The 43,590-nt window shown below is 61.8% G+C and carries 41 protein-coding genes; 27 read left to right on the top strand and 14 right to left on the bottom strand.

Annotated features, from left to right (window positions below):
* Nucleotides 1-163: 163 nt before the first annotated feature.
* Together AC3ZU9_RS26270 and aptA are read right to left on the bottom strand one after the other, a co-directional pair.
* Nucleotides 164-1,657 (bottom strand): CoA-acylating methylmalonate-semialdehyde dehydrogenase, encoded by a 1,494-nt coding sequence (locus AC3ZU9_RS26270; protein ID WP_012722054.1) that lies wholly within the window; start codon nucleotides 1,655-1,657, stop codon nucleotides 164-166.
* Nucleotides 1,658-1,696: 39 nt separating this feature from the next.
* The gene (gene aptA / locus AC3ZU9_RS26265) at nucleotides 1,697-3,046 is read right to left on the bottom strand and encodes an omega-aminotransferase AptA (RefSeq protein WP_490091547.1); all 1,350 of its coding nucleotides are present in this window, start codon (nucleotides 3,044-3,046) and stop codon (nucleotides 1,697-1,699) included.
* Between the two features lie 126 nt (nucleotides 3,047-3,172).
* Here aptA and AC3ZU9_RS26260 point away from each other — a divergent pair, with 126 nt between their 5' ends.
* The 6 genes from AC3ZU9_RS26260 (at nucleotide 3,173) to AC3ZU9_RS26235 (ending at nucleotide 9,205) form a co-directional block, all read left to right on the top strand.
* The gene (locus tag AC3ZU9_RS26260; protein ID WP_093542710.1) at nucleotides 3,173-4,093 is read left to right on the top strand and encodes a LysR family transcriptional regulator; all 921 of its coding nucleotides are present in this window, start codon (nucleotides 3,173-3,175) and stop codon (nucleotides 4,091-4,093) included.
* Nucleotides 4,094-4,181: 88 nt separating this feature from the next.
* A complete protein-coding gene (locus AC3ZU9_RS26255; RefSeq protein WP_102061176.1) occupies nucleotides 4,182-5,576 on the top strand; it encodes a uracil-xanthine permease family protein in 1,395 nt (464 codons plus the stop codon).
* 87 nt (nucleotides 5,577-5,663) lie between these two features.
* Nucleotides 5,664-6,323 (top strand): TetR/AcrR family transcriptional regulator, encoded by a 660-nt coding sequence (locus AC3ZU9_RS26250; protein WP_012722050.1) that lies wholly within the window; start codon nucleotides 5,664-5,666, stop codon nucleotides 6,321-6,323.
* 12 nt (nucleotides 6,324-6,335) lie between these two features.
* Nucleotides 6,336-6,917: an IMPACT family protein gene (locus AC3ZU9_RS26245; RefSeq protein ID WP_064052186.1), complete on the top strand. Its 582-nt coding sequence runs from the start codon at nucleotides 6,336-6,338 to the stop codon at nucleotides 6,915-6,917.
* 49 nt (nucleotides 6,918-6,966) lie between these two features.
* Entirely contained in the window at nucleotides 6,967-7,653 is a 687-nt protein-coding gene (locus tag AC3ZU9_RS26240) for an SDR family oxidoreductase (protein ID WP_012722048.1), read from the top strand.
* 193 nt (nucleotides 7,654-7,846) lie between these two features.
* Entirely contained in the window at nucleotides 7,847-9,205 is a 1,359-nt protein-coding gene (locus tag AC3ZU9_RS26235; protein ID WP_122811406.1) for an 8-oxoguanine deaminase, read from the top strand.
* Between the two features lie 137 nt (nucleotides 9,206-9,342).
* Here the strand turns inward: AC3ZU9_RS26235 and AC3ZU9_RS26230 are convergent, their stop codons facing one another.
* Complete coding sequence (locus AC3ZU9_RS26230) at nucleotides 9,343-10,434, bottom strand: calcium:cation antiporter (RefSeq protein WP_012722046.1); 1,092 nt, start codon at nucleotides 10,432-10,434, stop codon at nucleotides 9,343-9,345.
* 194 nt (nucleotides 10,435-10,628) lie between these two features.
* On the opposite strand from AC3ZU9_RS26230, the gene AC3ZU9_RS26225 reads away from it, so the two are divergent.
* Nucleotides 10,629-11,582 carry an adenosine deaminase gene (locus AC3ZU9_RS26225; protein WP_012722045.1) on the top strand — a complete coding sequence of 318 codons (954 nt, stop codon included), beginning with the start codon at nucleotides 10,629-10,631 and terminating at the stop codon, nucleotides 11,580-11,582.
* 102 nt (nucleotides 11,583-11,684) lie between these two features.
* Here the strand turns inward: AC3ZU9_RS26225 and AC3ZU9_RS26220 are convergent, their stop codons facing one another.
* Both AC3ZU9_RS26220 and AC3ZU9_RS26215 read right to left on the bottom strand, forming a co-directional pair.
* The gene (locus tag AC3ZU9_RS26220; RefSeq protein ID WP_122811408.1) at nucleotides 11,685-12,374 is read right to left on the bottom strand and encodes an ArsR/SmtB family transcription factor; all 690 of its coding nucleotides are present in this window, start codon (nucleotides 12,372-12,374) and stop codon (nucleotides 11,685-11,687) included.
* Nucleotides 12,375-12,510: 136 nt separating this feature from the next.
* Nucleotides 12,511-13,437 carry a LysR family transcriptional regulator gene (locus tag AC3ZU9_RS26215; RefSeq protein ID WP_012722043.1) on the bottom strand — a complete coding sequence of 309 codons (927 nt, stop codon included), beginning with the start codon at nucleotides 13,435-13,437 and terminating at the stop codon, nucleotides 12,511-12,513.
* Nucleotides 13,438-13,554: 117 nt separating this feature from the next.
* Between AC3ZU9_RS26215 and AC3ZU9_RS26210 the strand changes: the two genes are divergently transcribed.
* The 3 genes from AC3ZU9_RS26210 (at nucleotide 13,555) to AC3ZU9_RS26200 (ending at nucleotide 15,215) form a co-directional block, all read left to right on the top strand.
* Nucleotides 13,555-13,848, top strand: a complete 294-nt coding sequence (locus AC3ZU9_RS26210; RefSeq protein WP_012722042.1) for a putative quinol monooxygenase — start codon at nucleotides 13,555-13,557, stop codon at nucleotides 13,846-13,848.
* Nucleotides 13,849-13,872: 24 nt separating this feature from the next.
* Nucleotides 13,873-14,886 carry a zinc-binding alcohol dehydrogenase family protein gene (locus AC3ZU9_RS26205; RefSeq protein WP_064052182.1) on the top strand — a complete coding sequence of 338 codons (1,014 nt, stop codon included), beginning with the start codon at nucleotides 13,873-13,875 and terminating at the stop codon, nucleotides 14,884-14,886.
* A 146-nt stretch (nucleotides 14,887-15,032) separates the two neighbouring features.
* Nucleotides 15,033-15,215, top strand: a complete 183-nt coding sequence (locus tag AC3ZU9_RS26200; RefSeq protein ID WP_010213424.1) for a hypothetical protein — start codon at nucleotides 15,033-15,035, stop codon at nucleotides 15,213-15,215.
* 8 nt (nucleotides 15,216-15,223) lie between these two features.
* On the opposite strand, the gene AC3ZU9_RS26195 is transcribed toward AC3ZU9_RS26200, so the two are convergent.
* Together AC3ZU9_RS26195 and AC3ZU9_RS26190 are read right to left on the bottom strand one after the other, a co-directional pair.
* Nucleotides 15,224-16,417 (bottom strand): multidrug effflux MFS transporter, encoded by a 1,194-nt coding sequence (locus AC3ZU9_RS26195; protein WP_093542720.1) that lies wholly within the window; start codon nucleotides 16,415-16,417, stop codon nucleotides 15,224-15,226.
* Between the two features lie 85 nt (nucleotides 16,418-16,502).
* Nucleotides 16,503-16,700 (bottom strand): heavy-metal-associated domain-containing protein, encoded by a 198-nt coding sequence (locus tag AC3ZU9_RS26190; protein ID WP_012722039.1) that lies wholly within the window; start codon nucleotides 16,698-16,700, stop codon nucleotides 16,503-16,505.
* Nucleotides 16,701-16,847: 147 nt separating this feature from the next.
* On the opposite strand from AC3ZU9_RS26190, the gene AC3ZU9_RS26185 reads away from it, so the two are divergent.
* The 3 genes from AC3ZU9_RS26185 (at nucleotide 16,848) to cueR (ending at nucleotide 19,894) form a co-directional block, all read left to right on the top strand.
* A complete protein-coding gene (locus AC3ZU9_RS26185) occupies nucleotides 16,848-17,228 on the top strand; it encodes a hypothetical protein (protein WP_012722038.1) in 381 nt (126 codons plus the stop codon).
* Nucleotides 17,229-17,294: 66 nt separating this feature from the next.
* The gene (locus AC3ZU9_RS26180) at nucleotides 17,295-19,496 is read left to right on the top strand and encodes a heavy metal translocating P-type ATPase (RefSeq protein ID WP_122811409.1); all 2,202 of its coding nucleotides are present in this window, start codon (nucleotides 17,295-17,297) and stop codon (nucleotides 19,494-19,496) included.
* Nucleotides 19,493-19,894 (top strand): Cu(I)-responsive transcriptional regulator, encoded by a 402-nt coding sequence (gene cueR, locus AC3ZU9_RS26175; RefSeq protein WP_012722036.1) that lies wholly within the window; start codon nucleotides 19,493-19,495, stop codon nucleotides 19,892-19,894. Before AC3ZU9_RS26180 ends, cueR begins: the two co-directional genes overlap by 4 nt.
* An 83-nt stretch (nucleotides 19,895-19,977) precedes the next feature.
* Here the strand turns inward: cueR and AC3ZU9_RS26170 are convergent, their stop codons facing one another.
* Both AC3ZU9_RS26170 and AC3ZU9_RS26165 read right to left on the bottom strand, forming a co-directional pair.
* Nucleotides 19,978-20,877: a PA4780 family RIO1-like protein kinase gene (locus AC3ZU9_RS26170; protein WP_012722035.1), complete on the bottom strand. Its 900-nt coding sequence runs from the start codon at nucleotides 20,875-20,877 to the stop codon at nucleotides 19,978-19,980.
* 134 nt (nucleotides 20,878-21,011) lie between these two features.
* Nucleotides 21,012-22,289: an acetyl-CoA C-acetyltransferase gene (locus tag AC3ZU9_RS26165; protein ID WP_490091546.1), complete on the bottom strand. Its 1,278-nt coding sequence runs from the start codon at nucleotides 22,287-22,289 to the stop codon at nucleotides 21,012-21,014.
* Between the two features lie 114 nt (nucleotides 22,290-22,403).
* On the opposite strand from AC3ZU9_RS26165, the gene AC3ZU9_RS26160 reads away from it, so the two are divergent.
* The 4 genes from AC3ZU9_RS26160 (at nucleotide 22,404) to AC3ZU9_RS26145 (ending at nucleotide 28,255) form a co-directional block, all read left to right on the top strand.
* On the top strand, nucleotides 22,404-23,747 hold the full coding sequence (locus AC3ZU9_RS26160; RefSeq protein ID WP_093542726.1) for a 3-oxoacyl-ACP reductase: 1,344 nt from the start codon (nucleotides 22,404-22,406) through the stop codon (nucleotides 23,745-23,747).
* Between the two features lie 2 nt (nucleotides 23,748-23,749).
* Nucleotides 23,750-24,598 carry a MaoC family dehydratase gene (locus tag AC3ZU9_RS26155; RefSeq protein ID WP_490091545.1) on the top strand — a complete coding sequence of 283 codons (849 nt, stop codon included), beginning with the start codon at nucleotides 23,750-23,752 and terminating at the stop codon, nucleotides 24,596-24,598.
* A gap of 303 nt (nucleotides 24,599-24,901) precedes the next feature.
* Nucleotides 24,902-26,386 carry a collagen-like triple helix repeat-containing protein gene (locus tag AC3ZU9_RS26150; RefSeq protein WP_490091544.1) on the top strand — a complete coding sequence of 495 codons (1,485 nt, stop codon included), beginning with the start codon at nucleotides 24,902-24,904 and terminating at the stop codon, nucleotides 26,384-26,386.
* A gap of 186 nt (nucleotides 26,387-26,572) precedes the next feature.
* Nucleotides 26,573-28,255, top strand: coding sequence for a ShlB/FhaC/HecB family hemolysin secretion/activation protein (locus AC3ZU9_RS26145; RefSeq protein WP_043204732.1), 1,683 nt, complete (start codon nucleotides 26,573-26,575; stop codon nucleotides 28,253-28,255).
* A 163-nt stretch (nucleotides 28,256-28,418) separates the two neighbouring features.
* On the opposite strand, the gene AC3ZU9_RS26140 is transcribed toward AC3ZU9_RS26145, so the two are convergent.
* The gene (locus AC3ZU9_RS26140) at nucleotides 28,419-28,823 is read right to left on the bottom strand and encodes a response regulator (protein ID WP_102061168.1); all 405 of its coding nucleotides are present in this window, start codon (nucleotides 28,821-28,823) and stop codon (nucleotides 28,419-28,421) included.
* Between the two features lie 58 nt (nucleotides 28,824-28,881).
* Nucleotides 28,882-29,073 (bottom strand): Flp family type IVb pilin, encoded by a 192-nt coding sequence (locus tag AC3ZU9_RS26135; protein ID WP_012722028.1) that lies wholly within the window; start codon nucleotides 29,071-29,073, stop codon nucleotides 28,882-28,884.
* Between the two features lie 342 nt (nucleotides 29,074-29,415).
* On the opposite strand from AC3ZU9_RS26135, the gene cpaB reads away from it, so the two are divergent.
* From cpaB to AC3ZU9_RS26095, 8 genes are read left to right on the top strand one after another with little or no spacing between them, the layout of a single operon-like run.
* On the top strand, nucleotides 29,416-30,357 hold the full coding sequence (cpaB, locus tag AC3ZU9_RS26130; protein WP_046033986.1) for a Flp pilus assembly protein CpaB: 942 nt from the start codon (nucleotides 29,416-29,418) through the stop codon (nucleotides 30,355-30,357).
* 19 nt (nucleotides 30,358-30,376) lie between these two features.
* On the top strand, nucleotides 30,377-31,594 hold the full coding sequence (locus tag AC3ZU9_RS26125; protein ID WP_490091543.1) for a type II and III secretion system protein family protein: 1,218 nt from the start codon (nucleotides 30,377-30,379) through the stop codon (nucleotides 31,592-31,594).
* Entirely contained in the window at nucleotides 31,591-32,784 is a 1,194-nt protein-coding gene (locus AC3ZU9_RS26120; protein ID WP_046033984.1) for a CpaE/TadZ family protein, read from the top strand. The genes AC3ZU9_RS26125 and AC3ZU9_RS26120 overlap by 4 nt, the downstream gene beginning before the upstream one ends.
* Nucleotides 32,781-34,052, top strand: coding sequence for a TadA family conjugal transfer-associated ATPase (locus AC3ZU9_RS26115; RefSeq protein ID WP_012722024.1), 1,272 nt, complete (start codon nucleotides 32,781-32,783; stop codon nucleotides 34,050-34,052). Before AC3ZU9_RS26120 ends, AC3ZU9_RS26115 begins: the two co-directional genes overlap by 4 nt.
* A gap of 10 nt (nucleotides 34,053-34,062) precedes the next feature.
* On the top strand, nucleotides 34,063-34,944 hold the full coding sequence (locus AC3ZU9_RS26110) for a type II secretion system F family protein (protein ID WP_490091542.1): 882 nt from the start codon (nucleotides 34,063-34,065) through the stop codon (nucleotides 34,942-34,944).
* 1 nt (nucleotide 34,945) lies between these two features.
* Nucleotides 34,946-35,833, top strand: a complete 888-nt coding sequence (locus tag AC3ZU9_RS26105) for a type II secretion system F family protein (RefSeq protein WP_043204728.1) — start codon at nucleotides 34,946-34,948, stop codon at nucleotides 35,831-35,833.
* A gap of 10 nt (nucleotides 35,834-35,843) precedes the next feature.
* Nucleotides 35,844-36,578: a tetratricopeptide repeat protein gene (locus AC3ZU9_RS26100; protein WP_490091541.1), complete on the top strand. Its 735-nt coding sequence runs from the start codon at nucleotides 35,844-35,846 to the stop codon at nucleotides 36,576-36,578.
* A gap of 3 nt (nucleotides 36,579-36,581) precedes the next feature.
* Nucleotides 36,582-36,851, top strand: coding sequence for a DUF3613 domain-containing protein (locus tag AC3ZU9_RS26095; protein ID WP_490091540.1), 270 nt, complete (start codon nucleotides 36,582-36,584; stop codon nucleotides 36,849-36,851).
* 12 nt (nucleotides 36,852-36,863) lie between these two features.
* On the opposite strand, the gene AC3ZU9_RS26090 is transcribed toward AC3ZU9_RS26095, so the two are convergent.
* Both AC3ZU9_RS26090 and AC3ZU9_RS26085 read right to left on the bottom strand, forming a co-directional pair.
* Nucleotides 36,864-37,652 (bottom strand): response regulator transcription factor, encoded by a 789-nt coding sequence (locus AC3ZU9_RS26090; protein WP_122811415.1) that lies wholly within the window; start codon nucleotides 37,650-37,652, stop codon nucleotides 36,864-36,866.
* 126 nt (nucleotides 37,653-37,778) lie between these two features.
* Complete coding sequence (locus AC3ZU9_RS26085) at nucleotides 37,779-38,228, bottom strand: prepilin peptidase (protein ID WP_012722018.1); 450 nt, start codon at nucleotides 38,226-38,228, stop codon at nucleotides 37,779-37,781.
* 72 nt (nucleotides 38,229-38,300) lie between these two features.
* Between AC3ZU9_RS26085 and AC3ZU9_RS26080 the strand changes: the two genes are divergently transcribed.
* Together AC3ZU9_RS26080 and AC3ZU9_RS26075 are read left to right on the top strand one after the other, a co-directional pair.
* Nucleotides 38,301-38,744 carry a TadE/TadG family type IV pilus assembly protein gene (locus tag AC3ZU9_RS26080; protein ID WP_012722017.1) on the top strand — a complete coding sequence of 148 codons (444 nt, stop codon included), beginning with the start codon at nucleotides 38,301-38,303 and terminating at the stop codon, nucleotides 38,742-38,744.
* Nucleotides 38,741-41,479: a PAS domain-containing sensor histidine kinase gene (locus tag AC3ZU9_RS26075; RefSeq protein WP_490091539.1), complete on the top strand. Its 2,739-nt coding sequence runs from the start codon at nucleotides 38,741-38,743 to the stop codon at nucleotides 41,477-41,479. Before AC3ZU9_RS26080 ends, AC3ZU9_RS26075 begins: the two co-directional genes overlap by 4 nt.
* On the opposite strand, the gene AC3ZU9_RS26070 is transcribed toward AC3ZU9_RS26075, so the two are convergent.
* Nucleotides 41,464-43,410, bottom strand: coding sequence for a pilus assembly protein TadG-related protein (locus AC3ZU9_RS26070; protein WP_122811417.1), 1,947 nt, complete (start codon nucleotides 43,408-43,410; stop codon nucleotides 41,464-41,466). The two genes, AC3ZU9_RS26075 and AC3ZU9_RS26070, sit on opposite strands and share 16 nt — an antisense overlap.
* Nucleotides 43,411-43,590: the final 180 nt, after the last annotated feature.

Raw genomic sequence — 43,590 nt, 5'->3', positions numbered from 1 at the left:
TTGTTTACCAAGGAGTTTTCCGTTTCGACTGCGCCGGAAGTGGGGCGAATTATAGACTTCCAGAATCTGCCGTCAACACCTTTTTTCACATTTCTGTCATATCGGTCAAAAAGCGCTCAAAAACGCAAAAGCCGGCCCCAAGGGGCCGGCTTTCTAGCCCCCCTTACAGGCTAGGGAAGGCAAACTGCGACGCTTCATGGCTGGCCCGTTGCGGCCAACGCTGGGTAATCGCCTTGCGACGGGTATAGAAACGCACCCCATCCGGCCCATAGGCATGCAGGTCGCCAAACAGCGAACGCTTCCAGCCACCAAAGCTGTGATACGCCACCGGCACCGGCAGTGGAACGTTAACGCCCACCATGCCCACTTCAATCTCATCGCAGAATAGACGCGCCGCTTCACCATCACGGGTGAAGATACACGTACCGTTACCGTATTCATGGTCGTTGATCAGTTGCATCGCCGCTTCCAGGCTAGCCACCCGCACCACGCACAGCACCGGCCCAAAGATCTCTTCTTTGTAGATACGCATTTCAGGCGTCACATGATCAAACAGACTGCCCCCCAGGAAGAACCCCTCTTCATGGCCCGCAACACTCAGCCCACGGCCATCCACCACCAACTTGGCGCCGGAAGAAACACCGTCTTCTATATAGCCACTGACTTTGTCACGCGCCTGACCGGTCACCAGCGGCCCCATATCCAGGCCACAAGAGGTGCCCGCACCAATCTTCAACGCCTTGACCTGCGGCACCAGCTTGGCGATTAACGCATCCGCCACCTGGTCACCCACGCACACAGCCACCGAGATCGCCATGCAACGCTCGCCGCAGGACCCGTACGCCGCGCCCATCAAAGCACTGACGGCGTTATCCAGATCCGCATCCGGCATCAGTACCGCGTGGTTCTTCGCGCCACCCAGTGCCTGTACGCGCTTACCGCGTTTGGTCGCTTCGGAATAGATGTACTCGGCAATCGGCGTCGAGCCCACGAAGCTCAGCGCTTTCACTTCCGGCGCTTCGATCAGCGCATCCACAGCGCCCTTGTCACCGTGCACCACGCTCAGCACGCCTTTAGGCAGACCCGCCTCCTGCAGCAGCTGTGCGATCAAGAGCGTCGAACTCGGATCACGCTCCGAGGGTTTCAGGATGAAACAGTTACCGCAGACAATGGCCAGCGGGTACATCCACAACGGCACCATCGCCGGGAAGTTGAACGGCGTGATACCAGCCACTACCCCCAGCGGCTGGAAATCCGACCACGCATCAATGTTCGGCCCTACGTTACGGCTGTACTCGCCCTTCAGAATCTCCGGCGCCGAGCACGCGTACTCAACGTTTTCGATCCCACGCTTCAGCTCACCGGCGGCGTCTTCCAGCGTCTTACCATGCTCTTCGCTGATCAACTGCGAGATACGCGCTTCGTTCTGCTCCAGCAATTGCTTGAAACGGAACATCACCTGAGCACGTTTGGCGGGCGGGGTATTACGCCAAGCCGGGAACGCCGCCTTGGCCGAGTCGATCGCCTGTTGAATGGTTTCACGGCTGGCCAACGGCACCTGGTGGATCACCTGCCCGGTGGACGGGTTATACACGTCGGCACTGCGACCGCTGTCGTTGACCAACTCGCCGTTGATCAAATGCTGGATAAGGCTCATGCAGGGCTCCTGAAAAGTTGTTCTATATAGAAGGAGAAATCAGTCGATCTTGTTCAGCACTTCGCCGACCGCATCGAACAGGCGATCCAGGTCCTGCGGCTTGCTGTTGAAGGTTGGCCCGAACTGCAGGGTGTCGCCACCAAAACGCACGTAGAAACCGGCTTTCCACAAGGCCATGCCGGCCTCAAAGGGGCGCACGATCGCATCACCGTCACGCGGGGCAATCTGGATAGCGCCCGCAAGCCCGTAGTTGCGGATGTCGATGACGTTCTTGCTGCCCTTCAGGCCATGCAGCGCATTCTCAAAGTGCGGGGCGACTTCGGCGACGCTCTGCACCAGGTTTTCCTTCTGCAACAGCTCCAATGCAGCCAGGCCGGCGGCGCAGGCTACCGGGTGCGCCGAATAGGTGTAGCCGTGCGGGAATTCAACTGCGTACTCCGGCGTCGCCTGGTTCATGAACGTCTGATAGATCTCGCTGCTGGCGATCACCGCGCCCATCGGGATGGCGCCGTTGGTGACTTGCTTGGCGATGCACATCAGGTCCGGGGTCACGCCGAAGCTGTCGGCACCGAACATCGAGCCGGTACGGCCGAAACCGGTGATCACTTCATCGAACGCCAGCAGGATGTTGTGTTGATCGCAGATCTCACGCAGGCGCTTGAGGTAACCCTGAGGCGGCACCAGCACGCCAGCGGAACCCGCCATCGGCTCGACAAACACCGCAGCGATGTTCGAGGCATCGTGCAATTCAATCAGCTTGAGCAGCTCATCGGCCAACGCGATACCGCCCTGCTCCGGCATGCCGCGGGAGAAGGCATTGCTTGCCAGCAACGTGTGCGGCAGATGGTCAACGTCCATCAAGCCCTGGCCAAATAACTTACGGTTACCGTTGACGCCGCCCAGGCTGGTACCGGCGATGTTCACACCGTGATAACCACGGGCGCGGCCGATCATCTTGGTCTTGGTGGCCTGACCTTTGAGGCGCCAGTACGCACGCACCATTTTCACCGCGGTATCGGCGCACTCGGAGCCGGAATCGGTGAAGAACACATGATTCAGGTTGCCAGGGGTCAGGTCGGTGATCTTTTCCGCCAATTGGAAGGACAACGGATGACCGTACTGGAAGCCCGGCGAGTAGTCCAAAGTCCCCAGTTGCTTGGCGACCGCTTCCTGGATCTCCTTACGCGTGTGCCCGGCGCCGCAGGTCCACAGGCCCGACAACGAGTCATACACCTTGCGCCCCTTGTCATCAATCAACCAACTACCTTCAGCCGCCACGATCAGGCGCGGGTCTCGCTGAAAGTTACGGTTGGCCGTGTACGGCATCCAGTGAGCGTCCAGCTTCAATTGGCTGGCCAGGGACGATGGGGCGTTTTCGGGCATGTTCATCAGCAAAACCTCGCAAGGCAAAAGGCAGCGTCGGGATTGAAAGAGCGTTGTTGCAGCTAAATTGCCACGGCGATAAAGTCGGTGAAATCCAACTCTTCTAACCTTCAGTCAGGCCTTCACTAAACTATGAGCAGCCGTCGACCCGATCCCCTGGCGCAAGTCAGCGACTTTGATATCCGCCTGCTGCGCATCTTCCGCAGCGTGGTGGAGTGCGGGGGCTTTTCGGCGGCGGAAACCGTGCTGGGCATCGGGCGTTCGGCGATCAGCCAGCAAATGAGCGATCTTGAGCAACGGCTCGGATTAAGACTGTGCCAACGCGGCCGCGCCGGGTTTTCCCTGACCGAAGAGGGTCGCGAGGTCTACCAATCGGCCCTGCAACTATTAAGTGCCTTGGAAAGCTTTCGCACCGAGGTCAACGGCCTGCACCAGCATCTGCGCGGGGAACTGATCATCGGCCTCACCGACAACCTCGTCACTCTGCCCCATATGCGCATCACCCACGCGCTCGCGCAATTGAAGGAGCGCGGCCCGGACGTGCAGATCCAGATCCGTATGATCGCCCCCAACGAAGTTGAACAAGGCGTACTCGACGGCCGCCTGCATGTCGGCGTGGTGCCCCAGGCCAGCGCCCTGTCGGGGTTGGAATACCAGCCGCTGTACAGCGAGCGTTCACTGCTCTACTGCGCGGTGGGCCATCCGTTGTTCTATGCCGAAAACAAGCAGCTGGACGATGCACGCATCGATGCCCAGGACGCCATCGCCCCGACCTTCCGCCTGCCCGCCGAGATCCAGGCCCATTACCAAGTCCTCAACTGCACCGCCAGCGCCTCCGACCGCGAAGGCATGGCCTTCCTGATCCTCACCGGTCGCTACATCGGCTACTTGCCCGATCACTACGCCAGCCTGTGGGTACAACAAGGCCGACTGCGTGCGCTGAAACCGGCTACACGTTTTTACGATTTGAGCCTCGCATCGGTCACGCGCAAGGGCCGTCGCCCCCATTTGGTGCTGGAAAGCTTCCTCGAAAGCCTGGCAGCAACGCGCTAACCCAGGTCTTTTGTGAAAAGCTGAGCAACTGGACAGCTTTTTGCAAGCGCACAAGGACCTAGAACCGTCCGACTCGAGTTTGCCCCCCATGCCACCAGAAACCTCCAGCCCCAGCGACCTTATCTACGGCCTCAACGACCGGCCGAAACCTGCCCCGGCCTTCCTCGCTGCACTGCAACACGTGCTGGCCGCCTTTGTTGGCATCATCACCCCGCCGCTGATCATCGGTTCTACCTTGGGACTCACCGCGCATTTACCGTACCTGATCAGCATGGCGTTGATGGTTTCCGGTGTGGGCACCTTCATCCAGGCGCGTAGGCCATTTGGTATCGGCGCCGGGATGATCTGCCTGCAAGGCACCAGCTTCGCGTTCCTCGGCGCGGTGCTGTCGGCGGGCTTCCTGGTGAAGCAACGCGGCGGCAGTCCGGAAGACATCATGGCGATGATCTTTGGCGTGTGCTTTTTCGGCGCCGGGGTGCAGATCGTGCTGAGCCGATTCATCGGTCAACTGCGTCGGGTCATCACGCCGCTGGTGACCGGGATTGTCATCACCCTGATCGGCATCAGCTTGATCAAGGTCGGCATCACTGACCTTGGCGGCGGTTTCAACGCCCCCGACTTCGGCGCACCCACCAACCTGGCGCTGGGTCTGTTCGTGGTGTTGACGATCATACTGCTCAACCGCTCCAACACGCCGTGGGTACGCCTCTCGGCCATCATCATCGGCCTGGCCCTAGGCAGCCTGGCCGCCTGGTTCAGCGGCAAACTCGTGCCCCAAGCCCTGCCCGACCTGCCGCTGGTGAGCCTGCCGATTCCGTTTCGCTTCGGTTTCAACTTCGACTGGAGCGCTTTCCTGCCGATCGCGCTGATTTATCTGATCAGCAGCATAGAAACCGTCGGCGACCTCACCGCCAACTGCATGATCGCCCGCCAGCCCATCAGCGGCCCTTCCTATATAAGCCGGCTCAAGGGCGGCGTACTCGGCGATGGCGTGAGCTGCATGATCGCCGCCACCTTCAGCGCCTTCCCCAACACCACCTTCGCGCAAAACAACGGCGTGATCCAACTCACCGGCGTGGCCAGCCGTTACGTCGGCTTATATATCGGCGTGGTGTTGTTTGGCCTGGGCCTGTTTCCGTTGATCGGCGCAGTGCTGCAGCAAATCCCCAAACCGGTACTGGGCGGCGCAACCCTGGTGATGTTCGGCAGTGTGGCCGCCGCCGGCGTGCGCATCCTCGCCCAGGCACCGCTGGACCGGCGCAGCATGCTGATCATCGCCACGTCGTTTGGTGTCGGCCTGGGCATCGCCGCCCAACCGAACCTGCTGCACTTGATGCCCATGCTGGTGCAGAACCTGTTCGATTCGGCCATCACCAGCGGCGGGCTCACAGCCATCGTGTTGTGCCTGTTATTGCCGGAAGCCAAAGCCGCCCGTGCTGACGCAAACCACACAACGGAAAGCGACACACTGGAACCGCTTTGACGGTTTTATTGCATCAGGACTTGTCTGAGGCTTGAGGGTGGGTTATCTGTGCACACGTCGTCTCTATCGATCAGCACGGAAACCTCCATGAGCCTCGAAGTTCCTGCCCACAGCAACCAAGCCGGTAAACCCGCCAGCCGCATTCGGCAAAAGAACGAACAAGCGATTCTCCAGGCTGCTGAAGACGAGTTCGCGCGCCATGGCTACAAAGGCACCAGCATGAACACCATCGCGGCCAGTGCCGGACTGCCGAAGGCCAATCTGCACTACTACTTCACCAACAAGCTGGGCCTGTATATCGCAGTGCTCAGCAATATCCTCGAACTGTGGGACAGCACCTTCAACGCGCTGACCGCCGAGGATGATCCGGCCGTGGCCCTCACCCGCTACATCCGCACCAAGATGGAGTTCTCACGGCGCCAACCCCAGGCTTCACGGATCTTCGCCATGGAGATCATCAGCGGCGGTGAATGCCTCACCGAATATTTCAGCCAGGATTACCGCGCTTGGTTCAGCGGCCGCGCGGCCGTGTTCCAAGCCTGGATCGACGCCGGCAAGATGGACCCGATAGACCCCGTGCACCTGATTTTCCTGCTGTGGGGCAGCACCCAGCACTACGCCGACTTCGCCACCCAGATCTGCCGCGTCACCGGTCGCACCAAGCTGACCAAGCAGGACATGGAAGACGCCGGCACCAACCTGATCCACATCATTCTCAAGGGCTGTGGCATCAAGCCCGCCTATTAAACGAAGCGACTTATGCCTTTCACGCTCACCGGCCTTTGCGAGTTTCGCGAAGAAATACGCAAAAGCCGCTTTATCACCCTCGCCGCCCCGATCACCAGCCCGCAAGACGCCCAGGCGTTTTTCGAGCAGTACAGCGACCTGAACGCCACGCACAATTGCTGGGCCTGGAAACTTGCCGACCAATACCGCAGCAATGACGACGGCGAACCCGGCGGCACCGCCGGGCGGCCGATCCTGGCGGCCATCGAGGCACAGGGTTTTGATCAGGTCGCGGTGCTGGTGATTCGCTGGTACGGCGGCATCCAGCTGGGAACCGGCGGTCTCGCCCGTGCGTATGGCGGCGGCGCGAATAAATGCCTGCAAAATGCCGAACGCATTGAACTGATCAGCCGCGTCCCGCTGAGTTGCGCCTGTGGGTTCGCCGAGCTGAACCTGGTGAAATTGCGCGTTGCTGAACTGGGCGGGCTGGTGATTGAAGAAACCTTCACCGCCAACGGCGTCGAGTTGCAGCTCGCCTTGGGCGAAGCCCATATCGACACCCTGCAAACTCAACTCGCCGACCTCAGCCGTGGGCGTATCCTGCTACAACGCTGAAACTGCTAACGTTGCACTCCCTGAACCGCGACTCCAAAGGAAGCTTTTCATGTCTACGCCAAAAACCGCATTGATCATCGGCGCCTCGCGCGGGCTGGGCCTTGGCCTGGTCAAGCAACTGCTTCAGGACGGTTGGGACGTGACCGCCACCGTGCGTGATCCGAGCAAGGCCGATGCCCTGAAAGCCGTTGGCCCGGTCCAGATCGAAAAACTCGACATGGACGACCAGCAAGCCGTGATCGCCCTGGCCCAACGCCTCAAGGAACGCACCTTCGACCTGCTGTTCGTCAACGCCGGCGTCAAAGGCCCTGCCAATCAGGAGCCGGGGCACGCCACCCTGGCCGAAGTCGGCCAATTGTTTTTTACCAACGCCGTGGCGCCGATCAACCTGGCCCAGCGCTTTGTCGGGCAGATCCGCAAGGACAGCGGCGTACTGGCTTTCATGAGTTCGGTATTGGGCAGCGTGACCATCCCCGACGGCTCCGACCTGGCGCTGTACAAAGCCAGCAAGGCCGCGCTCAACTCCATGACCAACAGCTTTATCACCCAGCTGGGTGATCACAAGTTGACCGTACTGTCGTTGCACCCGGGCTGGGTGAAGACCGATATGGGCGGCGAAAACGCGCACATCGACGTGGACACCAGCGTGCGTGGCCTGGTTGACCAAGTGAACGCCTACACTGGCAAAGGCGGTCATCACTTCATCGATTACAAAGGCGACACCATCGCGTGGTAACCACCGAGGATGAACAGGTGGAAGGGAGGGGGGCTTGCTCCCTCCCACACTGAACGCGCTGTATTCCTACAGGTAGACCAGATCTCGAACTACACGTAATCTACCCAACTCGCCCTCCCCGGCGACCCTGGATCAGCAGACAGGGCAACACTGAGCTGGCAAACCTGAACCCATCATTCAGAGGAGCCGGCCAATGCCTGCGACCCGTATCTGGTTAAAAAACCCCCTCGCCATTTTCACTGCCAACGGCCTCGACGCCCGTGGCGGCCTGGTGCTGCAAGACGGTGTGATCAGCGAAGTGCTGGCCCAAGGCCAAGCACCCACACAACCCTGCACCCAAGTGTTCGATGCGCGTGAGCATGTGGTCCTGCCAGGGCTGATCAACACCCACCATCACTTCTATCAAACCCTGACCCGCGCCTGGGCGCCGGTGGTCAATCAACCCTTGTTTCCCTGGTTGAAAACCCTGTACCCGGTATGGGCACGGCTGACCCCGGAAAAACTTGCCCTGGCGTCCAAGGTGGCACTCGCAGAATTGCTGCTCTCGGGCTGCACCACGGCGGCTGACCACCACTACCTGTTCCCCGACGGCCTGGAAAACGCCATCGACGTGCAAGTCGACAGCGTGCGCGAATTGGGCATGCGCGCCATGCTCACCCGCGGTTCCATGAGCCTGGGCGAAGCCGACGGTGGCCTACCGCCGCAACAGACCGTACAACAAGGCCAAGTCATCCTCGAAGACAGCCAGCGCCTGATCCGCGAATACCACCAACGCGGCGATGGCGCGCACATCCAGATTGCCCTGGCACCCTGCTCACCGTTTTCCGTCACCCCGGAAATCATGCAAGCCAGCGCCGAACTGGCAAACACCCTGGATGTGCGCCTGCACACTCACCTGGCGGAAACCCTCGACGAGGAAGACTTCTGCCTACAACGTTTCGGGCTGCGCACCGTGGACTACCTCGACAGCGTCGGCTGGCTCGGCCCGCGGACCTGGCTGGCCCATGGCATTCACTTCAACCCGGATGAAATTGCGCGCCTGGGCGCCGCCGGCACCGGTATCTGCCACTGCCCAAGCTCGAACATGCGCCTGGCGTCCGGCATCTGCCCGACCCTGGACCTGCTCGCTGCGGGCGCGCCCATCGGCCTGGGCGTGGACGGTTCCGCCTCCAACGACGCGTCGAACATGATCCTCGAAACCCGCCAGGCCTTGTATATCCAGCGTCTACGTTATGGCGCGGAAAAAATCACCCCGGAAGCTGTACTTGGCTGGGCGACCAAAGGCTCGGCGCAGTTACTCGGGCGTACGGATATCGGTGAATTGGCTGTCGGCAAACAGGCCGACCTGGCGCTGTTCAAGCTCGATGAGCTGCGCTTCTCCGGCAGCCACGATCCAATCTCGGCGCTGCTGTTGTGCGGCGCTGATCGGGCAGATCGGGTAATGATCGGCGGCACGTGGCGCGTAATCGATGGCCAAGTCGAAGGACTGGATCTGAAAGGCCTGATCGCCGATCACAGCCAGGCGGCGAAACAACTGATCGCCGGAACCTAAGCCAAACACAGGTCAAAATGTGGGAGGGGGCTTGCCCCCGATAGCGGTAGTTCAGCCGATACATGTACTGGCTGACACTCCGTCATCGGGAGCAAGCCCCCTCCCACCTTCGTTTTTGTGGTGGTTTGAAGAACCGGTTACAACCCCAGCAGCGACAACATGATAAAGGTCGCAAACAACACAAAATGCGTCATCCCCTCAATGGCATTGGTTTCGCCATCGTTGAGGTTGATCGCGCTGACAATCAGCGTGATAAACACCATCACCGTTTGTACCGGCGTCATCGCCATCTGGAACGGCTGGCCGGTGTAGAGCGCCATGGCCTCCATCACCGGCACCGTCAAGATCACCGTCGACAACGATGCACCCAACGCGATATTCACTACCGACTGCATGCGGTTCGCCAACGCAGCGCGCAACGCGGTCAAAATCTCCGGCGCCGCCGAAATAGCCGCGACCACGATCGCCGTGATCACCGGCGGCGCCCCCGTACCTTCCAGGCCCAGGTCGAGCGTCTTGGACATCACCTCGGCCAGCGCGCCAATCACGATCACCCCGAACACCAGGGTGCCTATGGAGAACGCCAGGTTGACCGACGGTGCGTCCTGCTCTTGCGGCTGCTTCTTACGGCGTTTTTCCGGATAGCTGTAGCTGAAAAAATAACTGTGCGGCCCCACCTGCATGCGCAGGAACAGGGTGTAAAGCACCACCATCGCGCCAATGGTGAAGGCCGAGTAAATTTTCCAGTCGGCTTCGGGGATAAATTCCGGCACCACCATCGACACGCCCATGGCGGTGAGGATCATCACGCTGTAGGTGCGCGCCGAATCGTCATTGTAGGATTGTTCGCCATGCTTGATGCCGCCCATCAGCGCGGCCAGGCCGAGAATCCCGTTGATGTCGAGCATCACCGCCGAGTAGATGGTGTCGCGCACCAGGGTGGGCGACGGTTCATTACTCATCATGATCGCCAGGATCACCACTTCCACCAGCACCGCAGCGAGCGTGAGGATCATGGTGCCGTAGGGGTCGCCGACCTTTTCCGCCAGTTGCTCGGCGTGATGAGCCACGCGCATCGATGCCACGACGATAAAGCCGATCAGCGCCACGCCGGCCAGCAGCGCCACCATTTGCCCGCTATGGAGCATCCAGTGCTCCAACGGGTAGGCGGCGATGGCGGCAATCAGCGCCAGCAGCATGAATTTTTCTTGCTTGAGGGATGTGAGCATTACGGGCCTTTTAGTACGGCAAATCAGTCATTGATGGGGTACAGACTGCGCCAAGCCGCTAACGTTTCGTTACACCTTAGTTCACACGGCCCTTGCGTAAATAAAAGCAAAACTCTCCTGCTGGTCAGGTTTTGCCGATTATTTCGGCCATGCCCTGTAGAATGCCGCCATTGCACCTGATGAGAATTTAGAAAATGTACGATTGGCTCAATGCCCTGCCCAAGGCTGAACTGCACCTGCACCTGGAAGGCTCGCTGGAGCCGGAGCTGCTGTTCGCCCTGGCCGAGCGCAACAAGATCGCGCTGCCGTGGAACGACGTCGAAACCCTGCGCAAGGCCTACGCCTTCAACAACCTGCAAGAGTTTCTCGACCTGTACTACAAGGGCGCCGATGTGCTGCGCACCTCCCAGGACTTCTACGACCTCACCTGGGCCTACCTGCTGCGTTGCAAAGAGCAGAACGTGATCCACACCGAACCGTTCTTCGACCCGCAAACCCACACCGACCGTGGTATTCCGTTCGAAGTGGTGCTGAACGGCATCGCCGCTGCGCTGAAAGATGGCGAGCAGCAGTTGGGTATCACCAGCGGTTTGATCCTCAGCTTCCTGCGCCACCTGAGCGAAGCCGAAGCCGAGAAAACCCTCGACCAGGCCTTGCCGTTCCGTGATGCGTTCGTGGCCGTGGGCCTGGACAGTTCGGAAATGGGTCACCCGCCGAGCAAGTTCCAGCGTGTGTTCGACCGTGCCCGCCACGAAGGCTTCCTCACCGTGGCCCACGCCGGCGAAGAGGGCCCGCCCGAATACATCTGGGAAGCCATCGACCTGCTGAAAATCCAGCGCATCGACCATGGCGTACGCGCCATCGAAGACGAGCGCCTGATGCAGCGCATCATCGACGAACAGATTCCGCTGACCGTGTGCCCACTGTCCAATACCAAACTGTGCGTGTTCGACGACATGGCCCAACACAACATCCTCGACATGCTCGAGCGCGGCGTGAAGGTCACGGTGAACTCGGATGACCCGGCCTACTTCGGCGGTTATGTCACCGAGAACTTCCACGCGCTGTACACCTCGCTGGGCATGACCCAGGACCAAGCCAAACGCCTGGCGCAGAACAGCCTGGATGCGCGTCTGGTCAAGCCATAAGCCTCACTCACTGAGTGAATGCAGGCTAACTGTGGGAGCGAGCACGTCGCACCGCCGCTCCCACAACGGCTAAGCATTGCCCTCTGCCGCCACCGCGCAGGATCACGCAGGCAGGGCCAATCGGGTGATTTCCAACTGCTCGAGATCATTGACCTGCAACGCCTGTGACTCGTTGATCACGCTGATCCAATTCGACTGTAAAAACAGTTGCAACAACCCCGCCCCCAAAGCACCGCCCAAGTGCGGCTGCTGCTGGCTCCAATCGAAACAGTTACACACCAGCGGCGACGCCAGCGCCTGGGTGAAAATACCCAGGCCTGCCAAATGCTGCGCGCCCTTTACCGTGACATCGGTACGTTGCTCGTAGCGCTCGATCCACCCCGCCTCCAGCATATGTTGATACAGCTGCGCTCCCAGCTCGCCGCCTAGGTGCCCATGGCACAGCCGGGCATGGCGCAACGACGGCGGGGCCGCCAGCGGTTGCGGTAACGTGTCCGGCGCACTGCGTACGGCGCAGGCCATGGTGGTCCTGGCCATGGCATTGATGGCGGCGCTGACATCAGGCGCGGCCACGCGAAACAAGCGCTTGCCACGCCGGGCCTCCACCCGCAACAAACCACCCGCGGTCAGTCGCGCCAGATGCGCATTGGCGGAGGTCGCCGACAACCCGGTGAGCGTCGCCAACTCTACCGGCGACTTGGCCGAGCCATCCATCAAGGCCCACAGCATGGCGGTGCGTTTGGGCTCGGCGAGCAAGCTGGCGATCTGACTGATACAAGGCGCTGCTTCCATCTTTCACTCCCTGTCGATTTATTGTTCTGATGAGGTTGGCGCCAAAGTATAGGGGCGCCCACCCGCAGTTCCACCGCGTCTGACAGCGTGGATAGGGACAGGATCTGAGTGAAATTTCCTACTGTGATGGAAGCCGTTACCTCGCGTGCCATCGCTCCGACAACTGGGCGGTCAACGTCGCACAACGGGACACGAGCATTTCCCGCAACAGGTTGATGGGCTTGCTCAGTTGCGCACGGTGAGCGCACAGCAGGTTGAGCGGCGTGCGCTCGCCACGCAGTTCAGGCAGGATCACGCGCAATCGCCCAGCCAGCACGTCGGTGCTGACATCGAGCCAGGACTTGTAGGCAATGCCCACACCCGCCACCGCCCAACGGCGGACGACGTCGGCATCGTCACTGAAACGGTCTCCGCTGACCGTCAGGCTGACTTCACGTTTGCCATCGTGAAAGCTCCAGTGATCGTGGACCCGGCTGCCGAGCATATACAGCAGGCAATTGTGTTGGGCCAATTGCTCCAGATGCCGAGGTTCACCCTGCCGAGCGAGGTAACTGGGGGAGGCACACAGCACGCGAACGTTATTCGGTGCGACAGGCAGCGCGACAAGGCTGGAATCCTCGGGCTCACCGTAACGCAGGGCGATATCCACCGGTTGACGGAACAGATCGGCAATACGATCGCCCAACAGCAGGCGCACGGTGAGCTGCGGGTACTCACGCTGGAACTCGTCCAGCCACGGCAGCAGTTGGTTACGCCCGAAATCCGAAGGGGCCGAGAGTTGCAGCACCCCGCTGACATGGTCCTGGCCGCTGGCCAACAAGCGTCGTCCTTCATCCAGCGAGCTCAACGCCGCGCGGGCGTATTCCAGGAAACCCTCGCCTTCGGCGGTCAGGCGCAGGCTGCGCGTGGAGCGTGCCAGCAAACGCGCGCCCAGTTGCTGCTCGATACGCTTGAGCGCCGCGCTGGCCACCGCAGGCGACAGGTCCATCACCCGTGCCGCAGCGGACAGGCTGCCCAAGTCCGCCGCCCGCACGAACAACTGCAAATCATCAAAACGCAGCATGCATCCCGCCCATTATCAAAATTTTATTGAAACAGACTGCTGTTTTAGCCGCTTTTATCGCGGCGGGAAATAGCCAATCATCTGTGCATCCCGCTTATCACGTGTCTGGAGTTGAATATGTCCACAGCCTTTAACGTCATCGCCACGCTGATCGCCAAGCCCGGCCAACAGGCCACCTTGGAAACCTTGCTGCGTGGCCTGCTGGAACCCACGCGCCTGGAAGCCGGTTGCGAGCAGTACGACCTGCACCAGGACCTGCAACACCCCGAAACCTTCTACATGCTCGAACGCTGGAGCGATGACGCCGCGCTGGCCGACCATGACCAGAGCGCGCACATCCTGAGCTTTCGCGCCAAGGCGGCTGATGTGCTCGAACACTTCGAACTCAAGCGCCTGAAATTCCTCGCCTGATCACCGCCCTTTTCCGGAGCCATCATGAAAGCTATTGCCTACTACGCCTCACTGCCGATCAACGATCCAAACGCCCTGCAAGACATCGAGTTGCCGGCCCCCGTCGCCGGCCCGCGCGACCTGCTGGTGGAAGTCAAAGCCATCTCGGTCAACCCGGTGGACACCAAGGTGCGCCAGAACGTCGCCCCGGAAAACGGCGCCGCCAAAGTGCTGGGCTGGGACGTGGCCGGCGTGGTCAAGGCCGTCGGCAGCGAAGTGACGTTGTTCAAGGCCGGTGACAAGGTGTTCTACGCCGGTTCCTTGGTGCGCCCGGGCGGCAACAGCGAACTGCACGCCGTGGATGAGCGCATCGTCGGCCACATGCCGAAAAGCCTTGGTTTCAGCGACGCCGCTGCGCTGCCGCTGACCGCCATTACCGCCTGGGAATTGTTGTTCGAACGCCTGCAAGTGCGTGAAGGCAAAAAGGATGAAGGCCAGAGCCTGCTGATCGTCGGCGCTGCCGGTGGCGTGGGGTCGATCCTGACGCAATTGGCCAGCCAGCTCACCGCCTTGACCGTGATCGGCACGGCGTCGCGCCCGGAAACCCAGGAATGGGCCAAGTCACTCGGTGCGGACCTGGTGATCGACCACAGCCAACCGCTGAGCGAAGCGCTGAAAACCGCCGGACACCCGCAAGTGACCCACGTCGCCAGCCTGACCCAGACGGATCATCACCTGGACCAACTGGTGGAAGCCCTGCAACCCCAGGGCAAGCTGGCACTGATCGACGATCCCAAGGCACTGGACGTCAGCAAGCTCAAGCGCAAGAGCCTGTCGCTGCACTGGGAGTTCATGTACACGCGTTCGATGTTCGAGACGCCGGACATGATCGAACAGCACAACCTGCTCAATCGCGTGGCCGACCTGATCGACGCCGGCACCCTGAAAACCACGGTGGGCGAGCACTTCGGTGTGATCAATGCAGAGAATCTGCGACGCGCCCATGCGCTGCTGGAAAGCGGCAAGGCCAAAGGCAAGATCGTGCTGGAAGGGTTTTGAAAAAACGGCTGTCAGGGTCGTCCACTATTCATGTGAGTAATGGACGACACCGCTAGTCCGAGAGTTGATCTTTGTCATATTTGTGAGCGTATTCGGGTTTATATTGGCCGCCTTTGCCACGATTCTTTTACGTGAGGAAGTCAGCAATGAAGATCCTGATAAAAGCGTTAGCAAAATCCGCAGGCAATAAATGGCAGGTCCGTCTCGACCAGGACGCGTTCACCTTCCGCACCGAGGCCGAGGCGCGTGCCTTTGCCGACACCCTGCAAGCCCGTATTCAGGCGCCCCACCGTTTTCCAAACAGCCAGCAACGCTCCGCCGCTGGCTGACCCACTGTTCAGACCTGCGCCTGCAAGGCCCGTTTGCGTTGCAGGCGCTGGGTCGACATCGCAATCGTCACGGCCAATACCCCGCACAAACTGATGACCATCGCCATCGGCATCGCCGTGCCGTCGTGCAACACGCCCACCAACGACGCAGCCCCCGCCGCCACGCCAAACTGGATGCAGCCGAGCAATGCCGAAGCGCTACCGGCCCGCGCACCCTGCCCGCTCATGGCGCACGCCGAGGTATTGGGCAAAATGCAGCCGAGGCTGGCGATACAGATAAACAACGGCACCAGCAATGGCCACAGCGCATCGGTGCGCAAGGCCGCGATGCCGAGCAACGTCAACGCCGCCAGCAGGTACACCCATACCGTGCGCGACAGCAAAAAAGCCGGGCCGCGCTTGGCCAGCAACCGCGCGTTGACCTGCGCCACCAATATGAAGCCCGCGGCGTTGGAACCAAACAGCCAGCCGTAGTGCTCGGCGGGTACGCCGTACAGCTTGATAAACACGAACGGTGAACCGGCGATGTAGGCAAACATCCCGGCAATCGAAATACCACCGGTCAAGGCATAGCCGAGGTAAACCCGATCAGACAACAGCGCCCCATAGCGTCGCAGCGATCCGGACAGCGGCTGACGCGGCTGGTGGGCGGGAAAGGTTTCCGGCAAACCGACCGCCACGGCGATGGCCGCCATCACGCTGAATAGGGACAGCGCCAGGAAAATCGACTGCCAGCCCCACAGACCGACCATCAGCCCACCCGCCAACGGCGCGAGAATCGGCGCCAGGCCCGTCACCAGCATCAACTGTGAATAAACCTTGGCCGAGCCCACGGGATCACATTTGTCGCTGACCACCGCACGGGAAATCACCATGCCCGCGCAGCCCCCCAGGGCCTGCACAAAACGTGCTGCGATCAGCCACTCCAGCGAAGGTGCAAAGGCGCACGCAAAGGACGCCAAGGTAAACAAGGTGACCCCACTGAGCAGCGGGCCGCGTCGACCAAAGCGGTCCGCCAGCGGGCCATAGATCAATTGGCCGATGGCCAGGCCAGCGAAATACACCGCCAGGGTCAGCTGGATGTGTTTTTCATCGGTCGCGAAAGCCGTGGCCATGGCCGGGAAGCCCGGCAGGTAAAAATCGATCGCCAACGGCGCGAAGGCGCTCAAGGCCCCCAGAATCAGGATTATGCGAAGGTTCATCGGGCACCCAAGTGAGACGGCAGCCCGATAGTCTAGCCGCGCTTGGGTGCATTGAACACGATAGCTCGCTAACTATTTTTCCGCATCAGGCCAGCTTGGCGCTGTAACCCTCTTCGGTGATCGCCGCGATCACTTGCTCAGCAGACAAGCGGCTGTCGACGCCCACTTCCTTTGCCGCCAGGTCGACCTTCACGCTGGCCGCCGGGTCCTGGCTCTGCACCGCCTGGGTCACCGCACGAACGCAATGGCCGCAGGTCATTCCTTCAACGCTGAATACTTGCATGACATGACTCCTTTGATGAGGTTGAACCCAGTCTCGACCTTGCCACGATGGTAAGGTCAAGTTCCTCGAATAGCTGCCGGGCTGGTATTCGGCGGCATCGTCGGCCAAGCTTCACCCATCTTTGATTCACACCACGGAGCATTCGCCATGCGCTGGTCGTTTTTTGCCCTTCTCGGCCTGATGAGCCTGTCCGCCGCTGCGCCCCAAGCCATCGCCGCAGAAGACTATGCGGTGCTGATCATTTCCCGGGAACGCCTGGAAGTGCCGACCAACTGCGAAATCGGTCTGTACATCCAGGACCAACTAGCCGGGCGCCTGTTTCAAGAACAGTCCACCTCGTTCAACCTGCCCGCGGGCGATGTATCGCTGCGCCTGAAACTGCTGCCGGGCCAAACCCCAGGCTGCCTGCCGGGACTGCTGGCACCGCCCGCGCAGAACATCACACTCAAGGCCGGTGACGTGCGCAAATTGCGCATCGCCCAGGGCCCGGACGGCATGTATCTCAAACCCGCCGCACTGGAATACTAAAGGCACTTGACCTTCCCCACAGGTCAAGGTTGATCCTACGGGCAACGTCTTCTGGAGGACTGCCCCATGAATGGATCCACCACCTTTGACCTGCCCATCAGCGGCATGACCTGCGCCAGCTGTGCCGGCCGGGTCGAACGTGCGCTGGGCAAGGTGCCGGGGGTGCAAAGCGTCAGCGTCAACCTGGCCAACGAGCGCGCCCACGTTGAAGTGCGGGGCCAGATGGACCCCGGCGTGCTCATCGCCGCTGTCGACAAGGCCGGCTACACCGCCAGCCTGCCCCAAAGCGAATCGACCACCGACGCCAACCAAGCCCTGCGCCTGCACCACGAGCGCTGGGCGCTGCTGCTGGCGATCCTGCTGGCATTGCCGTTGGTGCTGCCGATGCTGGTCGAGCCCTTCGGCCTGCACTGGATGCTGCCCGCCTGGGCACAATTCGCCCTGGCCACACCGGTGCAATTCATCTTCGGCGCGCGCTTCTATATCGCCGCCTGGAAAGCCGTGCGTGCCGGTGCCGGCAACATGGACCTGCTGGTGGCCATCGGCACCAGCGCCGGTTATGGCCTGAGTATTTATGAATGGCTCACCGCTCACCCCGGCATGGCGCCGCACCTGTACTTCGAAGCCTCGGCGGTGGTGATCGCCCTGGTGCTGCTGGGCAAATACCTGGAGAGCCGCGCCAAGCGCCAGACCGCGAGCGCCATCCGCGCATTGGAAGCCCTGCGTCCTGAGCGGGCGATTCGAGTACTCGACGGTCGTGAAGAAGACGTCGCCATCAACGCCCTCAAGCTCAATGATCTGGTACTGGTAAAACCCGGCGAACGCTTCCCGGTGGACGGTGAAGTGGTGGAGGGTCAAAGCCACGCGGACGAAGCCTTGATCAGCGGCGAAAGCCTGCCCGTACCCAAACAACCTGGCGATAACGTCACCGGCGGCGCCATCAACGGCGAAGGCCGCCTGCTGGTACGCACCCTGGCCCTCGGTGCCGAAAGCGTGCTCGCGCGGATCATCCGCCTGGTCGAGGACGCCCAGGCTGCCAAGGCACCGATCCAGAAGCTGGTGGATAGAGTCAGCCAGGTCTTCGTCCCGACCGTGCTGGTGCTGGCGTTGGTCACGCTGGTGGGCTGGTGGCTGTATGGCGCGCCCCTGGAAACGGCGATCATCAATGCCGTCGCCGTACTGGTGATCGCCTGCCCCTGCGCCCTGGGCCTGGCCACACCGACCGCGATCATGGCCGGCACCGGCGTTGCCGCGCGCCACGGCATCCTGATCAAGGACGCCGAAGCCCTGGAGCGTGCCCATGCAGTGAGCGCCGTAGTCTTCGACAAGACCGGCACTCTCACTTCCGGCACGCCCAGGATTGCCCACCAGGCCGCGGTGGATGGCAACGAAGCCTTACTGCTGCAACAAGCCGGCGCGCTGCAACGCGGCAGCGAACACCCGTTGGCCAAGGCCGTACTGGATGCCTGCAACGAAAAAGGCCTGACCGTGGCCGATGTGACGGCCAGCCAATCCCTGACCGGACGCGGCATCGCCGGCACGCTCGATGGCCGGCCGCTGGCCTTGGGCAATCGTCGCCTGCTGGAAGAAAGCGGCTTGAGCGCAGGCGACCTCGCCGACTCCGCCAAGTCCTGGGAAGCCGAGGGCCGCACGTTGTCCTGGCTGATCGAGCAAGGTGCGCAACCACGTGTGCTGGGGCTGTTCGCGTTTGGCGACACACTCAAGCCCGGTGCACTGGAGGCGGTGGAGCAACTCAAGGCCCAGCACATCAGCAGCCATTTGCTCACCGGCGATAATCGCGGCAGCGCCCGTGTGGTCGCCGAGGCGCTGGGCATCGACGATGTACATGCCGAAGTGCTGCCCGCCGACAAAGCCGCCACCGTCGTCGCGTTGAAAAAAACCGGCGTGGTGGCCATGGTCGGCGACGGCATCAACGACGCCCCGGCCCTGGCCGCTGCCGATATCGGCATCGCCATGGGCGGCGGTACCGACGTGGCCATGCACGCGGCCGGTATCACCCTGATGCGCGGCGACCCGCGCCTGGTGCCTGCTGCGCTGGAGATCAGCCGCAAAACCTACGCCAAAATCCGCCAGAACCTGTTCTGGGCCTTTGTGTATAACCTGATCGGCATTCCCCTGGCGGCGTTCGGCCTGCTCAACCCGGTACTCGCGGGTGCAGCGATGGCCTTGTCCAGCGTCAGCGTGGTGAGCAATGCATTACTGTTGAAAACGTGGAAGCCTAAGAACTTGGAGGATCAACGCCCATGAACATCGGCCAAGCCGCACGCCAGAGCGGGCTCAGCGCCAAGATGATTCGCTACTACGAGTCCATCGGCCTGCTCAAGGCTGCCCACCGCACCGACAGTGGCTATCGCGTGTACGGCAGCGACGACTTGCACACCCTGGCGTTTATCAAGCGGTCGCGGGATTTGGGGTTTTCATTGGAAGAGGTCGGCAAGCTGCTGACCCTGTGGCAGGACCGGCAACGGGCGAGTGCCGATGTGAAGGCGTTGGCGCGCCAGCATATTGAGGCGCTGAACCAGAAGATCCTGGAACTGGGGCAATTGCGCGATACCTTGCAAGACCTGGTGGAGCACTGTCAGGGCGATGATCGGCCGGATTGTCCGATACTCAAGGAGTTGGCGTCCGGAAGCTGCTGCGCCTGAGCGGATCTAACTGGACACACACAAAACCAAATGTGGGAGGGGGCTTCCCCCTCCCACATTTTTGATCTCCACTTATCTGGAAATCACTGCATCCAAGGCGGCGGCGGGGGCTCGTCCGGCACCTTGCTCGGAGGCGCATCATCGGCAGCCCGAATCGCCTGGCGGCGCTCTTCATCCAGCCGCGCCGCTTCGATCTCGCGGATCACACCGCCGACGTCCGCCAACTCTTCCGGCTCGTCGAACTCGCCGGTCAAGACGCTGGCTGGGTGCAGGGTGCCGGCTTCGTACAGGGCCCACATTTCCTTGGCGTACTTGGTCGCCTTCAACTCTGGGGCAAAACGCCCGAAGTAGGAAGCCATGTTGCCCACGTCCCGCTCCAGCATGTTGAACGCGTGGTTATTGCCCGCCGCATCCACCGCCTGGGGCAGGTCGATGATCACCGGGCCCGTTGGCGTAAGCAGCACGTTGAACTCGGACAAGTCACCGTGCACCAGGCCGGTACACAGCATCAGCACGATCTGGGAAATCAGGAAGGCGTGGTATTCACGCGCCTGGTCCGGCTCCAGTGTCACGTCATTCAGACGCGGTGCCGCGTCACCGTACTCGTCGGCCACCAGTTCCATCAGCAGCACGCCTTCAAGGAAGTCGTACGGCTTGGGCACGCGAACGCCCGCACCGGCCAGGCGGAACAACGCCGCCACCTCAGCGTTCTGCCAGGCATCTTCGGTTTCTTTCTTACCGAATTTGGAGCCCTTGGCCATGGCCCGGGCCTGTCGGCTGTTACGGACCTTACGGCCTTCCTGGTATTCGGACGCTTGACGAAAACTTCGTTTGTTCGCCTCCTTGTAAACCTTGGCGCAACGCAATTCGTTGCCGCAGCGCACCACATAAACAGCTGCTTCTTTACCACTCATGAGTGGGCGCAGCACTTCGTCGACCAGACCGTCTTCGATCAGGGGTTCAATGCGTTTAGGAGTCTTCATCAGCTTTTATTGTGGGTCCTTTATTACCAAATACGCGTATGGCACTCGTTATACGGCAATCGGCTCGCCGGTGGGAGAGGCTACCGACCTCTGACCGCTCAAGAATGCATCCAATATGCCAATTTTCGCCGCAATCAACGCTCAATGATCGCCGTAACACCCTGGCCACCCGCCGCGCAGATCGAAATCAGGCCACGGCCCTTGCCCGCCGCATCCAGCAACTTGGCCAGGTTGGCGACGATACGCCCACCCGTGGCGGCAAACGGGTGCCCGGCGGCCAGGGAGCTGCCCTTCACATTCAGCCGGCTGCGGTCGATGGACCCCAAGGGTGCGTCCAGCCCGAGGCGCGTCTTGCAGTAGTCCGCGTCTTCCCAGGCCTTGAGCGTGCACAAAACTTGGGCAGCGAACGCTTCGTGGATCTCGTAGTAATCGAAGTCCTGCAGCGTCAGGCCATTTCTCGCCAGCAGTCGCGGCACCGCGTACACCGGCGCCATCAGCAGGCCTTCGGCACCGTTGACGAAGTCCACCGCCGCCGCCTCGCCATCACGCAAATACGCGAGGATCGGCAAACCACGCGCCTGGGCCCAGGCCTCACTGCCCAGCAGCACCAACGACGCGCCATCGGTGAGCGGCGTGGAATTGCCGGCGGTGAGCGTGCCCTTTTCGCTGCGCTCGAAGGCGGGCTTGAGCGCGGCGAGTTTTTCCAGGGTCAGGTCGGGCCGCAAGTTGTTGTCACGGGTCAGGCCCAGAAACGGTGTGAGCAAATCGTTGTGCCAGCCTTCGGCGTAGGCCGCGGCCATTTTCTGATGGCTTTCGAGGGCCAACTGGTCCTGCTCGGCGCGGGGGATCTGCCAGGTCTGCGCCATCAACTCGCAGTGCTGGCCCATGGACAAACCGGTACGGGGTTCGCCGTTACGCGGCAGTTCCGGCTTGAGGTGATGGGGACGAAGTTGTAACAGCAGTTTTAATTTATCCGCCATGGACTTGCTGCGGTTGGCGTGCAGCAGAAGCTTGCGCAGGCCTTCATTTACACCGATCGGCGCGTCGGAGGTGGTGTCCACCCCACCGGCAATCCCGCACTCAATCTGCCCCAGGGCGATCTTGTTGGCCACCAGCAACGCGGCTTCCAGGCCGGTGCCGCATGCCTGCTGAATATCATAGGCCGGGGTTTGCGGCGACAGACGCGAGCCCAGCACACATTCACGGGTGAGGTTGAAGTCCCGCGAATGCTTGAGCACCGCACCGGCAGCCACTTCGCCCATGCGCAGGCCGTGCAGGTTGTAGCGCTCGACCAGGCCTTCCAGGGCGGCGGTCAGCATCGCCTGGTTGCTCGCCGTGGCATAAGGGCCATTGGAGCGGGCGAAAGGAATGCGGTTGCCGCCAATGATCGCTACACGGCGCAATTGAGTCATGAAAAGCTCCCTGATGGTTGTAGGTGGAATCACCAAGCCTAGCCTAGGCTCAATCGAACGACTGCCACCCCGGGGTGGTCCACCCTTTGAACCCCAGCCTTCGGAGAGCGTTCCATGTCTGACCGTTATATCGACTTCGCCAACTCAAGCCTCGGCCATCGCCTGGTCGCCGCCATTGGCCTGCCGTCACCGGTACGCCTGGAACGCTGGCAGGCCGGGCGCCTGCGTCCGGTGGAGGGCGCATTGCTGCTGGGCGGCGGTGCGCTGGCCACTCAGGTACAGGCATTTGCCAACCGGCTCACCGACGCCATTTACACCTACGGCGCCGAGACGTCGACGTGGATTCCCGGCCATGGCCCCACACTCAAGGCGGTCGTGTTCGACGCCAGCGAATTGCAACACACTGATCAACTCAAACAGCTGCGCGAATTCTTCCAACCGCTGCTGAAAAACCTGGATAACAGCGCGCACCTGGTGATCCTCGGCCGTGCGCCGGAAAGCCTCAGCGACCCCTTCGCCGCCAGCGCCCAGCGCGCCCTGGAGGGTTTCAGCCGCTCCCTGGCCAAAGAGCTGCGCAATGGCGGCGTGTTGCAATTGCTCTACGTCGGCGACGGTGCCGAGGACCAATTGGAAGGCGCACTGCGCTTTTTCCTCTCACCGAAAAGCGCCTACATCTCTGGCCAGGTGATTCGCCTGGAGGCCTGCACCACGCCGGTCGAAGACTGGACGCGCCCCCTGGCCGGGCGCAAGGCGCTGGTCACCGGTGCCGCACGAGGCATTGGTGCATCCATCGCTGAAACCCTGGCCCGCGACGGCGCCGACGTGATCCTGCTCGACGTGCCTCAGGCCAAGGCCGACCTCGAAGCCCTGGCCGCGCGCCTGGGTGCACGCACCGTCACGCTGGATATCTGTGCTGAAGACGCCGCCCGTCAATTGATCGAGCACCTCCCCGATGGGCTGGACATCCTGGTGCACAACGCCGGTATCACCCGTGACAAAACCCTGGCGAACATGACCCCGGAGTACTGGGACGCGGTGCTCGCGGTCAACCTCAATGCGCCACAGGTACTGACCCAAGCGCTGCTCGACAGCGGCACCCTGCACGACAACGCCCGCGTGGTATTGCTGGCGTCGATCAGCGGCATCGCCGGTAACCGTGGGCAGACCAACTATGCGGCGAGCAAGGCGGGGTTGATCGGCCTCGCACAGGCTTGGGCGCCGCTGCTTAAAGAGCGCGGCATCACCATCAACGCCGTGGCGCCGGGTTTTATCGAAACCCAGATGACCGCACATATTCCGTTCGCCTTGCGTGAAGCCGGGCGACGCATGAGTTCGCTGGGCCAGGGCGGCCTGCCGCAGGACGTCGCCGAAGCGGTGGCGTGGCTGGGCCAACCGGGTTCCGGTGCGGTCAGCGGGCAAGCGCTGCGGGTATGTGGGCAAAGTCTCTTGGGAGCGTAAGCATGCAATGGAAGACGCTGGGCACTACGCCATTTCTGCCGCCGCTGTATTGGCGCGCGGCGCTCAAACGCAAGATCACCGGCAGCACCTTGCCTGAACACGGATTGCGCTGCCGGGTGAGCATCAACCCCAAGCAGGTGGCGGCCTATCGCAAGGTCTGCGGTTTTGCCGACAGCCCTCTCTTGCCGGCGACTTATCCGCACGTCCTGGCGTTCGGCCTGCAGATGCAGTTACTCACCGATAAAAGCTTTCCCTTCCCGCTGCTGGGGCTGATTCACCTGAGTAACCGCATCCGCATCCATCGCCCGCTCGGTGGTGTCAGCGAATTGTCTGTCGGCGTACACACGCAGAACCTCAAGCCTCATCCCAAGGGTGCGACCTTTGACCTGGTGACCACGGTCGAAGATTCCCTGGGCCTGCTGTGGGAAGCCGAGAGCCGCATGCTCTGCCGTGGGGTGAAATTGGAAGGCGAAGCAGAGGATATCGCCCAACCCTCCCCCACCCAGGTCAGCGAACTGTCCCGCTGGAAGGCGCCCGCCGATATCGGCCGCCGATATGCGCGGGTCTCCGGCGACTACAACCCGATCCACCTCAGCGCCCTGACCGCCAAGCTGTTCGGCTTCCCCCAGGCCATCGCCCACGGGCTGTGGAACAAGGCGCACACCCTCGCTGCCCTCGGCGAACACCTGCCCGCCGCCAATATGGAGATACACGTCGAGTTCAGGAAACCCGTGCGCCTGCCCAGTGAAGTGACGTTATTAGCGAGTGCCGCCGGTTCCAGCGGAGCGTTGTGGCTCAAAGGCGCAGGCGATATTGAACATATGGTAGGCAAGTGGCAGCCAATTGCCTGAAATAAGACTGATGAATTGTATATATACACCCTAGGTAATAGCGGACTTTTTGAAGTCCGCTTTTTTCTTCTAAGTCATTGTTAAAAAACAGATATACATCTTGATACATCCTCACCTTATACCGTTGGCATTAGTCACTTAAACGGTACATCCCGGTTCTATATAAATCGTTAATACCAACTAGAGCATTGAGAGAACGCACCTCCGGGACTGTTATAGCCACACGGACAAACGCATCGCTAGCCCAAGAAATAGTGAGCGTTTGAAGACAACCAAGGTTGTACAGGTGCGAGGAACTCAATCATGAATACTCACGTCGTGTTTTGGAAAACAAGTACCGCGCTGGCCCTGGCAGTCACACTGGCACTCGGCGGCTGCAGCAGCGGGGGTGGCGGGCATCACAGTGGTGGCTCCTCGGATGCTGGCGCTGGCGGTGGCACGGGGGGTGGCGGCACTGACCCTGGCACCAACCCCGGCGGCACCGCCTCGCCGCTGGTCACCGCCACCGTGGTCGACACCGCCGGCAATACCGTGACCCGCCTCAGCCGCACCGTCCGCAGTCTGGGCACTACCCTCGGCAGCCTGCCGATCGTGGGCGAAACGGCTGGCGACTTGGTGACTGCGGCAGGCAACGCCGTCGACAGCATCGGCAACGGCCTTTCGGATGGCCTGGGTTCACTGGGCACTGACAGCAACGCCCTGGGCAAAACCGTTGCCGGCGTGGCCAACGGTGTTTCCGACCTGGGTGATGGCGTGACCGTTACCGGTGCCAACGTCGCCACGTTGCTGGGGAATGTGCCAGTGGTCAGCGGCGCCGCCCCCGTGGTCGGCAACGTGGTGGGCAAGGTTGGCAATGCCGTGACTATGCTCGGCGACACCTTAAGCACCGCCAGCACCACCGGCCCACTGGGGTCGGTCACCCACACCGTCGGCGCAAAAGTCTTGGTGCCTGTGGTGTCCCTGGTGGAAAACACCACCGGCAAAGTCGGCACCGCGACCGGTCTTGACTCGCCCGTGGGCGGCTTGCTGAAAAAAGTCGGCGATACCGTCGACGGCCTGGGCGATAAAGTCGCCGACACCGGCGGCACCGGCAACCCGGTGACCGACGCGGTGGGCAATGTGCTCAATGGTGTCGGCACCGCGGTCGGCAAGGCCAGCGGTTATGTCGACCCGGATGCGGATAGCAGTGGCGGCGGCAATGGCGGTGGTACCGGCGGCGGCATCGGCAAACTCGGCCTGGCCGAACTCATCGGTGGCGTGATCGCCGGAGCCGGCAGCGGCCTGGATGCGGGCAGCACCAATGGCGTGATCAGCGCGGCGGGCGTTACCGGCGTCAAGGCGGGCACCACCGTGGCGGCCCTCGGTGGCGGCACACCCAGCACTAAAACCAGCATTCCGGTCGCCGGGCTGACCGGCCCGATCGGCAATGCACTCAACCCTGTCACCAGCGGCGTACAGAGCCTGACTCAAAACATCGGCGGTGCCACTGGCCTGGGTGCTCCGGTCAACGGCCTGGTCACCCGTGTCGGCGGTGCGGTCAGCAACCTGGGCGGCAACATCAGCGGCACCAACGCCAACCCGGTCACCAACGCCCTGGGCGGTACCGTGACCGCCGTGGGTGGCACCGTGGCGTCGATCGGCGGCCTGGTCACTGGCAGCACCAATACCGGCGGCGGTTTGCTCGCGGGTGGCCTGAATGTAGGCGCTGGCGCCTCTGCCGGTGCTGGCGCAAGCGCAAACGGTGGTCTTCTGGGCGGGCTGTTGGGTGGCCTGGGCGGCAAAAAATAGAATTGCACCTGGCCGATTAGACGGCCTCACCTACAGCGCCTACGCTTGGTTGAGACGAGAGACCCACTAAGTCTCTCGTCTTTTTTTATGGATCAATGATCGATCCGTAAAAGCCCCCGAACCGCGCCCCCAGTGCCCGGCGGGCATCTGCGAAACGCCGCTGCAGTATTGACCATGGAGTGTCCTATGCGCGCTTTGACGCCGTTGTTATTGCTCACCCTCAGTGCTTACGCCCACGCCGATACCCTGCCCAGCTTCCTCAATAGCAACGACACCATCCGCAACCTGCCGGTGCCCAACCTGCCCGCCGACGCCTACCGACCGGCCGCCACGCCCACCCAGGTGCCGGTGCCTGCGGCGACGGCCGAGCAGCCCTTGCTGATGGACACCAAAGTGACCATCCGCAAACTGCAGATCGACGGCGGCACGGTGTACCCGCTCAAAGAAGTCGCCCAGGTATTCGAACCCTTGATTGGTCATGAAACCAATCTGGCGCAATTGATCGAAGCCACCCGCAGCATCACCCGGCGCTATCAGGAAGACGGCTACCTGCTGTCCTACGCCTTCCTGCCGGAACAACGGTTCGAAGGCGGCCTGGTGCATGTGGTGCTGGTGGAGGGCTACATCCGTGATTACCAACTGCAAGGCGACATCGGTTCGGTCTCGTCCTACGTCGACAAACTGGCGGAAAAACTCAAGGCCGAACGCCCGCTCACGCGCAAGACGTTCGAGCGCTACACCACGCTGATGAGCGCCATCCCAGGCGTGACCGTGCAAGCCCAGGTGCCGCCTCCGAGCACCACCGATGGCGGCACCCACATGCAGATCAGTGCCAGCCGCAAGCCCTTCACCACCAGCATGAGCCTCAACGAGGCGAGCCGTGGCGGTACCCAAGCCTTGCTGACCGGCACCAGCAACTCGTGGACGTCGATGGGCGAACAACTGAGCGTCAGCGGCCTGTTCCCGCCGGGTGAGGACAAAGAACATTACTACCGCGCGTCCTACAGCCAGTTCATCAACGCTGAAGGCACCCAGCTTGCACTCTCGGGGGAACGCTACCGCGCGGACCCAAGCACCCGCCTGCAGTTAGGCGACGGCCTTGAACTCAAGCCGCACCAGCAGATCGACCGTTACTCCATAGGCGTCAGCCACCCCTTTATCGCCTCGCCCAGCGAGTCGCTGAGCCTCGGTACGCGCCTCTACGCCGTCGACCAGACCAACCGTTACACACTGGAAGGTTTCCCCCAGCGCTTTGAGCTGCAAACCAACCTGCGCGCCCTGGCCTTCGAAGGGGACTGGCGTAAAGCTGACACCACCCAACTGCGCATCATCAGTGGCGGCGTGTACCAAGGCATCAATGGCATGGGCGCCAAGACCCATACGGACTTCGGTGGCCTAAAGCCCGACCTCGACTTTTTCCGCCTGCGCCTGTCCGGCGTGCAGAGCAACAAACTCTTCGATAACTGGCAAGGCGTGCTGTCCGGCGCGCTCTACTGGAGCAACGACAACCTGCCCGACAGCGAGCGCGCGACCTTCGGCGGGCAAAGCTTCGGGCGCGGCTACCCCGATGACCAGGGCACGGGCGACAAAGGCTGGGGCGCGGCCTACGAGGTCAACTACAGCTACAACCGCGCGGGCGATTGGGTGAGGATCCTGCAACCCTACGTGGTGCTCGACCGCGCCAAGACCTGGTTCAACGACCTGCCGGTCAAGGGCAACGACATGTCATCGGCGGCGGTGGGGCTGCGCTTTGGCGATGCCAAGTACTACAACGTCGCGCTGGAAGTCGCCAAGCCGATGTCGGACGTGGCATTGGATAGCTTCGATCGACGGCCACGGTACTCATTGAGTTTCAGCTACCAACTCTGACCTGTAGTGAGCGGGCTTGTCGAATCGTCGCACCGCCCGCGCTGGGCGGCGAAGCCGCCCCATCTCCTGGAGCATTGGGTCTCCCTGGTTAGTACTGAGTCGTCTGGGTTTGGGGCGGCTTCGCCACCCAGCGCGGGGCAAGCCCGCTCACTACAGAGTTCGCTTAAGGGTGGAGTTTGGAGAGGGGAAACAGGCTGTTCAAGGTGTCGATGAGCCGTACCAGGTAGATCGGCTTGCGAAACAGGTCCAGCACCTGCAGGCGCAGCATGTCGCTTACATCATCCATTTCGGCATGGCCGGACATCACAATCACCGGCAGGTGAGAACGTGAGGTGTGTTCGCGCAAGCGCTTGATCAAGGAGATGCCGCTTTCCTCGGGCATGCGCAGGTCGGTGATGACCAGGGCAATATCAGGATGGAGTGTCAATTCTTGCAGCGCGAAGGTGACGGAGGTGGCGGTAAAACAGACAAATCCCTCGTGTTCGAGGGATTCGGCGAGTTCGATCAGCGCGTCCTCTTCGTCGTCCACCAAAAGAATTTGTTGGCGGGAAGGCGGATAAACGCTCATGGCAGTACCTGAACTGGAGAAACTTTGATTAGGGGTTTCCACATTTTTCAGCGGACTATCAAGTTGTCATTTTGGTCGCAACGCTATCGAAAATGGATTTGATCTTAGTTCCAAGCCCTGAGCCGGCACCGACGATCACCAGTGCAACCATCGCTACGATAATCGCGTACTCGATCCCAGACGCCCCCTCTTTGCGCTGAAAGAATAGTTGTGTCTGAACATAAAGCTTCAACATCAGGTCAAGGAACATAAGACTTCTCCCTAAAACGCCACTAAGAGCCGGTACGGCTCTAGCACGATGTCCGCGGCGTGCCACTAGAGCATTGTCAACAAACCTCAGCCTCACAACTGTAAGAACGGATTAATCACAAAGTATTAGTCGAAAAGTCGACGCCAGGCATCCCGCCATTTAAAGGGGCACTTTTAGAGTCCTGATTATAGTTTCGATAAATTTTTCCCGGGGTAATGGCATTTCGTCCTAGCTGAGCTACCTTCAAATAGCCAAATCGTTAGATGTTCATCACAGCCAGGTTGCGGATTAACCCGTTGGGATTACACGGGCGTGCAGTGCAACGGGAAAGGGAGAGCCGTCATGAACAGTCGCATCAGCATGGTCCTGGCCGGCTTGTTGCTGATCGGGGCATTGATCGCCGGGTACTGGGGGTTAGTGTTGAGCCGCGCACCGGAGCCTGTCGCAGTCCCTGCCGCACCTGTCGTTTCCGTTGAAAAAACCATCGCTGCCGCCGAAGACCAGACCCGCCAACCGGTGGTGGTCCTGGTGCATGACGTGCCTGCCTACCGTGCGCTGACCGCTGCCGACCTGGTCGTGGAAAGACTGCGCACCGTGCCCGTCGGCAGCCTCACTCAGCTCGACCAGGCCATCGGCCGCATGCCGCTGCGCGCGCTTGGCGCAGGCACCTGGCTCACCGAAGACAGCTTTACCGGCGGCGGCCCGCTCGCTCGGATGATTCGCCCCGACGAGCGTGCACTGGCGGTGGCCGTGGATGAAGTGATCGGCGCCGCCGGCCAATTGACCCCCGGCGATTACGTGGATGTGCTGTTGTTCCTGCGCCAGGATGCCAGTAATGCCGAACAGTCGGCCCAGATCGTGCTTCCGGCCATGCGCCTGCTCAGCGTCGGCGACCAGATGGGCTTGGCCAACGATGGCCAGCCTGCGGTGCCACCACCGGTCACGGTTGAAGAACGCGCCCAGGCCGCCCAACGTCGAGCCGCCGCACGTACCGTGGTGCTCGCCGTACCGGAGCCACTGTTAAGCCGCCTGATGCTCGCGGCTCAAGCCGGCACCCTGCGCCTGGCCGTACGCAGCGCCGAGGAACACCTGCTCAGCCGCTACTGGGCCGGCGAGAGCGAAGCACCGCAGAAGATGGAAAGCGCCAACCGCGATCTCTACCAATTCACCCAACTGGCCCTGACCGGCCCGCCCAAACGCATCGCGCCAGCCGGTGGCGAACCGAGCGTGCGCCGAGGCATTGAAGTGATTCGCGGTGCCCAAGGGGCGCCACAAACTCCGTGATCGAGCAAGGATGCCTTGAATGAGCCAGCGCTACGCACCCCTGTTCATGCACATGGCTTGGGCCCTGATGCTCTCGAGCCTGCCCGTCGGCATGGCCCTGGCTGCACCGGGCAACTGCAGCGCCCTGGGCCAGTTGCCGGCCGTGGTCGAGGTGGGAGAAGGCTTGCAACAGGAGCTGCAATCGCCGGTGGCAATCACGCGCCTGGCCATCGGTGACCCTAAAATCGCCGACGTGCGGGTCAACGGCGACCGTCATTTCCTGCTCACCGGGGTCGCGTCCGGCGCCACCAGCCTGATGGTATGGACCGCCTGCGCGAGCACGCCGCGTCAAAGCATGGTGTTCGTCAAGGGCAGGGCCACTTCGGCGCTGACCAGCCTGTCGCTGTCGCCGTCGGAAGATCCCCTGCTGCCCAGCCAGGTGCAGACCGACATCCGCTTTGTGGAAGTCAGCCGCACCAAGCTCAAGGAGGCGAGCACCCGACTGTTAGGCACCGGCAAAAACTTTTTCCTCGGCAGCCCCAACCTGCTGTCACCCTCGGAGGGGGTCTTCAAATTGCCGGTGAGCACTGACAGCTTCAACGTCGGTTTTGGCGGCGGCCGGGTCTCGGCCATGATCAATGCATTGGAACGCAGCGGCTTTGCCTACACCCTGGCGCGCCCCAGCCTGGTGGCCATGAGCGGCCAGAGTGCCTCCTTCCTGGCCGGCGGCGAGGTGCCCGTCCCGGTGCCCAGCGCCGGCAGCGACACCATCTCCATTGAGTACAAGGAGTTCGGCATTCGCCTGACCCTGACCCCCACGGTGATTGACCGCAACCGCATCACCCTCAAGGTGGCGCCGGAAGTCAGCGAGCTGGACTACAGCAACGCCGTCATCATCCAGGGCATCCAGGTGCCGGCACTCACCGTGCGCCGCACCGACACTAGCGTGTCCCTGGCCGATGGCGAAAGTTTTGTGATCAGCGGCCTGATCAGCACCAACAACCGCTCCACGATCAGCAAGTTTCCAGGGCTGGGCGATCTCCCGATCCTGGGGGCGTTTTTCCGCGACTCTAATATCAGCCGCGAAGAGAAAGAACTGCTGATGATCGTCACGCCGCACCTGGTGCAGCCGTTGGCCGCCAACGCCCAACTGCCCTCGTTGCCCGGCGAGAAACTGCGCAGCTACGACCCGAACTGGTTCCGGCTGTTCTTCTTGGAAAACGGTAATTTCGACCGTCGCAGTGGACTTTCCCAATGAGCGATAGCTTGAGCCAGACCTTCCTCGCCATCACCCGCAACGCCACCGACTTGGAGTGGCTGCAGGGCGCCCTGGCGCCCCTTGGCCAGGTCGTCAGCGCCGGCACCGGCAGCCTGGACGAGTTGCTGGCGCTGGTGGACGTGACGTTCGCCAGCCTGGTGTTTGTCGGCCTCGACCGGGAAAACGTGGTCACCCAGAGCGCACTGATCGAAGGTGCCTTGGAGGCCAAGCCGATGCTCGCGGTGGTCGCCCTCGGCGATGGCATGGACAACCAGCTTGTCCTGAACGCCATGCGGGCCGGCGCCCGCGACTTCGTGGCCTACGGCTCACGCTCCAGCGAAGTGGCGGGCCTGGTGCGCCGCCTGAGCAAGCGCCTGCCAACCGTCGCCCACAATGCGCAGCTGGGCGGTCTGACCGTGCTGTTTGGCACCCAGAGCAACGCCGATGGCGCCATGCTGGCGACGCACTTGGCACTGGTGGTGCAGAAGAGCGGGCAGCAAACCCTGCTGCTCGACCTGGGCCTGCCGCGCAGTGACAGCCTGGCCTTGCTGGGCCTGGAGAGCACGTTCAATTTCGGCGATGCGTTGCGGCATCTGCGTCGCCTCGATACCACGTTGATCAACAGCGCCTTCACCACGGCGCTGGATGGCCTGCGCATCCTGGCGTACGCCACCGGTGACGAGCCGCTCAAACTGACCAGCGCCGCCGAGTTGTTCATGTTGCTCAGCGCACTGCGCCAACACTTCCAGCACATCGTCGTGAACATCACCGGGCAGCCGGACAGCGAAGCGCTACGCACCTTTGTCAGCCACTGCGACAAACTGCTGTGGTGCACCGACCAGAACGTGCTGGACTGTCGCCGCAACCTTGCGGTGCTCAGTCGCTGGCGCGATAAAGGCATGAAACTCGACCACGCCAAACTGGTGGTGGACCGCTACATCAAGGCCTGTGCCCCGGACACCGAGGCCCTGGAAAAAAGCTTCGGCCTCGAATGCGTCGCCGTGCTGCCCCTGAGTGCCGAACTGCGCCTGAACGTGAAAAATCAGGGCCAGACCCTGTTCGTCCTGGCCCCCCGTGAGCCCTTGACCCAAGCCGTGCGCGCCTTGGGCGAGCGCCTGGCCAAACGCTCCGAGGGCTTGGCAAAACCTTCCATGCGCTGGTTTGAACGCATCCTGGGGTCGGGACGATGAACGGCGAAAAACTGTTTGGCGGCCCGGCCCGCAGCGCCGGAGGCAACAGCGATCACGATGGCCTGAAACTGGTGCTGCATCGCTACATCATCGACGCCATCGAGGAGTCGGGTAAGAACCTGCTCGAAGGCACACGCCAGTCTCTGGCGCAATTTGTCATCGACAAGGTCTCCGAGTACATCACGCGCATGCGCCTGGCGATCTCGCGCTATGAAATGGAGCGCCTGGCCGAAGAGATCGTCGACGAACTCACCGGGTTCGGCCCGCTGGAAGTGCTGCTGCGTGACCCTTCGGTGACTGAGATCCTGGTCAACGGGCCGCACCGGGTGTTTATCGAGCGCGACGGCCTGCTGCACCAAAGTGACCTGCGCTTCATCGACGACCATCACGTGGAACGCGTGATGCAGCGCATCCTCGCGCCGCTGGGCCGCCGCCTGGATGAGTCGTCGCCGATGGTGGATGCACGCCTGCCCGACGGCAGCCGGGTCAACGCGATCATTCCGCCGATTGCCCTCGACGGGCCGTGCCTGTCGATTCGAAAATTCCGCAAGGACATGCTCAAGAGCAGCGACCTGGTCGCCATGCAGACCATCGACCAGAGCATTTTCGAGTTCTTCCAGGAGGCCGTGGGCAAGCGCTGCAATATCCTGATCAGCGGCGGCACGGGTACCGGCAAGACCACGCTGCTGAATATCCTCAGCCAACTGATCAACCCCCACGAGCGCTTGGTGACCATCGAAGACGTCGCCGAGTTGCAATTGGGCCACCCCCACGTGGTCCGCCTGGAAACCCGCCCGCCGAATGCCGAAGGTCACGGCGAGGTCAGGTCCAGCGACCTGATCCGCAACGCCCTGCGGATGCGCCCGGACCGCATCATCCTCGGCGAAATCCGTGGCGTGGAAGTGCTCGATGTGATGACGGCGATGAACACCGGCCACGACGGTTCCATGAGCACCGTGCACGCCAACAATGCCCAGGATGCGTTGTTGCGCCTGGAAACCCTGGTCGGCCTGACCGGCCGTGTGATCGCGGAAAAAACCCTGCGCCAGATGATTTGCGCCGCGCTGGACGTGATTATTCAACTGACGCGTATGCCCGATGGCCGCCGCTGCGTAAGCGAGGTGGTGGAAGTGGTCGGCGTGCGCGATGACGTGTATGTCACCAATACGCTGTTCCGCCTGGATCGGCGCACCGGCTTCGGTTTCCTGCGCGAAGCGCTCAACCCGGCCGGCGACAAGCTGCGTCGCGAATCGGCGTTGCAGTCATAGGGGGCGCTTGATGACAGGACCGGTGTTGTTGCTTATCTGCCTGCTGCTGATTGGTCTGTCGTTCTGGCAGTTTCACCATGGCCTGCGCAAGGCCCAGACGGCCCGTGTGCTGGAGCGCCTCGGCAACGGCCAGCCCGAGGCACAGGAAGCCACGACCACATGGACGGGCCTCGAGCGCATGTTCCAGCGTGCCGGGCTGGGCAAACCCACAGACCGCCTGGGCCTGTGGGCGAGCGCCTGGGTGATCGGCGCGCTGCTGGGTTGGCTGCTCGCCGACGGGCTGGGCCTGATCGCCATGATCGTGGGGCCGCCCCTGGCATTGCGCGTGTTTATCGCCTGGCGTTATCAACAACGCGTGCAGCGCATGGTCGAGCAACTGCCGCAGTTGTTGGACCATAGCGTGCGCAGCCTCAAGTCCGGCAGAACCCTGGCAGACGCCGTACTGGGCGGGGTCGAGAGCATTGAAAACCCACTCAGGGACGCCATGGGCCGCGTGCAACGCAATGTGCGCATGGGCGTCAGCCTGCCGGATTCGGTCAGCGACTTCGCCGAGTTCTACGAACAGGATGAGTTCCGCCTGTTCGCCCTTGGCCTGAAGGTCAACCACCGCTACGGCGGCAACGCCAGCGAGCTGCTGGAAAACCTGATCAAAATGATTCGCGAGCGGGAACAGGGTGCCCGCCAACTCAAGGCCATGACCGGCGAAACACGCATGACCGCCTATGTGCTGGGCGGCCTGCCGGTGCTGATCGTGGGCTACTTCCTGGTGGTCAACCCCGGCTACTTGATGAACATGTGGCACGACGGCACGGGGCGCATCATGCTCTTCGGCGCGCTGGCAATGGACCTCGGCGGCACCTTTATCATGTGGCGCATGCTGAGGAGTGTCTGAGATGGCGCTTCTGGCCTGCGCTTTGTTGTTGCTCGCCGCAGCGGTATTGGTGGGCGGGCAATTGCTCGAGCATCGCCGCCGCGAACGGCGGGTCGCTGAGCGCTTGCAAGGCAAGATGGTCAGCGATAACAGACTCGGCACGCTCATCCGCCAACTGGGCGCAAGCTCGCTGGCCCAGCGCTCGGTCAGCCTGGACAACGAGACCCAGGCCCTGCTCAATCGGGTTGGCTGGCGCAAGTCCAGCCAACGCTCGCTGTTTGCAGCCTTCCAGATCGGTACGCCCATCGTGTTATTGGGCCTGACCCTCCTCGGCCAGCAACTGTTGTTCCCGCATGCGGACCCCGCCTGGATTGCCCCGATGTTTGCCCTGGGCATCGGCTACCTGCTGCCAAAACGCGTGCTTGCGGCGGCCGCCAAACATCGCCAGCAAGCCATCGCCAAAGAAATTTCCACCTTCATTCCGCTACTGCGCATTCTGTTCGAGTCAGGCATGGCGGTTGAGCAATCGCTGCGTGTATTGGGCAACGAGGCCCAGCGTTTACTCCCCCACCTCACGCACGAACTGCGCCTGATCCTGGCGCGGGTCGATTCCGGCCTGGAGCTGGGCGAGGAACTGGGCAAGACCGTCCACGTGCTGGAGGTGGATGAGTTCACCGACACCTGCATCATCCTCCAGCAATTGATCCAGCAGGGCGGCGGCGCGATGAAGTCCCTGCTGGCCCTCAAGCAACTGCTCGACGACCGACGCCTGACCCGCCTGCAGGAATACATTTCGAAGATGTCGGCAAAAATGTCGGTGGTGATGATGGTGTTCCTGTTCCCTGCTTTGCTGATCGTGCTCGGCGGCCCGGCCTTTATCGGCATCGCCCGCGCGTTGAGTCACTTTTAAGGAGTCGTTGATGAAAGCACTGATTGCCGGCCTGGCCCTGCTGATGCTCGGCGGCTGCGCCACCAATGGCCAATCACCCTGGGCGGCGTTGACCTCATCCAACAGTTGCACCAAGCCGAGTTCGGACCAGGAACTGGCACTCAGTCTGTCCGATGACCTGGCCAACGAAGGCAAGCTGCACGCCAGCCTGGCCAACCTGCAAAGCCTGCCCGAGGCCTTGCCCCAGGTGCGCCAGCGCAAGGCCCGCAACTACCGCCTGCTCGGGCGCAGCGAGGCCGAGCCGTTGTACCGCAGCCTGCTCGGTACCTGCATGAACGCCGAAGGCGAGCACGGCCTGGGGCAATTGGCGGCAGCCAGGGGCGACAACGGCCAGGCCATGGCGCATATGCAACGGGCGGCGCAGTTGGCGCCCACCGACGAAAAAATCCGCAATGACCTGGGCGTGGTGTACCTCAACCAGTTGCGCATGGAAGACGCGCGCTTTGAATTCATGACCGCCATCGAGCTCAAGCAAAGCGACCCGCTGGCGGCCGTCAACTTGGTGACCTTGCTGATCTATCAGGACAACTGGGGGCAAGCGGCAAAGGTGGCCAGCCAATTGGGCCTGAGCCCCGAGCAGGTCACCGATGCCCAGGCCCGCGCGGAAAAACTCAAGGGTCCAAGCCCCAGCCCAAGCCCCAGTGCGCCGGTGCGCAAAATCGCTGCGGTCAGCGATGCCATACGGTGGCTATCAAGTGAGGAGTGATCGATGAAAGTACATTACCTTGTCGGCCTGGCGCTGCTCCCGCTGAGCGCACTGGCCATCGAACCGGGCCCGTCGTCAGCGCAGCAAGCGGAAACCGAAAACTGGATGGCCTTGCAGATCAATGGCCGTGCCGCTTCACCCACGCCGCAAAGGACCACGCCCGCAGAACGCGAGCAGGCCTTGCAGCGCTGGCTCGACAGTCACAAACATCCGATCCCGGAGTTTTTTGAATCGCCGTCCGGTGGGTCGTCTAAAGGTGGGAACAGTCAGTAACACCCTGGCGCGTCAGTGCGCCGTCACCCGTTGGCGCATCGCCGAGGTATTCGGCGACAGCGCCAGTGCCAACTGCGTGCGGTTATGCATATGGGTCAGGCGCAACACCTGGGACACGTAGAGCTTGACCGTGTTTTCGGTGATCCCCAGTTCACAGGCGATCTGGTAATTGGTCTGGCCCTTGCCCACCAGGCGCGCAACGTCCAGCTGGCGCGGCGACAGCTGGTTGAAAATGGTCGGGATCTCGATCGGCCCGGCGTCTTCGGCAACCGGCTCGCCCTCATCCGCCACGCCGGCGCCGGGGCTACGGCGCACTTTGTCGAGGTCCTGGTACAGGTCATTGATGGATTCTGAGAGGTATTGCAGCTTCAGGTTCAGGTGCCCCAGTTGCAGCTCTTTTTGCCGCTCTTCCAACGCCGCTTCCTGGCGCTGCACGCCTTCGAGCAATTCATCGAGGTTGATCGGTTTCTGGTAGTAATCCGAGATCCCCGCGCGCAGGGCCTTGATCACGTCCTGTTTGTCGGAACGCCCAGTGAGCATGATCGCCTCGAACGCCCGCTGCTTGCCGGCGATTTTTTGCATGGCCTGCACCAACTCGATGCCATCCATGTCCGGCATGTGCAGGTCGCACAGCACCAGGCCGATCTCGGCCTCTTCGCTGAAGCGCTGCAACGCATGTCGGCTGGACTCACACGGCACGCAACGGTAACCACTGCTTTCGAGAAATTCGCAGAGCTCTTCCACGATCAACGGCTGATCGTCGACCACGAGCACCTTTACCGCTGAGGTTAGCTTGTTCACGCGCTACTCCATGCCTGGCAAGCCAAAAGATTGACCGATCCCTTTTGACGAAGAATCCTAGACTCTCATTCAATAAACGTAGACCTACTTTTCGACTCTGTACACATCGATAGAGGCCTTGTGCGATTAGTGGATCCAAAACCAGTACAGCGCAAACCCTGTCAGTACAAACGGAGCAAACGGCTGTTTTTTTGACGCTTCAGTAACCGGGGTTAGCCGACGCGCGCTAAGCCTTTGACTGATAAGCCCCCAGCCGCCCAGGAACAGCGCGGCACCGATCAGCGACCACAACACCGCATCCAGCGTGCTGGCCAGGGCCAAGGCGGCCAACAGCTTCACGTCCCCCGCGCCAAAACGGCCCAGCGCATAACCGGGCAACGTCAGCAGCAGCGCCACGGCAAAGGCCCAGCCCCCTTCGCTGGCGGGCGCACCCAACCAGGTAGTGCCCATCCACGCCAAGTAGAGCAACGCCAGCAGCGCCACACCCAGCGTCAAGCCGTTGGAGATTTGCCGTTGACGCCCATCCTGCAACGCACAGAGCCCCAGCCAGAGCACTATCACCACGCCATGGATCACGTAAAAAACATCCCTTTCCGCTGAATGATTCTATGCTGATATCAAGTAGTAGCCGTCAGGGTAGACGCAGTCATGAAAACAAGCCTCCCCAGAAAACAAAAAGGTGCTGCGGCGATAGAGTTCGCCCTGGTCTTCGGGATCTTTTTTGCAGTGTTCTATGGGCTGATCAGCTATACCCTGCCGTTGCTGCTGATGCAGTCCTTCAACCAAGCGGCGTTGGAGGCCGTGCGTCAGGCCATGGCGGTGGACCCGGTGGCCGCCGCAGACACCTATCCGACGAAAGTCACCGAGCGCGCCAAAGATACCGTCATGACCCAGTTGGACTGGATCCCCACCAGTTTTCAATTTTCACGTGATTTCGTCAGCGCGACTTACACCGGCACCACACTGAACGTCACGATCAGCTACCCCACCAACCTCCTCTATTCCGTGTTCCCGGTACTGGTGGTGCCGGGCATCGGCACAGTGCCGAATCTGCCGGCCAACCTGTCCGCGCGTTCGAGTCTTCAGTTTTGACCTCGGGGGATAACCTGTTCGGGCGCCTGCTCGGCCGCACCGGCGCCCCGCCCCTCGACACACCCGGCGTGTCCGTGCCAGGGCTGCACCTGCAACTGGACCCTCAAGGCCACGTGCTGAGTATCAGCGGTACCCTGCGCCCACAGCTCGCGACGCCCGGGATGGGTGAGACCCCGCCGCTGCTGCGTGAACTGCTGTGTGCCGGCAGCGCCTTGAGTGTCGAAGGCCGCCCCGCAGACTGGCAACACCAGAGCCTGGACCTGGACTTCCAGAGCACGACCGGCCAGGTGCTGCACACCCGTGGCTGGGTCGAACCCGAAGGTGATGGCTGGAGCCTGCGCCTGCTCGACGTGGGAGACTTGCTCGCCGACCGGCAATTGGCCCAGCACCGCGAGCAGAACCATCAACTCATCAGCCGGATGAGCGAGCAACTGCAGCTGTGCAGCCTCAGTCGCTTGCCCGAGGTGTTCAACGAGCACCTGCGCAACCTGGCCCAGCACTGGCAGATCCCCTGTGTGGCCCTGGCGTTGTTCGATGCAGAAGACCAAGGCTGGCGGATCTACAGCCACTACACCGCCCACGACGCGCCCGCCTTGTGGCAGACCGGCCAGCACCTGGGCACCCTGCTGGACAGCGCCAATGGCAGCGCGCCATTGAGCCTGGCCCAGGCGCGCCGCGAACACCCAAGCCTGAACGGTATTTTCGGCAACGCCGACGGGTTCCTGGTGCCCTATCGCGATAGTCAGGGCGTCGCCGCCTGGTTGCTCTGCGGCCTCTACAATGGCCAGCAACACACCCGCGACCGGGAATGGCTGAACCTGACTGCCGCCCTCGCCGCCCCGCTGCTGAGCCGCTTGCGCGAGCAACGCGATCACCAACAGCTCGACCGCATGGACGCCCTTCAAGGCCTGCTCGGCACCGGCTGGTGGGAACTGCTGCCCGCCACCCAGGAAATCCAGCTGGCCCCGCAGTTACAGCACAGCCTCAGCCTGGAGGACGGCCCGACTCGCCAGGCGCTGGGCGTATGGCTGGAACAGATTCACCCCGCCGATCGCCAGGCACTCACCAGCCGCCTGCACGACCTGCAAACCCTCGACAAACCACTGCTGACCAGCGTGCGCCTGCAACGCACCGACGCCGAGCACAACCCCCTCTGGTACCGCCTGCAGGGCCACGTGCTGGGGATGGGCGATCAGCGACGCTGGGTCGGTTTCATGCTCGACATCAGCGACATCAAGAACCAGCAACAGCAAGCCGCTGCCGCCCATGCGCGCCTGGATAACCTCATCGCCAGTTCACCGGCGGTGATCTATGTGCAGCGCTATGTCAGCGGCGCCCTGCACCCGGCGTTTTTCAGTGACAGCCTGCTGCCGCTGTTGGGCTGGACGCTGGACGACTGCAACCACGACAGCCTGGCGTCATTGATCCACCCCGAAGACCGCGACCTTTACTTTGAACGTACCCGCCGACTCCTGCGCGAAGGCGCCGTGCGCAGCCGCTACCGCCTGCGCGACAAACAGGGCCACTACCATTGGCTGCTGGATGAAGCCAAATTACTGCGCGACGACCTCGGGTTGCCGCTAGAAGCCGTCGGCCTGTGGCTGGATGTCACCGAGGCGACCCTGGCCGCCGAGCAGATCAAGCAGAGCGAAGAGCGCTACCGCATCTTGGTTGAAGACTCGCCGGCGATGATCTGCCGCTATCGCCCGGACCTGACCCTGACCTTCGGCAACACGCCGCTGGCCAACTACCTGGAGTGCCTGCCTGCACAACTGCCGGGGTTGAACCTGGGCCATTGGCTGTCGGATGAACAGCGCCAGGCCTTTGTGCAGCGCATCAGCCAGCTGACCCCGGAATTCCCGGTCAGCACCGCCGAGATCAGCCTGGAATTGCCCGGCCGCGAACATGCCTGGTGGGTGTGGTCGGACCGTGGCGTATTTGACGAACAAGGCGTGCTGGTGGAAGTGCAAGCGGTGGGCCGCGACAACACCGAAGTGCGCCGCTCCCAGCAGCAACTGACCCAGAGCGCCAAGATGGCCACCTTGGGCGAAATGGCCACGGGCCTGGCCCATGAAATCAACCAGCCGCTCAACGTGATGCGCATGGCCATCGTCAATGTGCTCAAGCGCCTGGCCAGCGGTGATGCGCAGGTCGACTACCTCACCGAAAAACTGCAGCGCATCGACGCCCAGGTTCAGCGGGCGGCGCGGGTGGTGGACCATATGCGCGTGTTTGGCCGCCGCTCGGAAATCGAACAACAGCCCTTCGACCCGTCACAGGCGGTGGAAGGCACGCTGTCGCTGCTGGGCGAAGGGCTGCGCGGTAAAGGTGTGGACGTGCGCGTCACCCCGGCGGACTTTACGGTGCAGGTCAAAGGTCATGTCGACCAGCTTGAGCAGGTGCTGATCAACCTGATGGTCAATGCCCGTGACGCGTTGTTGAGCAAACACGAAAAGGACCCGGCGTTCCGCCCGTGGATCGCACTGCATTGCGAACATGACAGCCGCCATGTGCGGCTCTGGGTGGAAGACAACGGCGGCGGGATCGACCCCCGGTTGATCGAGCGGATTTTCGAGCCGTTCTTCACCACCAAACCGATCGGCGTGGGCACGGGGTTGGGGTTGTCGGTGAGTTACGGGATTGTGGAGAACATGGGCGGACGCTTGAGCGTCGTCAATGGGCCGGCAGGGGCACGGTTTTGTGTGGAGCTGCCGGTGGATCAGATCACCAGGTAGGCGCGGCCCATATGGCAGCTGAGGTTGGCGCCGACTTCGGCGTTGCCGAGGCTGATGCCCAGGGCTTTGAGCAAGGTGTTGACGATGGGGTCCAGGATCGGCGCGAGCAGGTTCTGGATTGCCCCGACCAATGTCGTCGTAATCGTCGTCAAAAGGCCTGCGACCCCGGCAAGCGCGCCGCTTGAAACAGACCCGCTGGGCGGTGCATAGGTCACTTGGAGACCGGCCAAGGTCCCGCTGAGGCTCGCAACGATATCACCCGTCGGCAGCAGCGTCTGATAGGTCGGTGCGAGATTCATCTCTGCGACCGGTAAATAGAACAGGTTGCCCGTTTGAGAACCGATAGTGGATTGGGCTTTCAACATAAGCCCGCCCCCTACGTTGGCAGTTCGTGCGCCACAAAGAACCACCAGCAGGCAATGCCTGGAACCGATATCGATCAGGCGTATGGGCTGGACGGCAACGGGTGCCGCCGAAGCAAAGGCAGCCGCCGCATCAATACTGCCGACCGTCAGCGTGGCAAGCGTGGTGCTGGCTTGTACGGTCAATGATTTCGTTGCGCTACTGACACAACTGAAATCAGTGACGTGGCTTTCCGCGCCACCCGCTTCAATCAGAATATCGAGCTTGCTGGCGATCTCGACATCGGTGGAGTCACATGCGACCGCACACAGTACCGAGCTCACCACGCCGGCAAGATTCAAATGCAGCAGGTTGTTGACCACACCGGCAATGGGCGTTGCCAGGCTTGTGACTGCCGAAGCCAGTGCAGAAACCGTCTTCAATACGGGCAATTCGATGGAAATTAAGGTCCTGACCTGCGCGGTCCGTACATAAATTTGATCCGTCGGCGGGTTCTTCGACAACCCCGCCTTGGCCTTCGCGGGATTACCAACCGCCGACATCTGGGGTGGTTCGATGACTTTGGTCTGGATGGAAACACTGCCCACCAAAGGGATATTCAACTGGGCCGCCGCGTTCACCGCATTCTTGCTGCTGGAAAGCTGCGCCGCCGTCTGTAGCAACTGGAACAACTGGATATTGGTATTCAAGGCAGCCGCCGGCGTGCCTGTCGTCATCTTCAACAAATCGCCGACGGTCAGCAACTTGGTATTGGGCGCAATCGCCTGGATCTTGATCGTATCGTTGATCACGGCCGCTACCGCAGAACCGTTTTTTTGCATCACCTTCACCACGGCATCGATCAAGTCGTTAGCTGAAACAGCGGTCGCCAGTAAAGCTTCGTAGTCACCCGCCTTTACGTTCAATTTGAGCGCCAACTGGTCCAGATAGCCGAGCAGGTTTACGCTGGTATCCGCCAACCCCTTCCAACTGGTCGCATCGAGCGTAAGCGTGCCCCCCAGCAAGCGACCGATCACCACGTTCAAAATGGCTGACTTGCTGGAGTCAATCGTGCCCAATGTGCTGCGAATCGTCAGTTGCGCCACTGGCGGCGCATACGCGGCCACGGCGGTCGCACTCAGCATCATCTGGCTGGAAACCGGGGCGCCGCTGAACATGCTCCAGATACCCGTGGCGATGCTGGTCATCACGCTGCGCGTGGCAACCACGCGTACGGCATCGTTTTTGGTCGCGTCAGGGGTAAACACACGCACGCTGTTGGCATTGGTCGTTAATAGGCCGCAGGTCACGACCAGGCCACGACTGTTGTCGCCGGCGACCACGGTGAAGCCATTGCGCGCGGCGTTTTCCTTGGCGTAGTCGTTCGCGGTGGTGGTGGGGCTGCACAGGCCGCCACGACCGGCGGCTTCCAGGGCCGACGTGTCGGCGATGGACTGCAACTTGCGCTTTTCCATGTACAGGCGGCCGCTGTCCACCACCAGTAGCATGAAGACCAGCGCCACCGCCAGGGTGCCCGCTGCCATCAAGCCAATCGCACCGCGCTGCCTGGAACGAAGTCGGGGAGACATCAGGCACTCCTTAGCGCTTACTCTCCGTAGTTGCTTGGAGTGTAGACAAAGGCTGGCCAGTCGCCACAGATTGATGAGGTTTGGTGGGGTGATGGGGCTGCTTCGCAGCCCAGCGCGGGGCAAGCCCGCTCACCACAATAAAACCAGGTCCAACACAAAACCGTCGGAGGGGTTTAGTGG

It is taken from the genome of Pseudomonas sp. A39, from assembly GCF_058145955.1.
This window is presented reverse-complemented; position numbering and strand designations above follow the sequence as displayed.

Excerpts from the sequence above, each read along its gene's own strand:
- AC3ZU9_RS26095 (WP_490091540.1), top strand. The coding sequence starts at position 36,582 with ATGAAAGTACATTACCTTGTCGGCCTGGCGCTGCTCCCGCTGAGCGCA.
- AC3ZU9_RS26100 (WP_490091541.1), top strand. The coding sequence starts at position 35,844 with ATGAAAGCACTGATTGCCGGCCTGGCCCTGCTGATGCTCGGCGGCTGC.
- AC3ZU9_RS26190 (WP_012722039.1), bottom strand. The coding sequence starts at position 16,700 with ATGCAAGTATTCAGCGTTGAAGGAATGACCTGCGGCCATTGCGTTCGT.
- AC3ZU9_RS26195 (WP_093542720.1), bottom strand. The coding sequence starts at position 16,417 with ATGAACCTTCGCATAATCCTGATTCTGGGGGCCTTGAGCGCCTTCGCG.
- AC3ZU9_RS26135 (WP_012722028.1), bottom strand. The coding sequence starts at position 29,073 with ATGTTCCTTGACCTGATGTTGAAGCTTTATGTTCAGACACAACTATTC.
- AC3ZU9_RS26160 (WP_093542726.1), top strand. The coding sequence starts at position 22,404 with ATGTCTGACCGTTATATCGACTTCGCCAACTCAAGCCTCGGCCATCGC.
- AC3ZU9_RS26120 (WP_046033984.1), top strand. The coding sequence starts at position 31,591 with ATGAGCGATAGCTTGAGCCAGACCTTCCTCGCCATCACCCGCAACGCC.
- cpaB (WP_046033986.1), top strand. The coding sequence starts at position 29,416 with ATGAACAGTCGCATCAGCATGGTCCTGGCCGGCTTGTTGCTGATCGGG.
- AC3ZU9_RS26140 (WP_102061168.1), bottom strand. The coding sequence starts at position 28,823 with ATGAGCGTTTATCCGCCTTCCCGCCAACAAATTCTTTTGGTGGACGAC.
- AC3ZU9_RS26230 (WP_012722046.1), bottom strand. The coding sequence starts at position 10,434 with ATGCTCACATCCCTCAAGCAAGAAAAATTCATGCTGCTGGCGCTGATT.
- AC3ZU9_RS26165 (WP_490091546.1), bottom strand. The coding sequence starts at position 22,289 with ATGACTCAATTGCGCCGTGTAGCGATCATTGGCGGCAACCGCATTCCT.
- aptA (WP_490091547.1), bottom strand. The coding sequence starts at position 3,046 with ATGAACATGCCCGAAAACGCCCCATCGTCCCTGGCCAGCCAATTGAAG.
- AC3ZU9_RS26125 (WP_490091543.1), top strand. The coding sequence starts at position 30,377 with ATGAGCCAGCGCTACGCACCCCTGTTCATGCACATGGCTTGGGCCCTG.
- AC3ZU9_RS26200 (WP_010213424.1), top strand. The coding sequence starts at position 15,033 with ATGAAGATCCTGATAAAAGCGTTAGCAAAATCCGCAGGCAATAAATGG.
- AC3ZU9_RS26205 (WP_064052182.1), top strand. The coding sequence starts at position 13,873 with ATGAAAGCTATTGCCTACTACGCCTCACTGCCGATCAACGATCCAAAC.
- AC3ZU9_RS26215 (WP_012722043.1), bottom strand. The coding sequence starts at position 13,437 with ATGCTGCGTTTTGATGATTTGCAGTTGTTCGTGCGGGCGGCGGACTTG.
- cueR (WP_012722036.1), top strand. The coding sequence starts at position 19,493 with ATGAACATCGGCCAAGCCGCACGCCAGAGCGGGCTCAGCGCCAAGATG.
- AC3ZU9_RS26155 (WP_490091545.1), top strand. The coding sequence starts at position 23,750 with ATGCAATGGAAGACGCTGGGCACTACGCCATTTCTGCCGCCGCTGTAT.
- AC3ZU9_RS26180 (WP_122811409.1), top strand. The coding sequence starts at position 17,295 with ATGAATGGATCCACCACCTTTGACCTGCCCATCAGCGGCATGACCTGC.
- AC3ZU9_RS26185 (WP_012722038.1), top strand. The coding sequence starts at position 16,848 with ATGCGCTGGTCGTTTTTTGCCCTTCTCGGCCTGATGAGCCTGTCCGCC.
- AC3ZU9_RS26150 (WP_490091544.1), top strand. The coding sequence starts at position 24,902 with ATGAATACTCACGTCGTGTTTTGGAAAACAAGTACCGCGCTGGCCCTG.
- AC3ZU9_RS26070 (WP_122811417.1), bottom strand. The coding sequence starts at position 43,410 with ATGTCTCCCCGACTTCGTTCCAGGCAGCGCGGTGCGATTGGCTTGATG.
- AC3ZU9_RS26225 (WP_012722045.1), top strand. The coding sequence starts at position 10,629 with ATGTACGATTGGCTCAATGCCCTGCCCAAGGCTGAACTGCACCTGCAC.
- AC3ZU9_RS26235 (WP_122811406.1), top strand. The coding sequence starts at position 7,847 with ATGCCTGCGACCCGTATCTGGTTAAAAAACCCCCTCGCCATTTTCACT.
- AC3ZU9_RS26245 (WP_064052186.1), top strand. The coding sequence starts at position 6,336 with ATGCCTTTCACGCTCACCGGCCTTTGCGAGTTTCGCGAAGAAATACGC.
- AC3ZU9_RS26080 (WP_012722017.1), top strand. The coding sequence starts at position 38,301 with ATGAAAACAAGCCTCCCCAGAAAACAAAAAGGTGCTGCGGCGATAGAG.
- AC3ZU9_RS26145 (WP_043204732.1), top strand. The coding sequence starts at position 26,573 with ATGCGCGCTTTGACGCCGTTGTTATTGCTCACCCTCAGTGCTTACGCC.
- AC3ZU9_RS26250 (WP_012722050.1), top strand. The coding sequence starts at position 5,664 with ATGAGCCTCGAAGTTCCTGCCCACAGCAACCAAGCCGGTAAACCCGCC.
- AC3ZU9_RS26255 (WP_102061176.1), top strand. The coding sequence starts at position 4,182 with ATGCCACCAGAAACCTCCAGCCCCAGCGACCTTATCTACGGCCTCAAC.
- AC3ZU9_RS26115 (WP_012722024.1), top strand. The coding sequence starts at position 32,781 with ATGAACGGCGAAAAACTGTTTGGCGGCCCGGCCCGCAGCGCCGGAGGC.
- AC3ZU9_RS26220 (WP_122811408.1), bottom strand. The coding sequence starts at position 12,374 with ATGGAAGCAGCGCCTTGTATCAGTCAGATCGCCAGCTTGCTCGCCGAG.
- AC3ZU9_RS26105 (WP_043204728.1), top strand. The coding sequence starts at position 34,946 with ATGGCGCTTCTGGCCTGCGCTTTGTTGTTGCTCGCCGCAGCGGTATTG.
- AC3ZU9_RS26170 (WP_012722035.1), bottom strand. The coding sequence starts at position 20,877 with ATGAAGACTCCTAAACGCATTGAACCCCTGATCGAAGACGGTCTGGTC.
- AC3ZU9_RS26240 (WP_012722048.1), top strand. The coding sequence starts at position 6,967 with ATGTCTACGCCAAAAACCGCATTGATCATCGGCGCCTCGCGCGGGCTG.
- AC3ZU9_RS26110 (WP_490091542.1), top strand. The coding sequence starts at position 34,063 with ATGACAGGACCGGTGTTGTTGCTTATCTGCCTGCTGCTGATTGGTCTG.
- AC3ZU9_RS26270 (WP_012722054.1), bottom strand. The coding sequence starts at position 1,657 with ATGAGCCTTATCCAGCATTTGATCAACGGCGAGTTGGTCAACGACAGC.
- AC3ZU9_RS26210 (WP_012722042.1), top strand. The coding sequence starts at position 13,555 with ATGTCCACAGCCTTTAACGTCATCGCCACGCTGATCGCCAAGCCCGGC.
- AC3ZU9_RS26260 (WP_093542710.1), top strand. The coding sequence starts at position 3,173 with ATGAGCAGCCGTCGACCCGATCCCCTGGCGCAAGTCAGCGACTTTGAT.